Here is a 55528-nt window from a genome sequence, read left to right on the forward strand (position 1 = left end):
GGGGGGGCGCCCCCGGGGGGCCCCCCCCCGGGGCGGGGGCCCCCGGGGGAACAGGCCGGGCCCGTACGGGCCCGGCATGATCCGCATGAGGCCCCGGCCGTGCCGCGACCGTCCGGGCGGTGGGCTACTCGCCCAGCGCGCGGGCCAGGACCGCGCGCTGCAGCGGCAGTACCTCGGCGTGCAGGTCGCGGCCCTTGCGGGTGAGCGTGACGTAGACGCCCCGCCGGTCCTCCGCGCAGAGGCTGCGGATGACCAGGCCGTCCTTCTCCAGCCGGGCGATGAGGCGGGACAGCGCGCTCTGGCTGAGGTGGACCCGCCCGCCCAGGTTCTGCACCCTGCACTGCTCGCCCTCCTCGGGCGGCGCGGTCGCGAGCAGGTCGAGCACCTCGAAGTCGGAGGCGCCCAGGCCGTACGGATGCAGCGCACGGTCGATCTCCCCGAGGGTGCGCGCGTGCACCGACAGAATCTCCCGCCACCGCTCCTCGAGCCGGATGCCGGCCGTCTCCGCTGCCATGAGTGAACGGTAACATTTGTTCGAAGTTCAACTAATGGTTGGGCAATGCACGGACCATGCGCGGGCGCCCGCGCGTCACGCCCCGTGACCGGCGCGCGCCTCTATGCCGACTCGCGCCTCACCAGTTCCGTCGGGAGGATCACCGTGGCCGGGTCCTCGCCGCCCACCTGGGCGAGCAGGACCCGTACCATCTCGGAGCTGATGCGGTCCCACGGCTGGCGGATCGTGGTCAGGCCGGGACTGGTGGAGACGGCGGCCTGGGAGTCGTCGAAGCCGCCGACCGCCACGTCCTGGGGCACCCGGCGCCCCGCGCGGTGCAGTGCCGTCAGCACGCCCTGCGCCATCAGGTCCGAGGCGACGAACACGGCGTCCATGTCCGGCGCGCCGGCCAGCAGCCGCTCCGCGCCCGCCTCGCCGCTGGCCCTGCTGTAGTCGCCGGAGACGATGAGCCGCTCGTCGATCCCGATGCCGGCCCCGGTGAGCACCTCCTTGTACCCGGCGAGACGCTCCACGCCACCCGGAGTGTCCAGCGGGCCGGTCACCACGCCCACCCTGCGCCGGCCCAGCCCCAGCAGATGGCGCACCATGTCACGGGCGCCGTCCCGGTCGTCCGCGGCCACGTAACTCACCTTGGAACCCAGCCCGATCGGCTTGCCGCACGCGACCAGCGGCACGCCCGCCGCCCGCAGCTCCTCGGCCACCGGATCGCCCGAGTGGCTGGAGACCAGCAGCACCCCGTCGACGTGCCCGGCGGCGATGTACCGCACTATGCGCCGCCGTTCGGCCTGCGTACCGGCGATCATCAGCAGCAGCGGAATGTCGTGCGCGGCCAGCGCCTGCGTGCAACCACGCAGCAGGACGTTGAAGTTGGGATCCTCGAAGAACCGCTCCTGCGGCTCCGTCAGCAGGAAGCCCACCGAGTCGGACCGGCCGGTGATCAGCGAGCGGGCGTGCCGGTTCACCACGTAACCCGTCCTGCGGATCGCGGCGTTGACCGCCTCCGCCGCGGACGGGCTGACGTAGTGGCCGCCGTTGAGCACGCGTGAGACGGTGCCGCGCGAGACACCGGCCTCACGCGCCACGTCGTGGATCGTCGGCGGCTTGCGCCTGCCCCCCGTGTTGCTCATGGTCATGACTTTACGGCCCCGGACAGCAGATCCAGGCTCCAGAACCGCTGGATGACCAGGAAGAGCGCGACCAGCGGGAACACCGCGAGGAACGCACCGGTGATCACCAGGGTGTACAGGGCCGGAGTGTTGGCGCCCTGCTCGAGGAGCGTGTGCAGACCGAGCGTGATCGGGAACTTCTCGTCGTCGCTGAGCATGATGTACGGGAGCAGGAAGTTGTTCCAGATCGCGACGAACTGGAACAGGAAGACCGTCACCAGTCCGGGCAGCATCATCGGCAGCGCGACCCGGGTGAAGATCCGCCACTCGCCCGCACCGTCCATCCGCCCGGCCTCCACCACGTCGGACGGCACCGACGCCGCGGCGTAGATCCGCGCCAGGTAGACGCCGTACGGGGAGAGGATCTGCGGCAGCAGCACGGACAGGTAGGAGTCCGTGAGGTCCGCCTGGGCCAGCAGCAGGTACTGCGGGACGGCGAGGATCACCGGCGGCATCAGCACACCCGCGAGCAGCACGTTGAACAGCGTCTCGCGGCCCCGGAAGCGGTAGACCGCCAGCGCGTAGCCGCTGACCGCGGACACGCACGTCGACAGCAGGGCGCCGAGGCCGGCGTACAGGGCGGAGTTGCCCATCCACTTCCAGTAGACGCCGTCGCGGTAGGCGTTCAGGTCCGAGAGGTTCTCGGTGAAGCCGGTGCCGGGCCAGAACGTGAACGTGGAGAACAGCTCGTTGCCGGACTTGGTGGACGCGATGACCACCCAGGCCACCGGCAGCAGGCAGTACAGCGCGCCGAGCAGCAGCGTCAGGGTGGGCACCAGGGCGGTGCGGCGGGGCCGCGCCGGACCCCGGCCGGCGCCCGGGACGGTGCCGGCCACGGGCTCGGCCTTGTGCAGGGCCACGGAACTCATCGGGCCGCTCCTTGACTGTCGTCCTGCTTGTTGCGTCGGTTCGCGGCCCGCAGGAAGCCGAAGGAGAGCACCAGGGTGGCGAGCGCGATGAGGGCGGCCTGGGCGGCGGCCGAGTGGATGTCGCCGTTGCCGAAGGCGTCCTGGTACACCTTCATCAGCGGACTCCAGGTGGTGGAGACGGAGTTGGTGAGCGGCTTCAGCGTGGTCGGTTCGTTGAACACCTGGAGGGTCGCGATGATCGAGAAGAAGAAGGTGAGCACCAGCGACGGCGCGACCATCGGGATCTTGATCTTCAGCGCGATCTGCAGGGGGGTGGCGCCGTCCAGCTTCGCCGCCTCGTACACCTCGGCCGGGACGGCCCGCAGCGCGGTGTAGATGACGATCATGTTGAAGCCGGTGCCGCCCCACACCGCGATGTTCGACAGGGCGAGGAACAGCGGACCGCCGTCCAGCAGGTCCGGCTGCGGCAGGCCGAGCCTGTCGAGCACGAAGTAGAACGGGCTCACGTCGGGCAGGTACAGGAAGCCCCACAGCAGCGCCGCGATCACGCCCGGAATGGCGTACGGCAGGAAGATCGCGAGCCGGGTGAAGGGCGCGAGCCGCACCCTCTCGGAGTCCAGCATCAGCGCGAACACCAGGGCGAGCCCCAGCATCACCGGCACCACGATGCAGCCGTAGCCGAGCACGCGCAGCGCGCCGTCCAGCAGCTCGCTGTCGGAGAGGGCGGCGGTGTAGTTCTCCAGGCCGGCCCAGACCTCCTTGCGGGCGCCCGCGCCCAGGCCGAGCCCGGACACCTGCACCTTGCGGAAGCTGAGCCAGATCGCGTACCCGATGGGCAGCGCGAAGAAGAGCAGGAAGAGGACCGTCGCGGGGATCAGGAAGAGGAAGGGGGCGCTTCGGGTGCGCCTCGCTGCGGAGGTGCGGGACGGGCGGGCGTACGGGGCCCCTTCGACCCCGTACGCCTTCCCGCGTGCCGGGGATGTCACGGAGCGACCTCGAAGCCCTGCTTCTTCAGGTCGGCGACCGTGTCCTGCTGCATGGTCTCCACGGCCGCGGCGAAGTCGGACTTGTTCTTCGCCGCGGCACCGAAGGCGTCCTTGAACGTCGTGTACGCCACGTTGACGTTCGGGCCCCAGGCGGACGGCGCGGTGGTCTGCGCGATCCCGGCGGCCTTCTTGTAGAAGTCCGGCTGGTTGGAGAAGTACTCCGGCGGGGTGGTGAAGGCGCCGCTGAGCTGGGCCGAGGTGGAGGCGGGGTAGATGCCGCTCTCCTTCGCCAGCGCGTTCAGGGCGTCGCCGTCGGTGTTCAGCCAGGCGGCGAACTTCGCGGCGGCCTCCTTGTTCCCGGAGTCCGTGGTGACGCCGGTGGAGGAGCCGCCCCAGCTGCCGGTGCGGTTCTCCCCCTCGGTCCACTGGGGGAGCGGAGCCATGGCCCACTTGCCCTTGGTGTCGGGCGCGGCCGTGCTCAGCGTGCCCGGCGCCCACACGGCGCTGACCCACGCGATCTGCTTGCCGGTGTTGAGCGCCTTGTTCCAGGCGGGGGTGTACATCGGCTGGTTGTCGATCGCACCCTCCTTGACCAGGCCGCCCCAGAACTCGGCGACCTTCTTGGTCGCGTCGTCGGAGATCCCGACCTTCCACTGGTCGCCCGACGTACTCCACCACTGCGCGCCGGCCTGCTGGGCCAGGCCCGCGAACAGACCCGAGTCGTTGGCGGAGAACGTGGTCAGGTCCGTCTCCGGCGACTCCTTCTTGAGCTTGCGCGCGGTGTCCGCGAACTCGTCCCAGGTCGTCGGCACCGTCAGGCCGTACTTCTTGAACAGGTCCTCGCGGTAGTAGAACATCATCGGCCCGATGTCCTGCGGAACCGCGTACACCGCGTCGGTGCCGAGCGTGGTCTGCTGCCAGACGCCGTCCGCGAACTTGCTCTTCGCGTCGCCCACGTCCTTCGAGATGTCGGCGAGCGCGTCATTGCTGACCAGCGTGGGCAGCGCCTGGTACTCCGCCTGCACCAGGTCCGGGGCCTTGCCCGCCTTGTGCGCGGTGAGGATCTTGGTGACCAGCGTGTCGCCGGACGCCTGCTTCTTCACCGTGACCTTGACCTGCTCCTTCTTGCCGGGGCCCTCGTTCCACAGGTCCACGACCTTGTCCATGCCCGGGGCCCAGGTCCAGTACGTCAGTGAGACCGGGCCGGACCGGGCCCCGCTGTCGTCGTCCGACGACGAGCCGCACGCGGCCAGCGTGGTGGCGCCGAGCGTGACCGCTATGGCGGAACTCACGAGGCGACGGTGCTTCGTGTATCGCATGGAACTCTCCCCTGACCTGGGCCCCCGCCTCTCGCGAAGGCCTGCTGCCCCAGCTGCGCGCGGCTCGTACCGTGGCTCGCGCTGCTCTGTGAGCGTTCACAGTAGAGAAACATCCCGGACACTTGTCAATGGTTGTTGCTGTGCGGTTATGTTGGCTTCACGCCGCCGAAAGTGTGTGTGTACGTTCCCAGCAGTTCGACATATCGGGAGACAATCCATGCCGGAGACCACCCCCCTGGGCCTCACCGGGCTCGCCTTCGGTGGGGACTACAACCCCGAGCAGTGGCCGGAAAGCGTCTGGACCGAGGACGTCCGGCTGATGCGTGAGGCCGGCGTCACCATGGTGAGCGTGGGCATCTTCTCCTGGGCCCTGCTGGAACCCTCGCCGGGTGTCCACGACTTCGGCTGGCTCGACCGGGTCCTGGACCTGCTGCACGAGAACGGCATCCGCGCCGACCTCGGCACACCCACCGTGGTGCCGCCCGTCTGGTTCTACCGCGCCCACCCGGACGCGCTGCCGGTGACCGCGGAAGGGGTGCGCCACGAATTCGGCTCGCGCGGCGCCATCTGCCACAGCAACCCCCACTACCGGGCCGCCGCCGCGGACATCACCACCCGACTCGCCGAGCGGTACGGGAGCCATCCCGCGCTCGCGATGTGGCACGTCCACAACGAGTACGGCGTCCCCGTCTCCGCCTGCTACTGCGACGGGTGCGCCGCGCACTTCCGCCGCTGGCTCGCGCGGACCTACGGCACCGTCGAGGCCGTCAACGAGGCCTGGGGCACCGCCTTCTGGGGCCAGCGCTACGCGGACTTCGAGCAGATCAACCCGCCGCGGCTCACCCCCACGGTCGGCAACCCGGGCCAGGCGCTGGACTACCGGCGGTTCGCCGACGCCACCGTGCGGGAGAACTTCGTCGCCGAGCGGGACATCCTGCACCGCCTCTCACCCGGCGTCCCGGTCACCACCAACTTCATGACGGCCCTCAGCCAGTGCGACTCCATGGACTACTGGGCCTGGGGCCGCGAGGTCGACTTCGTCACCAACGACCACTACCTGATCACCGACGGCCGCCGCACCCACGTGAACCTGGCGATGTCCGCCGACCTCACCCGGTCCGTCGCCGGCGGCGCCCCCTGGCTGCTGCTCGAACACTCCACCTCGGGCGTCAACTGGCAGCCCCGCAACCCCGCCAAGGCGCCCGGCCAGATGGCCCGCAACTCCCTCGCGCACGTGGCCCGCGGCTCCGAGGGCGCCATGTTCTTCCAGTGGCGCCAGTCCAGGCGCGGCGCCGAGAAGTTCCACTCGGCAATGCTCCCGCACGGCGGCACGGACACCCGTGTCTGGCGCGAGGTCGTCGAACTCGGCGCGAACATCGACGCGCTGACTCCTCTGCGCGGTACCCGCACCGAGGCCGACGTCGCCGTGCTGTGGGACTGGCACTCCTGGTGGGCGCAGAACCTCGACTGGCGCCCCACCGAGGACCACGACGCCCGCGAACGTGCCGACGCCTTCTACGAGGCGCTCTACGACCGCCACCTCACCGTCGACTTCGCCCACCCGGAAGCCGACCTGTCGCGCTACCCCCTGGTCGTCGTCCCCGCCCTGTACCTGATGACCGAGGCGGCGGGGAACAACCTCAAGGAGTACGTCGAGAACGGCGGCACCCTCGTCGTCTCGTACTTCTCCGGCATCGTCGACGAACACGACGCCGTGCACGAGGGCGCCCACCCGGGGGCCCTGCGGGACGTCCTCGGCCTGACCGTGGAGGAGTTCTCGCCGCTCGACGCCGGCGCCAGGGTGCGTCTGACCGGCCCCGACGGCTCCGAACTCGGCGCCGACGTATGGTCCGAGTTCGTGGTGCCGCGCGGCGCGGAGACCGTCTGGGCCTACGCCGACGGCCTCACCGCCGGCCGCCCCGCCGTCACCCGTCACCGTCTCGGCGAGGGCAGCGCCTGGTACGTCTCCACCCGGCTGGGCGCCGAAGGGCTGGACACCCTGCTCGGCTGGGCCGTCGAGGACACCGGGATCACCCCGCGCGCCGATCTGCCCCGCGACGTCGAAGTGGTGCGCCGCACCGGGGAGTCCGGCACCTTCCTGTTCGTGATCAACCACACCGCCGGCGACACCAAGGTGCCGCTGGACACCCCCGGTACCGAGCTGCTGACGGGTGAACGCGCCGCGGGCCGCCTGGCGGTCCCGGCCGGAGCCGTCCGGGTCGTCCGACTCGACGGCTGAACCACGACTCCCCTCCGCCCGCGTGAGCAGCGCACGCCGCGGGCGGAGGGAGGCCCCCGCCCCCGCAGCGGGCGGGGGCGGCCTCCCTCCCCACGTCGAAGGGACGACGGACACCGATGTTCCATCCCAGACGCACGTGCACACGTACTCGCATCCTCCGGGCCCTGCTCCTGCCGCTCGCCGCAGGGCTGGCCCTCACCACCCTGCCCGCCCAGCCCGCGACGGCGGCGAGCACCCTCACCAACGGCGGCTTCGAGAACGACGGTTCGGGGGCCGCGACCCCGGCCGGCTGGTCGGAGCGCGGCGCCACCGGCGCCTCGTACACCGAGTCCGGTGGCCGCAGCGGAAGTCACCGCCTGTCCCACTGGTCGTCCTCGGCCTACCGGGTGGAGACGTACCAGTACCTGTCCGGTCTGGCCAACGGCGACCACAGGCTGACCGCCTGGGTCCGCTCCGGCGGCGGCCAGAACGCCGCGTACCTCGCCCTCAAGAACTGCGGAGGCGCCGAACAGCGCACCGACCTGCCGGTCTCCGCCGGCGACTGGATACGGATCGTCGTGCCCGTCAGGGTGACGAACAACCAGTGCACGATCAGCGTCCACAGCGACGCCGGCGCGGGCAACTGGATCAACGTCGACGACCTGACCTTCGCCCCGGGCACCTCCGGCCTGGCGGTCAAGGGCGCCGACATCTCGTCCCTGCCCAAGAGCGAGGCCAAGGGCGGCGTCTACCGGACCGCCTCCGGCACCGCCGGCGACGGCGTCGCCATCCTGCGGTCCGCCGGAATGAACTACGCCCGCCTGAAGGTCTGGGTGAACCCGGCCGACGGCTACAACAACAAGGCACGCGTCCTCGCCATGGCCCAGCGCGTCAAGGCCCGGGGCATGAAGCTGCTGGTCGACTTCCACTACTCGGACACCTGGGCCGACCCCGGCAAGCAGACCAGGCCCGCCGCCTGGGCGGGACACTCCTACAGCCAGTTGAGGACGGACGTGTACCAGCACACGTACGACGTCCTCAACGCCCTCAAGGCGCAGGGCACCACCGCGGACATGGTCCAGGTCGGCAACGAGATCAACGGCGGCATGCTCTGGAACGAGGGGTCCACCGGCAACTGGACGCAGCTCGCCGGCCTGCTCAACTCCGGCTACGACGCCGTCAAGGCGGTCGCCCCGTCCACGACCGTCGCGCTGCACCTCGCCGAGGGAGGCGACCTCGACGGCACCCGCTGGTGGTTCGACAACGCGGTGTCCCGGGGCGTGAGGTTCGACGCCATCGGCCTGTCGTACTACGGCTACTGGCACGGTACGCTCCACGACTTCCAGACCACCCTGGACGACGCCGCCGCCCGCTACGGCAAGCCGGTCTTCCTCGCCGAGACGGCCTACCCGTTCCGCCTCGACAGCGAGGACGGGCTCGAGAACATCATCGACCTCACCGGGGAACTGGTCCCCGGCTACCCGGCGACCACGGCGGGCCAGACCCGGTGGATGAACGACGTGGCGAGCATCGTGGAGGCCGTCCCGAACGGGCGGGGCCTCGGCGTCTTCTACTGGGAGGCGACCTGGACCGCCCGCACCGGCAACGGCTGGGACCCGGCCGACCCGGCCTCCGGCAACGGCTGGGAGAACCAGGCGCTGTTCGGCTACGACGACCGGGCGCTGCCCGCGATGTCGTGGTTCGGCCACCGGTGAGCGTGTGAGTTCCTGACGTACGCCGGGCCCGGCCGCACGCGCGACGGTACGTGTGCGGCCGGGCCGCCCGCCGCTGTGCCGCGAAGGGGCGGTGCCGTCGGGTCACTGCCCCGTTCAACCACCCCATTCACCAGTCTGGTCGGCTGCCCCGGCAGGGGCACCGGAGCGCCTGACACGGGGCCGTCGGCTGCGGGACAGTGGAAGTGCCCGGAGCGGACGCCGGGGTGGAGGTGGACGACATGACCAGGACTCCCGACGACGGGACACGACTGCACATCCTCGCCTGGCTGAGAGAACCCGGCCGCGCCGAACACGGCGCCACCGCGGAGGCCGTCGCCGACCGGTTCGGCATGACCCGCCCGGTCGCCCTCACCCACCTCCGGCTGCTCACCGCCGTCGGCCTGCTGCGCACCGGCGGTGCCGCCGGCCGCCCGTACTACCGGCGCGACGAGGTACGGATCGCCGAGGTCGCGCGGATGTTCGAGAAGGGCTGGTAGCGCACACGGTCCAGGGGCTTCCCGGCCGAGGGCGTCAAGCCGGCACCCGGCCGCGAGCACGCCTCGCGGCGCGGCGGTGGGGCCCGCCGTATCCGAACCGCGGAGCCACCGCCGACGGTCCCTACTTGTGAGGACGCGCGCCCGCACGTCCTGGGCCGCTCGACGAGCAGGGGACCTGCGCCCGTGACACCCCCGCCCCCCGAGGCCCTCCGCGCACGCCCCGCCTTGCGCGCGCACGCTCCCGTCGTCGCCGTGGTGGCGCTCGGCGGGGGAGCGGGCGCCGCCGCCCCCGCTCCAACTGCTGCTCGGTATCGGTCTGTGCGGCGTCCTGACCACGTACTCCACCTTCTCCTGCGAGACCCTCCGCCTCGCCGAGACGGGGCCGTCCGCCATGCCGCCGCGCATGTCGTGGCGAGCGTCACGGCCGGCCTCGGCGCGGCCTTCGCCGGGACGGCCCCGGCCGGCGCGCTGTGGGCGTAGCGGGCCGCCCGTCCTTGCCCGACGACCTTCCGCCGGAGGGAGGGCCGCCGCCCGTCAGCGGGCCCCGCGCAGCGGTTCCCCCACGCTCCTGAGATGGCGCAGCGCCGTGGCGTACGAGGCGAACAGCCCCGTCCGGCAGTACGGGATGCCCAGCTCGGCGCAGTACCGCTCGGTGATGACCTGGGCCCGGCCGAGGGCGGGTGTGGGCATGCTGGGGAAGAGGTGGTGCTCGATCTGGTGGTTCAGCCCGCCCATGAAGAGGTCGACCATCGGACCGCCCGTGACATTGCGGGAGGTGAGGACCTGGCGGCGCAGGAAGTCCAGCTGCCGGTCCTCCTCGATCATCGGCATGCCCTTGTGGTTGGGGGCGAACACGGAGCCGAGGTAGATCCCGAACAGACCCTGGTGGACGGCGACGAAGGCGAGTGCCCTGCCGGGGGAGAGCACCGTGAACAGGCCGCCGAAGTACACGGCGAAGTGGGCGACGAGCAGGGTCCCCTCCAGCAGTGGCCGCTTCACGGCCGGGCCGCGCAGGGCCTTGAAGCTGCTGACACTCAGATTGAGGCCTTCCAGGGTCAGCATCGGGAGGAAGAGCGCGGCCTGGTGCTTGCCGATGAACCGGGCGGGACCCTGCGCCCGGCTCGCCTGGCGGCGCGACCAGACCAGCAGGTCGGGGGCGACGTCCGGGTCCTTCTGCTCGTGGTTGGGATTCGCGTGGTGGCGGGTGTGCTTGTTCATCCACCAGCCGTAGCTCATGCCCAGCAGCACGTCGGCCACCAGCAGACCACCCGCCTCGCTGAGGCGCCGGCGTGAGAACACCTGCCGGTGCGCCAGATCGTGGGCAGCCAGCGCGAGCTGTCCGAAGACCACCGCCAGGGCCGCCGCGACGAACAACTGGCTCCAGCGGTCGCCCAGCACGAGGAAGGCGGCGACACCTCCCGCGAGGGCGAGGCCCACGGCCCCCAGGCGCAGGGTGTAGTAGAGAGGGCGGCGCCTGAGCAGCCCTTCGGCGGTGATGCGCCGCGACAGTTCGGCGAAGTCGCTCCCCTTTTCGCCTGTACGCGCGGCCGGGATTTCCGTGAGCATCGTCGGATTGAGCACCGTTGGATCGACCATGCAAGTGAGTATGTGAACGGACGCCCCGCCGCAGAATGATGTTGACCCCCGGAACGAGGGGGTGGGTAGCCCCAGCGCGGGTGCCGTCCCGTCCGGCTTGACACCCCTCGCGTCCGCCCCGCACCATCACCCCCGTGAACCTGTCAGACAGCCAGACAGGTGGAGTCGGTCCGCGGCGCGTGAGCGCGATGGAAGCGGTCCTCTCCCACCTGCGCGACGCCATCGAGCGCGGCGAGTACGCCATCGGCGACAAGCTCCCCTCGGAGGCGGAGCTGTGCCGCACCCTCGAGGTCTCCCGGCCCGTACTGCGCGAGGCGCTGCGGGCGCTGCAGACCATGGGCCTGACCGCGTCCAGGACCGGCAAGGGCACCTTCGTCGTCGCCGACGCCGTCGGGGACCCCACCTTCGGCGACTACACGGCCGGCGACCTGCTGGAAGTGCGCCGCCACGTCGAGATCCCGGTCGCCCGGTACGCGGCCCGGCGGCGTACCCCCGAGCACCTCGAGGTCCTGCGCCGGCTGCTGGACCGGATGGACCGGGAGACCGACACCACCGCCTGGGCCGCCATGGACACCCACTTCCACCTCACAGTGGCCGAGGCCGCCCGGAATCCCGTGTTCCGCAGGGTCATCGAGGAGATCCGGGACGCGCTGGCGCGTCAGTCCGTCTTCCTCAACCAGCTCGGCGACCGGCGCGAACAGTCCAACCGCGAGCACCGGGCTGTCGTCGAGGCGCTGGCCGACGGCTCGGAGGACGCCGCCGCCGAGGCGATGGCGCACCATCTCGAGCGCGTCGGGACGACCCTCACGGCCATCGTGCGCCCGGCGCCCGCCGGCCCTCGGACGGCCGCCCGCGCGGTCCCGCCCACACGTACCCCCATGGCCCCCCACGGGCCCGCCCCCACGGAAGACCGATCCCGATGAACAGCACGTTCCCCGCGGCCGCGCCCCCGGTCCGCGAACCCCTCCACGCCCCTGTCGCCCACCTCGTCCGCGGCGGGGTCGTGGAAGGCGTCCACTACGGTTCCGTCGTCGTCCTCGGCGCCGACGGCGAGATCCGGCTCGGGCTCGGTGACATCGAGGCCGCCTGCTACCCGCGCTCCGCGCTCAAGCCCGTCCAGGCCGTCGCCATGGTGCGGGCCGGTCTCCCGCTCGAGGGCGAGCTGCTCTCCCTCGCCACCGCCAGCCACTCCGGCGAGGAACGGCACCTCGCCGGCACCCGGCGCGTCCTCGCGGGCGCCGGACTCACCGAGGACCACCTGCGCAACACCCCGGACCTGCCGTTCGGCCGGGCCGTACGCGAGACCTGGGCGCGCGAGGGCCGCCCGCCCTCCCGGCTCGCCCAGAACTGCTCCGGCAAGCACGCCGCCATGCTCCTCACCGCACGGCTCAACGGCTGGTCCCTCGGCGACTACCTCGACCCCGGCCACCCCCTCCAGCGGGCGATCGCCGAGACCGTCGAGGACCTCACCGGGCAGCGCGTCGCCCGGGTGACCGTCGACGGCTGCGGCGCGCCCCTGTTCGCCGTCTCCCTGTACGGCCTCGCCCGCGCCGTCGCCCGGATCACCACCGCCCTGCCCGGCACCCCCGAGGCCAGGGTCGCCGACGCGATGCGCGACCACCCCCAGATGGCGTCGGGCTCCGGCCGGGACATCGCCGCCCTGATGGGGGCCGTGCCCGGCCTGCTCGCCAAGGACGGATTCGAGGGCGTACAGGTCGCCGCCCTGCCCGACGGCGGCGCCGTCGCCGTGAAGATCTCCGACGGCGCCGACCGGGCACGCGTCCCGGTGACCGCGGCCGCCCTCGCCCTCGCCGGGGCCGATCCGGCCGCGCTCACCGCGTTCGCCGGCGAACCGCTGCTCGGCGGCGGCCTGCCGGTCGGCGGCATCCGTCCCGTACCCGCGCTGGAACCGCTGCCCGGGGCCGCCGCACGACGCTGACGGCCTCCCGGAGCATGGAGCGGCGGGCGGCGGCGGGGGAGGTGTGCCGGGGCGGCGGGTGGCGTCGGTCGCGGCCGGTCAGTCCGGCACCACCGGACCCCACCTGAGCCGCAGGAACAGGGCCACGCCCACCGCGCCCAGCAGGGCGGCGCCCGCGACCGTCCATGTCACCGACCGCTCGGGCCCCCGGCTCCGCGCCGCCGGAACCGCGGCGAGGGCCGGGGCGGTCGTGGGCTGCACCTGGGGCCCCGGCAGCGGCTTGACCCGCAGGGCGTCCAGCGATCCCACCGCATCGACCCGGCCGGACGCCTCGAACCCCCAGTCCAGCAGCGTGCGCGCCTCCTCGTACACGGCGTCCCCGCCGCTCCGTAGCGGGTTCAGCACCGTCACCACGAGGGTGCGTCCGTCCCTGTGGGCGGCCGCCACGAGCGTGTGGCCGGCGCTGCTGGTGTAGCCGTTCTTGATCCCGACGATCCCCGGGTACCGTTCCACCCCGTCCGAGCCGGTGAGCAGCCGGTTGGTGTTGCGGATTCCGTACGATCCGCCGTCGCGGCCCGGGAACATCGCCTCCTCGCGGGAGCAGTACCGGACGAAGTCGGGGCGGTGCAGCCCGGCCCGGCCGAACACCGCCAGGTCGAACGCCGACGACACCTGGCCCGGGGCGTCGTAGCCGTCGGGCGACTTCACCCACGTGTCGTGGGCACCGAGGGCGTGGGCCTTGTCCTGCATCCGCTCGGCGGTGACCTCCCAGCCGCCGTTGAGCGAGGCCAGCACATGCACGGCGTCGTTTCCCGAACTGAGGAAGACTCCGTTCCACAGGTCGGAGACCCGGTACGTGAGGTCCTCCGCGACCCCGACGCGGCTGCTGCCGGGGCCGATGCCCGTCAGTTCCTCCTCGCTGACGGTGTGCCGGATGCCGGCGGGCAGGACGGGCAGCACGGTGAGCGCGAACAGGGTCTTGAGGGTGCTGGCGGGCGGCAGCCTGCGGTGCGCGTCGTGCGCGGCGAGCACCTCACCGGAGTCGGCGTCGGCCACCAGCCACGACCGGGCGGTCAGCTCCGGGACCTCGGGTGCCCCGGCGCGCGGGCGGACCTGGGTGCCGGAGCGGTACAGCAGCGCGTCAGGCGCGACCCCGGCCGCGGACCGTGGTTCCGCGGCGGCTCGTGCTCCGGAGCCGGGCGACGGCGCGGGGTCCACGCGCGTACCGGCGGTCGCCGCGGCAGGGGCGAGCGCCAGCAGGCCCGCTGTGCAGAGGGCGCAAGTGGACACGGCAGCCCACGAAGCAAATCCGATAGTCATACCGCAAACGTAGGAAGGGGACCCCGGACGGCCGCGGTGACCGGGCCGGAAGCCCTCCACAAGCACCCGGATGCCGCACGGCGCTGCGACGGCTCTCCGTGGTCGAGGGGGCGACTGCCGGGCGCCGTCAGCTGCCGGGCAGGGTGGGCTGGACGCGCCGGAGGAAGGTCGCGTTGTCGGGGGCCTCGCGCATCCGCTCCAGCAGCGTCTCCAGGCCGGACTGCCCCTCCCGGGGCCCCAGCGCCCGCCTCAGGCCGCGCGCGGCCGACAATTCCGCGGGGGTGAGCAGCAGTTCCTCACGGCGGGTGCCGGACTGGACGATGTCGACGGCCGGGAACAGCCGGCGGGACGCCGCTTCGCGGCTCAGCCGGAACTCCATGTTGCCGGTGCTCTTGAGCTCCTCGAAGTAGAACTCGTCGGCACGGGAGCCCGTCTCCACCAGGGCCGAGGCGAGAATCGTGAGCGAACCGCCCTCCTCGGCCCGGCGCGCGGCACCGAAGAACCGCTTCGGCCCGATCAGCGCCGAGGTGTCGACCCCGCCGCTCATGGTGCGGCCACCGGAGGCGGCGGCGTTGTTGTACGCCCGGCAGAGTCGGGTCAGCGAGTCGAGCAGGATGACGACGTCCTCGCCTGCCTCGACCAGCCGCTTGGCCCGCTCGATCACCAGCTCGGCCAGGGCGATGTGCTGCTTGGCGGGCCTGTCGAAGGTCGAGGCGTACACCTCGCCGTGCACCGAGCGCCGCATGTCGGTGACCTCCTCGGGGCGTTCGTCGAGCAGCACCACCATCAGGCGGCACTCGGGGTGGTTGCCCGCGACGGCCGCCGCGAGCTGCTGGATCAGCACGGTCTTGCCGGTCTTCGGCGGGGCCACGAGCAGACCGCGTTGCCCCTTGCCGACCGGGGCGAGCAGATCGACGACGCGCCCGGCCAGACCGGACGCGGGGTGCTCCAGGCGCAGCCGCTCCTGCGGGTGAAGCGGCGTCAGGTCCCCGAAGCGGGGCCGGCCGCGCAGCGCTTCTGGGGCGCGGCCGTTGATCCGGGTGACCTCGGTCAGGTCGCCCCGGTCGCCGCGCAGGCCCTCGGTCAGGTCGCCCTTGCGCAGGCCGTACCTGCGGAGCGTGGCGGGGGAGACGGCGGGGTCGGAGGAGGAGGGCAGGCAGGTGCCTGCCCGCAGGTGCCCCTTCCCGGCCGCATCGACGTCGAGGACGCCGCTGACGGGCCGGGACTGCTGCCGGACGGAGGGGCGGTCGAGTGTGGGGGTGGTCATGAGGTCGGTCCTTTCGTGGACGACGGGGGCGGAGAGAACACACGCGGGGAAGGGGAGAACCGCGCAGCAGGACGCGTCCAGCGCCCGGGGCGGTGGGAACAGCACCTCGGCCACGGCGGTGGAGCCCCGCTCACGAGGTGGTGTGGAAAAGCCGGACGGCCGGCCCGAAACGACGGGCGGAACGGCGTACCGGGGAGAATCCGAGGAAGAACTGGCACCGACGCCCTACCAGGGCATGAAACGGGTGCTCTTTGCACTGTACCACGGGGCCGCGGGTTCACAGGTCCACGGGGTGTGCGAGGGAGTGGAGCCGGAAAGGGCCCGCCGGAGGAGACCGGCGGGCCCCGGGGCAGGGCTGGGGGAGCGGTTCAGGCCGAACGGTCCTGCGCGGCACGTGCGATCTGGTCGAACTTCGCGCCCATGGCCGCCTGGAGTGCCTGAGCGCCCGACAAGGGCCGGACCATCACGGTGAGTTGGTCGATGCGGCCCTCGTCGTCGACATGGATGATGTCGCAGCCCTCGACCTCGCGGTCGCCCACGCGAGCGGTGAACACGAGGACATGGTCACGGCCGTTCGCGTCATTGACCTCCCGCACATAGCGGAAGTCCTCGAAGACCTCCGCCACCGCGTGCAGGATCGCCGCGGTGACCGGCCTGCCGGTGTAGGGCTTGAAGACGACCGGACTGGAGAAGACGACATCCTCCGCCAGCAGCGCTTCGGCGGCGTCCATGTCGTGCGCCTCCACGGCCTCACGGAATGCCCGCATCACAGCTCCTCACAGTCAACGGATCGCACAGTGCGCACGAGGTTAGTCCCACGGCCGGCTCCTGGGTCTAGGCTGATCCGATGTTCAGCCCCGAAGGCCCCCGCCTGCGCGAACTCGCCGTCCAGGTGATGTCGTCCGTGGAACGCGGATACGACCTCCTCGCGCCGAAATTCGACCACACCCCCTTCCGTACGCCCGACTCGGCGCTCGACGCCACCGCCGTGGCACTGCGGAGGCTGGGGCCGTTCGACTCCGGCCTCGATCTGTGCTGCGGCACCGGCGCGGGTATGGACGTCCTGGCGAGGGTGTGCCGCCGGAGCATCACCGGCGTCGACTTCAGCGCGGGCATGCTCGACGTCGCGCGCGAGCGGACCCGGACCGAGGGGCCGGCGGCCGGCTGGGTGCGGGCGGACGCGCGGGCGCTGCCGTTCGGGCCGGCCTTCGACCTGGTGGTGAGCTTCGGGGCGTTCGGCCACTTCCTGCCGCGTGAGCTGCCAGGGCTGTTCACCCAGGTCCACCGTGTACTGCGGCCCGGGGGGCGGTTCGCCTTCCCGGTGGTCGCCCCGCCCCGGCCGGGCTCGCTCGTGCACGGAATGCTCCTGGGCTTCGACATGGTGATGCGGGTGCGCAACGCGGTGTGGCGCCCGCCGTTCGTCATGTACTACCGCGCCCTCCGCTTCGGTGCTCTCCGGCGCGAGCTGGACCGGGCCGGATTCCGGGTCGAACTCCACCCGCTGCCAGAGTTCGGGCGGCGGCCGGACGGCAGCCCCCGGGTCCGTCTGGTCGTCGCCGAGCGGCCCGTGGAGCAGCGGCTCGGCCGCGAGCCGTCCGCCGCGCCGGTCAGACCGCGGCGGGCAGAGTGAACTCGTAGACCAGCGCGTCCTGTTGGGCGTCCACGATCAGCTCGGTGATCTCCAGGGGCCGGGCGTACTGGTCGTGCACCCGTCGGGTGACCCGAACGGACGGTGTGCCCGCGATCCGGGTGATCGTGTCGCGGTGGTGCAGTGTCAGCCCGGCCCTGCGCAGCCAGTCGTAGGCGCGCCGCAGCTCCGCGGCGGTGGTGCCGTCGGCCCGGTCGCGGTAGCGCGCCAGCTCCTCGACCTCGGCGAGCGCGACGGTGGAGAACGAGGTCACGGCCGTCCGCAGTTCGCGCCCGTCGGCCGACGCGGACCAGTAGCGGTGCACCAGGGTCGGCCGGGAGGGTGCCAGGGCCAGCGCCTCGGCGTGCCCGGGAGGCGGAGACTCCCAGGACACGGTGGCCCGTGCCATCGCGTCCCGGCCGACGTGCCGCGCGCCGACCGGGAAGGTGAGCGCGGCGGGCGTCTCCACCGGCGGGCTCTTCAGGGTGGCATGGCTGCCCCGCCGGTCGGTGGCGACCAGGCCGTCGCGGCGCAGCACCTCCAGCGCCTGTCGTACGGTCTCCCGGCTCACTCCGAAGTGCTCGGCCAACTGCCGCTCACCCGGGAGCCGTTCGCCGGGCGGAATGGCTCCGTCGCGCAGCTCGCCGAGCAACTCCGTCGCGATCCGCCGGTAGAGCGGCTCATCCTCGGGGTGCGCGGGGTCGCGCGGTGCGGTGGACCGGGCGGTGGGTGGAGAGGCCTGCGGAGGATCGTGCGGGGTGGTGCGGGCCATGCCGCGCCTCCTGTTGGTGACGTTCCGTAGTGGTGCGGGCTCGTTGCGCCACCACATCTACCACTGGTCTAAACCAGCAGGGAAGAGCGGTCCGTGAGTTCGGCCGAAACGGGACCGGGGCGGCGCCCGCCGCGCGGCACCGTGCGGGAGGGTGCGCGCGGTGCCGCGGCAGCCGAGTCCCCTTGTCCCGGAGCCGGACGGGATACGGGAGCCGCCGAAGCCGTCCTGTCCGAAAGTCCGCGGTGCGGTCCCTCAGATGTACGAGCGCATCCAGCGGAGCTGGGCCGCCTCCTGGAAGGGGCCGCCGCCCTCGTGGTCGTTGAAGTCGTACACCTCGATCGCCTTGTCGTCGTGCGTCCAGGCGTTGAACGCCGCGAAGACCGTCGAGGGCGGGCAGGTCTGGTCCTCGAGGCCCGTCGAGAACAGCGCGGGCGCCGAACCGCGGGCGGCGAAGTGCACGCCGTCGAAGTAGGACAGGGTGCGCAGGGCGTCCTCGGTGCGGCCCCGGTGCGTCCTGAGATAGAGGCCTATCTCCCGGTACGGATGCCGGTCGGTGAGCGTCGCCGCCCGCGGGAAGTCGCACAGGAACGGCACGTCCGGGGCCACCGCCGCGAGGTCCGGGACCAGGCCGCCCACCGCGAGGGTGATGCCGCCGCCCTGACTCGAGCCGAGGACCGCGGTGCGCGCCGCGTCGGTCAGGGGGTGGGAACGGGCGGCCTCCACCGCGCGCACCGCGTCCGTGAACACCCGGCGGTAGTAGTAGTTCTCCGGCGCGTCGATACCGCGCGTCATGAACCCGGGGTACGCGGGCGCGCCGCCCACCGGGTCCGCCGTGTCACCGCCGCCACCCCAGGCGCTGCCCTGGCCGCGGGTGTCCATCACGAAGTGCGCCCGGCCCGTCGAGGCCCACAGCAGGTGCTCGTGGGGCAGCCCGCGGCCACCGCCGTAGCCGATGAACTGCACGACCAGCGGCAGCGGCGCCTCGGCCCCGGCCGGCAGCGTCAGCCAGCCCTTGACCGGATGCCCCCCGGACCCGGCGAACGTCACGTCGAAGACCCGCACCGTGGACAGGCCCGTGTCGACCGGCTCGAAGCGGGCGTCCAGGTCGTGCTCGCGCGCCTGGGCGAGGGTCCCGGTCCAGAACGCGTCGAAGTCCCCCGGTGTCGTGGACGCGCTCCGGTACTCGCGCAGCTCGTCGAGGGGAAGGTCGAACAGGGGCATGAAGAACCGCCTTTGTGCCGGGACAGTACGAAGCGATCACACCGTACGTGGACCGTCGGAGCGCCCGCCAGATCCTGCGCCGGACTCGATCCATGCATACGCAAGAAAGGAGAGACGCAGGTAAAGGGTATGGAAAGCGTTTGCCATCGCCGAGTCCGGAACGGCAGCTCGCCGGCCCCGGAGCGGTCCGGCCCCGGAGCGGTCCGGCCCCGGGGCGGCCGGCGTGGTGGCGGTGGCGCGGACCCGGTGAGCGGTGCGGGTCAGCCGAAGCGCTCGATACGGATGCGGTCCACGGGCTGTCCGGCCGCGACGAGCAGTCCGGAGGCGTGCTCGGCAAAGGAGTTGGAGCCGCACACATAGGCTTCCCACCCACCCGGAGGGGCTTCGGCCAGGAGTGGCGCCACATGTGCGGCCGCCATACGCCCCACGGCCGTGCCCTCCGGCGCGCTCCGGGTGAACACCCGCAGGGTCTCCGCGCCGAACTCGCCCGCGTAGATCAGCTCCTCGGGACTGCGCGCCGACACCAGCAGCCGCAGGGGCAGCGACAGAGCCCGGGCCCTGTGGTGCCGCACCATCGACATCAGCGGGACGACGCCCGAGCCAGCGCCCACCAGCAGCGCGGGCCGGTCGCCCGGCCAGGCGAAGAAGCCGCTCAGCGGGCCGCGCACCTCGACCCGGTCACCGGGCCGGGCCACCGAGTGGAACCAGCTCGACACCTCGCCGCCCGCCACATGGTCCAAAGTCAGCTCGATGTGCCCGGAGTCGTCCGGCGCGGACGCGATCGAGTAGTGGCGCTGGGCCACGTAGCCGTCCTCGGCGGTCAGCCGCAGCAGCAGGTGCTGGCCGGGCACATGCCCCGGCCAGCCGGGCACGGCGAAGCGGAAGGTCGCGGCGCGCGGGGTCTCGCGACGGATGTCGGTCAGTGTCGCCGTCCGCCACACCGAGGCCGTCTGCTCGCTCACCCCGATGCGTCCGGGCACGGCGAACCGTGTCGGAGGGATGAACGGCGCCGGCGAGGACTCCGCCTTCCGGCTCCCGGCCTCCTGCGGCTGTGCCGCCCGCTCGGTCACCTCAGCCATTTCCGTCGTCCCCGTCACCGGAGTACCGCTGTTCCTCCCAGGGGTTGCCCCGCGCGTGGTAGCCGTTGCCCTCCCAGAACCCCGGCTCGTCATGGTCGAGGAGCCGCAGGCCCGCGATCCACTTGACGCTCTTCCAGAAGTACAGATGGGGCACGATCAGCCGGGCCGGGCCACCGTGCTCGGGCGGGAGCGGCCGGCCGTCGTACTCCCAGGCGATCCAGGCCCGTCCGCCGGTCAGGTCCGCGAGCGGCAGGTTCGCCGTGTAGCCGGTGTGCGAGTAGGCGACGACATGGGTGGCGGACCCATGGGGCCGGACGACATCCCAGAAGGCGTCCAGGGAGACACCTCCGAACCGCACTCCGAACTTCGACCAGCTCGTCACACAGTGGATCGCACCCTCGTACGCCGAGGCCGGCAGGGTGTGGGCCTGCTCCCAGGTCCAGGTGCGGGACTCCGCCACCAGCCCGTCGATCCGCAGCGCCCAGTCGGCGGGCGCGAGGTCGGGCGTGACCTCGGCGGAGAGGACGGGCCATTCGTCGCCCGCGTCGTACTGGCCGGGCGGCAGGCCGGGGTTGTGCACGCGGGGGCGGCCGGTGAAGCCGCGGGTGATGTTCACGTGATCGGCGATTCCGTTGCGAGTGGTGCTCAGGTGGTTCCGGGCTCAACCGTACGGGGTGTCCGGAACTGCCCGCACACTTGTCCCACCCCACCCGCCCACCTGCCCGCCCGCCCGTCGGCCCACCTGCCGGCCGCCCGCTCCGCGATCCCGCCGGCCCCAGGAAAAGCGCCGGACGGCCGGTGGTCTCGTCGGGTACTGTTGCGGTCCGGCTGGGGAGGGCCCCAGTCGTCGACGGCCGAGGGGGTGAGACCCATTACCGCTGTGTCAGGCCGGGTGCTCTCACCACGAAGCGAAGCGGTCCGCCCCCAGTAGGCGACCGCGGGAGTGCCCTTCGGCTCTCGAAAGGCTCCTGCTGCCATGCCGTCCCACTCTCCCCAGGCTGCCCTCTCCTCTCCCTCTTCCTTCCCTTCCTCGCCCGTCGCTCCGTCCGCACCCGCCGCGCCGGATTCCGTTGTGGCCGCGCTGCGTGCCGCGGGCTGCGTCTTCGCCGAGGCCGAGGCCGAACTGATCCTCGCCGCTGCTCCCACCCCGGACCACGTGACCGGGATGGTCGAGCGCAGGGTCCGCGGGCTCCCTCTCGAACTCGTCGTCGGCTGGGCCGAGTTCAGCGGCCGACGAATCACCGTGGCTCCCGGTGTCTTCGTGCCCCGGCGCCGTACCGAGTTCCTCGTGACGCAGGCCCTCGCGCAGGCGCCCGACGCGGCCGTCGTCGTGGACCTGTGCTGTGGTTCGGGCGCCGTCGGCGTCGCCCTGGCCGCCGGCCTCGGCACGGTCGAACTGCACGCCGCCGACATCGACCCGGCCGCCGTGCGCTGCGCCCGCCGCAATGTCGCGGACGTCGGCGGCCTGGTGCACACAGGGGACCTGTTCGAGGCACTTCCCGGCACAGTGCGCGGCCGGGTCGACATCCTCGCGGCCAACGTGCCGTACGTGCCCAGTGACGAGATCGGCCTGCTGCCCGCGGAGGCCCGCGACCACGAGCCGCGGGTCGCGCTCGACGGCGGCGCGGACGGGCTCGACGTGCTGCGCCGGGTGGCCGCCGGGGCCCCCGACTGGCTGGCGCCCGGCGGCTGCCTCCTGGTGGAGACGACCCGCCGCCAGGCGCCCGCGGCTGTTGCGGCCTTCACCGGTGCCGGGCTGCGGACCCGCCTGGCCGTCCCGGAGGAGGAGTACGCCCATGTCGTGATCGGCGTCAGACCGTAGTTCCGTCCGACGCGGCGGGGCGGCCCGGGGACGCGGGGCCGCCGGGCAGGGTCGCGCGGGCGATGAGCAGGGCCACGTCGTCGAAGTTGTCGGGCTCGTGCAGGGTGCGCAGCAGCAGGTCGCACGTCTCCTCGAGGGAGCGGTCGGGCCGGCCGCGCAGCAGCGTGAGCAGGTGGTCGAGGCGCTCGTCCAGCGAGTGGTGCCGGGTCTCGACCAGACCGTCGGTGTACAGCACCAGCCGGTCGCCCGGTTCGAGCCCCACGACGGTGGTCGAGAACTTGACGCCGCCCACCCCCAGCGGCACCCCGGTCGGCAGGTCGAGCAGTTCCGGGGTGCCGCCGGCCCGGACCCGCACCGGTGGCAGGTGCCCCGCGTTGGCGATCAGGCACTGCCGTTCACGGGGATCGTGGACGACGTAGACGCAGGTGGCGATGGCGTCCTCGAGATCGCCGATGACCCGGTCGAGGTGCTCCAGGAGCACCGCGGGATCGAGACCGAGCGAGGCCAGTGTGTTCGTCGCCGTGCGCAGCCGCCCCATGGTGGCCGCCGCGGGGATGCCGTTGCCCATCACGTCTCCCACGACGAGGGCCGTCCTGCCGCCGTCCAGCGGGATCACGTCGAACCAGTCGCCGCCCACCTCGCTGGTGGCCCCCGCCGGCTGGTAGCGGGAGGCGACCTCGAGCCCGCCCGTCACCGGCGGATGGCTGGGCAGCAGGCTGCGCTGCAGGGTGAGCGCGGCGTCGCGGGCGCTCTGGTACCAGCGGGCGTTGTCGATCTGTATCGCCGCGCGGGCGGCCAGCTCCCGGGCCAGCAACAGGTCGTCCTCGTCGAACGGCAGCGGGTTGCCGGTGCGCTTGAGGTCGAGGGCGCCGAGCACCTCGCCGTGCGCGATCAGGGGCACTGCCAGATACGAGTGCACACCCGCCCGGCCCAGCAGTTCGGCCGCCTCGGCGGACCGGGCGATCCGGGGCAGGTCCTCGTCCTTGACCTGCGGCAGCATCACGGGCAGGCCGGTGCGTACGCACTCGGTGACGAACCGGTCCGGGCCGTACCGGGCCACCCGGCCCGGCGGATCGGCAGCCAGCAGGGCGTCCCCCGAGCCGGCGCCCGTGCCCCGGACCGCCAGCGCCCGGATCACCGCCGACTCGGCCGGACCGAGGGTGCTCCGGCGGCCCAGCACCACCGTGTCCAGCAGGTCCACGGCGGCCACGTCGGCCAGCTCCGGCACGGCCACCTCGGCCAGCTCCCGGGCCGTACGGTCCAGGTCGAGCGTGGTGCCGATCCGAGCCGAGGCGTCGGCCACGACGGCCAGCCGGCGCCGGGCCCGTTCGGCCTCGAGGCCCGTCCGGTGCTGCTCGGTGACGTCCACCACGGAAAGGGCTACGCCGAGCACCGAGCCGAGCGCGTTCTCCAGCCGGAACAGGGAGGCGGTCCAGGCGTGGTCCTCGTCGGGATCGGCCGGAGTCCGGCCGATCATGAACTGGTCGACGACCGGTTTCCCGTTGGCCAGGACCCGCCTCGCCGCGGCCTCGACGGTGCCGATCTCCAGGTGCGGAAGTACCTCGGGCATCGTGTGGCCCAGGTGATCCTCGACCGGGACGCCGTTCATCCGTTCCAGTGCCGGGTTGACCGAGACGTACCGCAGATCCGTGTCCAGGACGGCCAGCCCGATCGGGGACTGGGCGACGATCCGGGTGGACAGCGCCACGTCCTGCTCCACCCGGCGCACGGTCGACTGGTCGACCGCGAGGCCGAGGGCGTAGACGCCGCCCTGGTCGTCGGTCAGCCGCACGTTGCGGAACTCCACGAGCCGGGTGCCGCCGTCCTTGCGCCGGATGGGGAACGCCCCGGCCCAGCTCTGCCCGGTCCGCATGACCTCGGAGAACAGTTTGACCACCAGGTCCAGATACTGTTCGTGCACCATGATCCGGGCGGCGTACTGGCCCAGCGCCTCCTCGGCGCCGTACCCGAAGAGTTCCTCGGCCTGGGGGCTCCACAGCACGATCCGGCCCTGGGGGTCCAGCACCACCGAGGCCACGCGCAGCACGTCGAGCAGTCCGCTGGGACGGATCGGCCCAGCGGCCGTTCCGTCTCCGTCGCCCTCGACCAGGGGTGACCCGGCTGAACTCATCGCACGCCCCGCCTTCGCCGATTTCCGCGGCACACCGTGATGTGCCGACATCACTTGTTCTACCGCGCATGGGGGCGATTTTCCGCCTCTCCGGCTGTCTCCTCCATCTTCTTTCTTCCCTCCGCCGGGTGCCCCGCGATTCCGTGGACACGCCGGTCGTGCGCGGGGGGCGCACCTGTGCGTGCGTGTGTGCGGTGCTTGGGCGGCAGAGGGCGGGGTACGCCGTGTGGGGCAGGCCCGGCAAGGCGCGGCAAGGACGTGGCCGAGGCACGGCAGGACGCGGCAAGGCGCCGCGACGAAAGGAGCGATCACGATGGGCAGCGAGCGACCGCACCCGGAATCCGTCTCGGTCGAGCTCAGTGGGTGCGACAGGCACGACGCGCAGGTCGTGTTCGACACGCTGGGTGCGTACTTCACGTCCGACCGGCACTCCGGCGACGTGCCGGAGAAGTCCTCCGGGCCCCGTCCGACGGTGTGGCTCGGCACGTTCGACGTGGCCGATCCGCACGAGGGCGGAGCCCGCCCGGGCGGCCCGGTCCGGTTGGCGTCCTCGGTCGACGCCGACCTGCAGGGCGGCTACTGGGCGATCGACCGGGTCCGCACCACCCTGGAATCCCTGTTCACGGTGCACGACCTGAGCACGGTCTCCGGGGACCAGGAGAAGGAGCTGCACGTCCGCCTCGAAAGCCGCTGACCGCCGCCGGGACCGGGACGGCGGGACGTCAGCACGGCCGGACGCCCCGGCCGTGCTGACGTCCGCCGTCCCGGTGTGCCCTCCACCACGTTTATGCAACTAGTTGCATAAACGGGTGCGCGTCCTCTACAACAGAGGGACGACACCGCGCACGGAGGGCCCGATGAGCCGTTACCCGCACCTGCTGACCCCCCTCGACCTGGGCTTCACCACCCTGCCCAACCGGGTCCTCATGGGCTCCATGCACGTAGGCCTGGAGGAGGCCGAGAACGGCTTCGAGCGCCTGGCCGAGTTCTACGCCGCCCGTGCCCGCGGCGGCGTCGGCCTCATCGTCACCGGCGGCATCGCACCCAACGACGAGGGGCGGACCTTCGAGGGCGGCGCGAAGCTCACCACCGACGAGGAGGCGGAGCGGCACCGCGTCGTCACCGAGGCCGTGCACCGCGAGGGCGGACGCATCGCCCTGCAGATCCTGCACGTCGGCCGGTACGCCTACCACCGGGACCTGGTCGCCCCCAGCCCCCTCCAGGCGCCGATCAGCCCCTTCACGCCCCGCGAACTCACCGACGCGGACATCGAGCGCACCATCGACGACTACGTCCGTACCGCCCGCCTCGCCCGGCAGGCCGGCTACGACGGCGTCGAGATCATGGGCTCCGAGGGCTACCTGATCAACGAGTTCATCGTCGCGCAGACCAACCGGCGCACCGACCGCTGGGGCGGCTCGTACGAGAACCGGACGCGCTTCCCCCTCGAGATCGTCCGCCGGGTGCGCGAGGCGGTCGGTGAGGACTTCATCGTCGTCTACCGGCTCTCCATGCTGGACCTCGTCCCCGGAGGCTCGACCCTGGACGAGGTGATCACGCTGGCCCGCGCCGTCGAGGCGGCCGGCGCCACGATCATCAACACCGGCATCGGCTGGCACGAGGCCCGCATCCCCACCATCGCCACATCGGTACCGCGCGGTGCGTACACCTGGGTGACGAAGCGGCTGATGGGCGAGGTCTCGGTCCCGCTCGTCACCACCAACCGGATCAACACCCCCGAACTCGCCGAGCAACTGCTCGCCGAGGGGCACGCCGACATGGTGTCGATGGCCCGCCCGATGCTCGCCGATCCCGACTTCGTGGCCAAGGCCGCGGACGGCCGGCCCGAGGCGATCAACACCTGCATCGGCTGCAACCAGGCCTGTCTGGACCACACCTTCAATCTGCAGATCACCTCCTGCCTGGTCAATCCGCGCGCCTGCCACGAGACCGAGCTGGTGCTGTCCCCGACCCGGCGCCGCAAGCGCGTCGCGGTCGTCGGCGCCGGCCCGGCCGGCCTGGCCTGCGCCGTCAGTGCCGCCGAACGCGGCCACGACGTCACCCTGTTCGACGCCGCGAGCGAGATCGGCGGCCAGCTCAACGTCGCCCGCAAGGTCCCCGGCAAGCAGGAGTTCGACGAGACCCTGCGCTACTTCCGCACCCGGCTCGCCGAACTGGCCGTCGACGTACGCCTGGGCATCCGGGTCACGGCCGACGACGTGGCCGGCCACGACGAGGTCGTCGTCGCCACCGGAGTCACCCCGCGCGTCCCCGACCTCCCCGGCGTCGACCACCCGAGCGTGCTCGGCTACCTCGACGTCCTGCGCGACGGCGCCCCCGTCGGCGACCGGGTCGCCGTCCTCGGCGCGGGCGGCATCGGCTTCGACGTCGCCGAGTTCCTCACCGACGGCGGCGACAAGGCGCACGAGGACCCCGAGACGTACTTCCGCCAGTGGGGCGTCGACATGGACCACCGCACGCCCGGCGGTCTCACCGCACCCGAGCGGCCCGCCCCGCCGCGCACCGTCCACCTGCTCCAGCGCAAGACGACCAAGGTCGGCGCCGGCCTGGGCAAGACCACCGGGTGGATCCACCGCACCGAGCTGAAGCACCGCGGTGTCACCATGGTCCCCGGCGTGCGCTACGACCGTATCGACGACGCGGGCCTGCACCTCACCGTCGACGGCGAGAGCACCGTCCTGGAGGTGGACACGATCGTCCTGTGCACCGGCCAGGAACCGCGCCGCGACCTGTACGAGGAACTGGTCTCGACCGGACGCTCCGTCCACCTGATCGGCGGCGCCGACGTGGCCGCCGAACTGGACGCCAAGCGGGCCGTCAAGCAGGGCACGGAGGTGGCGGCGGCTCTCTAGGAGAGTCCCGTGCCGTCCCTAGGATGGGGCCCATGTCACTCCCGCACGCGATCCTCACCGCCCTGCTCGAGAAGCCGTCGTCGGGGCTGGAGCTGACCCGTCGCTTCGACAAGTCGATCGGATACTTCTGGTCCGCGACGCATCAGCAGATCTACCGCGAGCTGGGGAAACTGGAGGCCGAGGGCCTGATCCGGGCGCTGACCGCCGAACAGCCCGCCCGCGGGCAGAAGAAGGCCTACGAGGTCCTGCCCGCGGGCCGCGCCGAACTGGCGCGCTGGACCTCCACGGCGCAGGGCCCCAAGCCGATGCGCGACGCGCTGCTGTTGCGGCTGAGGGCGGCGGCGGTGGTCGGCGCCGGAGACCTCGAAGCCGATCTGCGGCGCCATCTGGACCTGCACGAAAGGCAGTTGGCGGAGTACCAGGAGATCGAGCGGCGGGACTTCCCGCCCGGCAGGAACGCCCCGGACGACCGGCTGCGGCATCTGGTGCTCCGGGCCGGTATCGACCTGGAGACCTTCTGGACCGGGTGGCTCGGGCACGCGCTCGCGGAGTTCGCGCAGATCGCGGAGTTCACGGAGAACGCGGACAGCGCGCAGAGCACGGAGAACGCGCAGAGCACGGAGAACGCAGGGCTGCCGGACGTGGAGCGAGCCGATCCCCCGGGGGGCCCCGCCTCCACGGAACCGTCCGACTCCGGGCGCGCGGAATCGGACGGTTCGGGCTCCGGAGGGGCATGACGCCGGCCGCCCGACCGGAGCGCGTCGGACGTGGTGGCGACCGGCGCCGTCTCAGAACCGGTTCGGTTTGTTGCGTCGGCGCAGGTACCAGGCCGTGGCGACGAGACCGGTACCCAGGAGCGCGCCGCCCGCCACCAGCGTCACCGTCCCGTAGTCCGTGGAGCTGCCGCCGATGCCGCCCATCACCCCGAGGGACGGCGAGGGCGAGGCGGTGACCGGCGGACTGGAGGCGGGAGGGTCGGCGGGGGAGACGATGATGGACTGGGTGCCCGCGGTGGTCCCGTTCGAGCACATCACGATCACCGTGTGGGTGCCCGAGTCGACGTCCGACCAGGCGGCGGACTGCCCCGTATCGTTTCCCGAGAGGGTCACCTGACGGCCCTGGGAGAAATTCGACTGGTCGCCGGCGAGCAGGGACGCGGTGCCCCAGCTGCCGTTGAGCTGGGCGCACGCGGTGGTCGTGACGGAGACGGTCGAACCGGTCGTGCTCACGGAGATGCCGGGACCGGAGACGGCCGGGCCGGCCAGCACCAGGGGCAGCGCGGCGGCGGCTGCGACGGTCAGACCGGAGCGGGTCAGAGGCTTCGAGTAGCGCATGTGAACTGCCTTCCGGCGGCACGGCCGGCGGTACATCCCTTGCGCCGCCGAGGGTCGGGGAGCGCCCGTGCTGCCACGCGCCCAGCCAATGCGCACCCGGCCCGCGGCGCATTCCGGCCGCCGCCGGGCAGGTGACGAAGGCCGTCGCCCGGCGAACCCGCCGTCGAGTGGCACCGAGCCGGCTCGGCCCGCCCGGACCCGGCTCGCCCCGCCCGGACCCGGCTCGGCCCGCCTGCCCGGCGGGGCCGGTCCCGCTCAGCGCCCCGGGCCCGTCGTCACCGTGCGTTCCGTGGAGAAGCCGCCCCAGGTTCCGTCCGGCAGCCTGGCCCGGATCCGTACCCGGTGACTGACCCCCGCCTCCCGTCCCGCGTAGAAGCTGTACGTCGTCCGGTCGCGCGGTGCCTCCCCGCCGTAGACGACGGAGGTGGCCGGGCGGCCGTCCAGGTGCACCTGGTACTCCGTGATCACCCCGTCCACGTGCGGCGGCACCCAGCTGAGGTCGATGTGGTACGCCCCCTCGGACCGGTGGCTCGAGGCGCGGAAGCCGGTGGGCGCCGCGGCGGGGGCGGCGTCGCGGCCCGGCGTGGTCAGGCGGAGGGGAGCGCCGGGGGGAGACAGGTTGTCGGCCGCGTCCCGCGCCCGGACCGTGAAGGAGTAGCGGGTACCCGGTCGCAGCCCCGTCACCACGGTGGCGGTCTGACTCCCGCCGACACTGTGGATCTTCGTTTCTCCCTGGTGGACGTCGTACGACAGGACGCCCCGGTCGTCCGTCGAGGCGGACCAGCTCAGCTGGACGGCCCTGCCGCCGACCGCCTTGCCGCGGAGGTCCGAGGGGCGGCTGGGTGCGGACCGGTCGGCCGCCGTGGCCGCCGGTGTCGTCGCCCGCACCTCCCGGCTGCGGGGCCCGAGCCGTCCCTCCGCGTCCCGCGCCCGCACGGTGAAGGCATACGTGGTGGAGGGCCGAAGCCCGGTGACATCCACCATGTGCTCGGAACCGGGTACTTCCTCGACCTTTGTGGTGCCCCGGTACACCTCGTACCGGCTCACCCGGGCGCTCGCGGCCGTGACGGTGTTCCACATGACATGCACACTCGTGGCGCTGCCGGCCTCGGCCGTGACACCCGCCGGAGCCCCGGGCGGCTGCCCGCCGTCCCCGCTCCCGCCCCCGGATCCACCGCCACCGCCACCGCAGGAGACCACCAGGAGAAGTACCAGCGTGAGTACGCCGCGGAGCAGGAGCGGTGAGCGGAGCGCGCCACCACGCAACGCGAGAGGACGGCGTGAGGGCACGGCAGCGGTGACAGGAACGCCTCGCACGACGCTGCCTCCTGACGGGGCGCGGGAATGGTCCGGACCAATACTCGCTCCATGGTGACGCGAGTGACGCGGCCACATCAAGAGGGTGGTGCGGCGGTCCGGGTGACTCGGACCGCGTACGGGCACCGCACCGGCGCCGACTCAGGCACCCGGCCCATTGCCAGGCAGCCGAACGTGCACCGTAACGGCCCTGTCGCGGTGGCCACGCCATGGGTCCGGGATGAGATGGGGCCGAGTGCCCGTCAGTGTCCCCCACGAGAGGCCCACGAACCGTGATCCCTGTCCAGTCGCTCGCACTGGCCGTGGCCGGCGTCGCCGTGCTCGCCCCCACGATGCTCCACAGCACCGCCTCCCCGCAGGCCCGCACGGAACCACCGGCCGTACGGAAGGGTGGCTCCGTCAGCGCCGCCGACCTGCTGGCCGAGGTACGTGACTGCACCCCCGTCTCCCACGGTAATTACCGGAGCGACCAGGGCGCCGCCGCCACCATCCCCGTGTGCGGCACCGACGAGGTCGTGTTCTGGAAGGCCGACATGGACATCGACTGCGACGGACAGCCCGGCATCCGCTGCAACGTCGCCGCCGACCCGTACTTCTCCGCCTCCACGGCGTTCGCGCAGTCCGACGGCCGTCCACTGAACTCCGAGACCCTGCCCTACGTGGTGGTGCCGGTGCCGAGCGCGCTCTGGGACTACCGGGCGCACGGCGTCCGGGGCGGCTCGGTGGCGGCCGTCGTGTACGGCGACCAGGTGCAGTACGCGGTCGTGGGCGACACCGGCCCCGCGGGCATCATCGGTGAGGCGTCCTACGCGGCGGCCGAAGCGCTCGGCATCGCCCCCGACCCATGGAGCGGCGGCACGCCCTCCGGTGTCACCTACATCGTGTTCAAGAACAGCCGGGTGAGCCCCATCGAGGACCGGAATGCCGCGGTGGCGGCGGGAGAGGGACTGGCCCAGCAGTTCGTGAACGGCGGCTGAGCCGAACCACCACCCCCGACGGGCCCGAAACCTGAGCCCGCCGGGCGGGGAGGGACCGGTGGGGAAGTGACGGGCAGGAGGGAATGACGGGGGAACGACGGGCAGGAGGGAGCGACGGGCGGCGGAAGGGCCCGCCCGTCACTTCCCGCCGCGACCGTGCTCGTCAGACCTTCCGGTACGTGTACGCCTCCGCCGCCGCGGCCTCCACCGCCGCGAGGTCCGCTCCCGTGGACGCCGTGACCACCGCGGCGACCGCGCCCTCCACGAACGGCGCATCCACCAGCCGGGTGTGCTCCGGGAGTTCGTCGCCCTCGGCGAGCAGCGCCTTCACGGTGAGCACCGCGCTGCCGAGGTCGGTCAGGACGGCGACCCCGGCGCCGCGGTCGACGGACGCGGACGCGGCGACGATGAGTTCGGCGCTCGTACCGAGACCTCCGTCCTCCGTGCCGCCCGCCGGGGCCACGGGCACCGCACTGCCGGCGCCCGCCAGCCCTTTCGCCAGCTCGGCCACCGACGCCGCCACCTGAGCACTGTGGGACACCAGGACGATGCCCACCGGCTTCCCGCCGTCACTCACCGGACGCCTCCCCGGCCTCGTGGGTGCCGGAGGCGCCGGATGCGTCGGAGGCATCGACCAGGCCTGCGATCAGCAGGGCCGCCGAGGTGGCTCCGGGATCCTGGTGTCCGACGCTCCGCTCGCCCAGGTAACTGGCCCGGCCCTTGCGGGCCCGCAGCGGTGTCGTGGCCACCGCACCCTCCTCGGCGGCGGCCCGCGCCGCGGCGAAGGATTCACCGAGCGCGTCCACCGCGGGCACCAGCGCGTCGATCATCGTCTTGTCGCCCGGCGCCGCGCCCCCGAGCTGCCGCACCGCGTCCACCCCGGTGCGCAGTGCCTCGGCCAGCTGCTCCCTGCTCACCTCGGGGGCGTCACCGAGCGCCTTGCCGGTGCGGCGGAGCAGCGTCCCGTACAGGGGCCCGGAGGCGCCGCCCACCGTCGAGATCAGCAGCCGCCCGGACCGGGTCAGTACCGCGCCGGGCGTGGCGGGCGGCTCCTTGTCCAGCGCGGCCCGCACCGCGCTGAAACCGCGCTGGAGGTTGCTGCCGTGGTCGGCGTCCCCGATGGGCGAGTCGAGAGCGGTGAGCCGCTCCGCCTCACGGTCGACGGTGGCGGAGGTGACTGCCATCCAACGGCGGAAGAAGTCGGCGTCGAGCACTGGAACTCCTTGTGTACTAGGCACTGTGACCAACCGCCCCGGTGTCCCTCACATGCCCCAGCGCAGTCCCGGGGTTTTCACCGGCGCGTCCCACAGCCGCAGGGTCTCCTCGTCGATCTGGCACAGGGTGACCGAGGCGCCCGCCATGTCGAGCGACGTCACGTAGTTGCCGACGAGTACCCGGGCGACGGGGACACCACGTTCGCCGAGCACCCGCTGCACCTCGGCGTTGAAGCCGTACAGCTCCAGCAGCGGGGTCGCGCCCATACCGTTGACCAGGACCAGGACCGGATTGCGCGGGGTGATGTCGGCGAGGATCGCGTCGACGGCGGCCTCGGCGATCTCACCCGAGGTCATCATCGGCCGCCGCTCCCGGCCCGGCTCGCCGTGGATGCCGATGCCCAGCTCCAGTTCGCCCGTCGGCAGATCGAAGGTCGGGCTGCCCTTGGCAGGGGTGGTGACGGCGGTCAGGGCCACACCGAAACTGCGGGAGTTCTCGTTGACCTGCCGGGCGAGAGCCTCCACCCGCTCCAGCGGCTGTCCCTCCTCGGCCGCCGCGCCCGCGATCTTCTCCACGAACAGCGTCGCACCGGTGCCGCGCCGGCCCGCGGTGTAGAGACTGTCGGTCACCGCGACATCGTCGTCGACCAGCACCTTCGCGACCTGGATGCCCTCGTCCTCGGCCAGCTCGGCGGCCATGTCGAAGTTGAGCACGTCACCGGTGTAGTTCTTCACGACGAACAGCACTCCGGCGCCACTGTCCACGGCAGCCGCCGCCCGCACCATCTGGTCGGGCACGGGAGAGGTGAACACCTCTCCGGGACAGGCCGCCGAGAGCATCCCGGGCCCCACGAATCCGCCGTGCAGCGGCTCGTGCCCGGAACCCCCGCCGGAGACCAGACCCACTTTTCCGGCCATGGGAGCGTCCCGCCGGACGATCACCCGGTTCTCCACGTCCACCGCAAGCTCGGGATGTGCCGCCGCCATCCCCCGCAACGCATCAGCGACCACGGTCTCCGGCACATTGATCAACATCTTCACGGGTACCTCCTGGGGAGCTTGGCAGGTGGGTCTTCGATCTGCGTTTTTGCTGGTCAGAGCAGGTAGGGGAAGTTCTCGGTCCTGGCGGTCCACAGCGGCCGGAAGCGGGCTGTGGCGGTACTGATGCTTACTTGATGCCGACTTTGGTGACGGGCCGTCAGGTCTGCTGGATGGTTGGTTGCGGGCCGGCTGAAGTCCTCTTGTCTGAAGTATTGACCTTGCGGGAGCGAAGGTCACGTACGCGGGCGCTCAGGTGCGCCCGGAAGGTGGGACGGTCCGCAGCCTTCGCCGTGCGGCGGGCCGCAATGAGGGCGGGGCATGCGCGGCCGAGACGCGGCGGTGACAGGGAGGGGATCTGTCGTGAAGTCCAGGAAGAGAACGCTCGAATCTCTTGGTGACCTGGTGTGCGGAAACCTCGGCTCCGGCGGTCCCGGCAGCTCATCGGAACCGAAGCGCTTCCTTTACCGGTCCGGCATGTGCATCACCGAGTTCTTCGCTGAGCTCGGCACGGACTGGGTGCACGACGGCTCGCCCCGGCTCCGTTGGGTGGCCGACGTCCTTGCAGCGATGCCGGCCGAGCCGCACGGCGGTCCTGCTCAGCCCCCGGAGTCCTTTTGCAGGCTCATCGACTACCTGATGAGTCCTGCTGACGCCCTCAATGAGGGGCCGGACCAGCCGAACGTGCTTCGCCGGCTCAATCAAGTACTCGTTCGGGAAGGTTTCGAAGCGTTCTACGCTGCCGATGGCCACTGCTATCTCCGCCACCTTGGGAAGAAGATTGTCTCGGCCTTGGCGGCAAACCCGCATCGCCCCTTCGCTTTCGCAGCCGCAGAGGCGCATCGCCGTGCCGGCCTTGCTGCGTACCTCGACAGGTGCAGTGAGGGTGGTCTCATCGAAAAAGTGCTGCTTCCGCTGTTCCGGCAGCTTGGATTCCACCGGATCACCGCAGCCGGGCACAAGGACAAGGCGCTGGAGTACGGCAAGGACATCTGGATGCGCTACACCGCGCCCGCGCGGCACTTCCTGTACTTCGGGATTCAGGTGAAGCGGGGGAAACTGGATGCTGCGGGGATGACGAGGGCTGGCAACGCCAACATCGAAGAGATCCACCACCAAGTGCTCATGATGCTCGCCCACGAGATCTTCGATCCCGAGACCAAGAGAAGAGCGCTTGTCGATCTCTGGTGCGCAGCGGGTATCACCGGGCTCACGGCGGGGGTTCTTGTCCTGATCACCTCACCCGGCTCGAACGCCCGGCGGGACCGGTTCGGTGCGGATACGACATCCTTGCTCGCGCCGGAGTCGCTCGCCGCCTCGCTGCGCGGGTTCGCGGAGATCGCCCACACCGTTGTCACCACCTGGCAGTACGTCGGGGCGGTCGCGGTGGGGGCGCTCCTGGGCCTGTTGTGCCGACGCCTGGACGGGGGCCCGCCAGGCCCGCCCGCCCACTGGCCTCTGACGGCCTGTGCCGCAGTGGCCGCGCTCCTCGTGTCCGGCTACCTCTGCACGGTCATCACCTATCCGGTCTTCCAGGAGCGGGTGAGTGCTCCCAGCGCCAACCGGCTCTGGAACGACTACCTCTTGGTGTACGTGGCTCTGCTCGTCGGCGCCGGGGCACTGCTGGGCATGGCGGCCCGGCAGCGCGCGCGGCGGACCGGCCCCCTGCAGGCCGCGTGCGCGGTGCTCTGCGTCCTGGTCTGCTTCGGCCCGGCGATCGCCCTGCTCAACCTCGACGCGAACATGCGCGCGCGAGCGGTGAAGTGGGATGCCCAGGACCGGCGACTGCGTGAAGGCGCAAGCTCCGGTGTCCGGGTCCTCTCCTACGAACGACTCGCGATCAGCCGGATGCTGGAGCCGTTCAGCCGGCAGGGACACTTCTACTGGCCCGGAGGGTGCGTCGCCGACTACTACCGGATCGACCGCGTCACCGACGCCACTCGGCCCTCGGGCCGAACGTAGAGGAGCAGGACGGTGCGCCGACTGTGCGGGTTCTCCATCCGGCGACAATCACCCGGCCGGGTCTGCTTGTAGCGTCAGTCGTTGACGGCGATGGATGAGTTTCGGGATACCTGTACGGACGCACCGCGCCGAAGTGCTTGGAGGGCGCTTTTGTCAGCTCGGGCCGAGGCCACGTTCCGCCAGGGCCTCGCGAAGCACACGCAAAGCCTTCGGGCCCACGCCGTGCAGGGCCTTGAGTTCCTCCTCGGACACGTCGGCGAGCCGGCTGAGATCGGTGTATCCCGCGGCTGCGAGAGCGCGAGTCGCCGGCGCTCCCATGCCACGAGGAAGCCCGGCGTCTGCCTCGGTAGGTTCCATGAGGCGATCGTGGCACGTGGGCGTCGTCTGAAACAACGGGAAAAACGACCTTTAAGGTGCTGAACAACCGGGCAGAGAACTCTCACCCGCTGACCAGGGAACGCGAACGGGCGATGAGGGGCTTCCGATCCGCCGCCTCGGCCCAGCGGTTCCTGGGAGTCTTCAGCGCCGTCCCCCCGCACTTCCGACCACGCCGACACCTGCCCACCGCCCGTGACCACCGACAGGAGACGACCGAGCGCTGCACCGTGTGGAACCAGGTCACCGGCGTGGACACGCCCACCTGAACCAGCACGGACATCCCGCCCGGCCACGCCCCGCTACAGGTCACACCGCCCGACGCTCCCTCGACTTGACAACATCACGCGTCGGCCTGGCCCCGGTGCGGCCAGCGCCCCTCCGGAAGGGCACCCGGCAGCACGTACCGCAGCAGCGCACAGGCGGCGTGCCGGTCAGGCCCGGCTGCTCTGCCGCCGCCCGCGGGCGGACCAGAGCAAGGCAGTACCCAGCCCGATGGCAGCTGCGGCGCCGCTCATGGCTGCGGCGGTGCGGGCGGAACTCCCGGTGTGGGCCAGGCTCCGGGTACCGGCCGCGTCGAGAATCAGGTCCGTCACAGCGTTCGGGGCGGTCAGACAGGCGGCGTGCGGGGCGTCGGCCTCGACGGTGCGGGCCCGGGCGCGTTCGGCCATGAAGCGGAGGTTCGCGGTGCCGATGGCGCGGTCGTCGGTGCTCACCAGGAACCAGCTGGGGATGGTCTTCCACGCGGGGGCACCGGACCTTTCATTGGACGTGGCGGGCGTCGCGGGACGCTGGGAGGCGGCGGCCACGGCCGCCTCGGCGGTGCTGAGCCGGTTACTGAGGAAGACGTCCCGGAACCTGTCGGGCTTGACGTAGAGGTCCACCGCCCCCTGGTCCTTGGGGATGGGCACGGCGTTGAACGCGTCGGCCAGTCGGCTGCCGGGGAACTTGGCGAGCAGCTCGGCCGCCGACTCGCCCTTCTCCGGGGCAAAGCCGGCTATGTAGACCAGTGACCTGACGTTGGAGTTTCCAGTCGCGGCGTTGGTGATCATCGAGCCGCCGTAGGAGTGCCCGACCAGGACCAGCCTACGGGCATCCAGCCTGGCGGACACTGCATCGGCGACGGCGACGAGGCCGCCCATCTGGTTCGCGGCCGTACAGGCACAGCCCCGCGGCTTGCCCGATTTCCCCCAGCCCAGGAAGTCGAATCGCACCGCTGGCATCCGGCCTTCCAGGCGCGGAAGCAATCGATCGTGGAGGCGGCTGCTGTCGGGAAAGCCGTGCAGCAGAAGTACGGGAAGACCGACTCCCGGCGTGATGTCGGTGTGCAACCGGTACGGGTCGCGCGAGACGGCCAGCGCCTCGGTGGCTGGACCCATCGCTACCGTCTCCGTTGATCGCTGTGCCGAATTCCGTTCGCGATCGTGGCGAGCGGGGCGCACCATAACAGCCCCGAGGAATCGCTGCGGGCGCCATTCCCAGGCTCGATGGGGCAGCTGACCCCCGTTCGGGCTGTCTCGGCCTCGAAGCGGGAATCAGTCGACGGCCTTCAAATCGCCCAATACTTCGCCGAGATCAAGCTCGGTACGGCCTCGAGTCTGGAAGCCTTGCTCGAACAGCTCTGCCGCGCGATGCTGCGCTCCCTCACCCCGAACGAGCTGCTGGAACAGCGCAGCATCCGCGCGCACGTTGGCCGGAGTCGGCAGGCTGATGGCGTTGATGGCCGTTTTGGCCGCGATCAGCGCATCGCGGGGGAAGCCTCCCATGCGCGCGGCGATGCCGACGACGAACTCATCCAGCTCGGCATCGGGCACGGCGCGGTTGATCCATCCGTAGCGTTCGGCGAGTTCGGCGTCGAAGTCGGCCGACGTCAGTACGGCCTCGAGCGCACGGCCCCGGCCCAGCAGACGAGTGAGGTGCTGGATGGCGCCCGCGCCGGGCGAGGTGCCGAATCCGACTTCGGGCTGGCTCAGGAGGGCGTTCTCCCGGGAGGCGAAGCGCATGTCACAGGCGAGGAGGAACTCACTGCCCGCCCCTCGTGCTCGGCCGCGCAGCTTGGCGATGGTGACGGCCGGGATCTGGCTCAGCTTGTGGAACAGCATCCCGAGGGAGGCATCGCCCGGGCCGCCGCCCTTGGCGGCTTCATCGGTGTATTCGGGCACTTTGGTCAAGTCGACGTGAGGGAAGAAGAAGTCGGGATCCGCGCTGTCGAAGACCACCACGCGGACAGAGTCCGGGTGCGAGAGCTCCTCGAGCAGTCCCACCAGGTCGCGCACGACCTCGGGACCGATGAGGTTGATCGGCGGGGCGTCGAAGGTGGCGGACAGGACGTTGCCGTCCAGCCTGGTGCTGATGGTGTCGTACGAGGCGGTCATGGGCCCTTCCTCTCGGCGCACCTCACGGACCGGGGCGACACCCCGGCTGTGAGAGCTGGGAGCTGCCAGGTCCGTCTCCTGCCGCTCGGTGCCTGGTCACCGGGTGCGCAGGCAGGTGAGGAATCACAAAGTCTTGATCTGGCCGCCGTCGATGGTGAACTCGGCTCCCGTGATGTTTCCGGCGAGCGGGGAGGCGAGGAAGAGGGTCAGAGCGGCGACTTCGTGAGCTTCGGTGATCCGTCTGGTGGAGATGCCCATGCTCTTCGGCACGACTACGTCCATGGCTTCCTGCGCGGTGGTGCCGGCCTGGGCTGCCGTTGCGTCGGCGAAGGCGCCCGGGGCGGTCCAGAAGGGAGTGCGGACCGGTCCCGGGGCGATCGCGTTGACCCGGACGCCTCGCGGTGCGAACTCTTCGGACAGTGACTTGCTCAGGCTGGACAGTCCGGCCTTGGCCGCGGAGTAGTCCACGACCGCGGGAAAGGGCATACGCGCGTTGATGGAGCTGATGTTGATGATGGCGCCCCCGTCCGCGTCGAGCAGGTGGGGGAGCGCCGCGCGGCTGGCCCGGACTGCGCTGAACAGGGTCATGTTGAAGATGCGTTGCCACTCGGCTTCGTCGATGTCCAGGAAGCTCGGACGGGACGTCGCGGCACCCAGATTGTTGACCAGGATCTCGACCCTGCCGTACTGGTCCACGGCAAGCCGGACGAGTGTGCCTGGTCCGTCTGCGGTGGACAGGTCGACCGGGACTGCGGTGACGCCGTACTTCTCGTGCAGTGCTTCGAGCTCGGGAGTGATACTCCGGCTGCCCGCGACGACGTGTGCGCCTTCACGGCCGAACGCGTCGGCGATGGCTAGGCCGATGCCCTTGCTCGCCCCGGTGACGACGGCGACCTTGTCCTTGATCTGGAGATCCATGACGGTCCTTCTCTGGGTTGGTCACCCCGTATCTCGAGGGTAGGCGGAACCGGAGCCACTGGCTCGGGCGAGCCAGCCCTGGCTGGATCGGGTCCGACGGGCCGTCGGCGGCTCGGTCTCGATCTTGCTCTCACAAAGGGCCGTTGGTGCGAGGGCTCTGTCGTTCGCGAGCGGTCAGCACGGTTGGCGTAGCCCTGCGACAAGGAGCGCGACCAGTCGGCGTGCGTCGCAGCGAGGGTGCCGCCAGGATGAGGGCCGCGTGGGAGGGCGACACGGCAACCATGAGGTCCCGTACCCGGGCGTCGTCCGAGCTCCCGTTCGCGGTGAAGTCGAAGGAGGCCCGGCAGGATATGACCAGCCCCGAGGAGGTGGCGTCGCTGATGATGTTCTGTGGTTACTGCGCGGAGCACGGCCGGCCGTTGTACCCCTGTGGCGCGATGGACCTCGCTCTGAGCGGGCCGGCCGGAGGCCCGTCCGTACCTGGCCGGGTGAACGTCACTGAGCCGATGGACACCAATTGTAGTCGGGCTGATACGTTCCGCGCATGGCAGGCTTCGCTGGCATCGCCAACGCGTTCGTGGGCCACTACTTCCGGTCGTTCGGCAATTACGACGGGCGGGACAGCCTCGCGAGTCTCTACCGGCCGGAGTCGATGCTCACCTGGGAGGGCAACCGGATCCAGGGGGCGGGCAACATCGTCGAGCAGCTCAAGAAGCCCGAGCCGAAGGTCGTCAAGACGCAGATCACCTCGATCGACGCGCAGCCCGGAGCGAACAGCAGCGTCGTGGTCCTCGTCACCGGCAACCTCGCCATCGACAACGCCTTCGACAAGCCGATGAACTTCACCCGTTCGTTCACCCTGGCACCGATCCCCGGCCGGCCCGGCGGCTTCTTCGTCCACAACGACATCTTCCGCCTCGTCCTCGCCTGGCAGTCCACCCCCGGCCGTCCTGCACGGCGAGGGCAGCCGGCCTACCCTGGCCCGCTCTCCGCGCGGCGCAGGACAGCCGCCTCATGGCGAAAGACCAGCGTGCTGGCACTGCGCAACCTAACGGTCGGAGAGGCCACCGGTCGCATTGCGGCGGGTGGAATCAACGGTGGCCGACCGGCAACCAACGGTCCAGGTAGGTCCGTAGTCCGTCCAGGTCGGCGCCCCGTGCGACATAGCCCAGGTAGCCGTCGGGACGAACGAGTCCCTGCGCGAGGCCCGGCCACGGGCTCTGCCCGCCGAGCCGGTGGACGGAGACCGGGCCGATCCGTCCTTCCAGGGCCGAAGAGAGCCGTTCGTCCGACCAGAGGGGTGGCGGCCCGGACAGCAGCAGGTGCCAGCCCGCTGCCGCCGTGCGTGCCTGCAACCCCCGGGGCAGGTCGGGCAGCCGGTCCCCGGCTCTCGGCCCGCCCCTGGGCGGTCGTGAGCCGGCCGTGGACGCGGGACTGCGCCGGTAGTGGATGCCCAGTTCGGAGACCGTTCGGAAGAGCCGCCCGCGGATCTTGGCCGCGCGGAGCGCCAGCGGCGCCAGACGCGGGGCGACCTGGGTACGGCCGACGCGGATAACGGGGTTGCTGCTGGTGGCGATGCTGAAGGCGCGGTCGGTGAAGCGCAGCACGCTGTGGCCGACGGGTGCCCGCTCGGCCTCATACGTTGCCAGCAGTTCCTCTGGCGCTGTGCCCCGGCAGACGAGGGCGAGCTTCCAGCCGAGGTTGAGCGCGTCCTGGATGCCGGTGTTCATGCCCTGCGCACCGGCCGGGCTGTGGATATGGGCCGCATCGCCCGCGAGGAAGCAGGGGCCCAAGCGGTAGCGGGCGGCGCCACGGTTGTGGAGGCGGAAGTCGGTCATCCAGACGGGATCCCGCAGCGTCAGCCGCTCGCCGGTGCAACGGTCGGTGATCTCCTGCAACAACGGCAGGTCCACCTCGGCCTCCGGGGCGTCGGGCGGGCGCATCGCGAGCATGCGCCAGCCGGCAGGCGAGCCGAGGGGGAAGAAGAACACCATCCCCGCCCCGCTCATGTATGAGTGCACGGAGTCCGGCTCCAGCCCGTCGACCTCCAGGTCGGCGAGCAGGAAGGTCTGCGGGTAGGCGTATCCCTCGAATCCGATGCCGCTCTGGCTGCGCACGGTGCTGTGGGCGCCGTCGCAGCCCACGATGTAGCGCGCCTCCACGGCCTCCTGCGAGCCGTCGTCGTGGCGCAGCCGGCAGTCGACGGACGAGTCCGTCGACTCCAGCCGGACCAGTTCGCTGCCACGCTCGATCGTCACGTCCCGCGCGGCCAGGTACTCGGAGAGGACGCGCTCCGTCTCGGCCTGCGAGAGGAACAACAGGAACGGATACGCCGTGTCGGTCAGCCCGATGTCGAACAAGCGCAACGCCACCACGCGGCGAGGCAGGTGGAGCCGCAGCCGCATCGCCGGGTTGCCCCGGGCCACCAACTCGTCCGTCACCCCGAAGCCCGCCAATGCCTCCAGGGTGCGGGGCTGGATGGCGAGCGCCCGCGACTCCCGCACCCGGTCGAGGGAGCGATCGACGATCCTGAACCGCGCTCCGTACGAGCGCAGCTGCGCGGCGAGGGCAAGACCGGTCGGCCCCGCTCCCACTACCAGCACATCCAGCGGCGCCGTCATGAATCCACGGTAGTGGAGACGAGACACGCGCGAGATCGTTCGGCGCGTACTGCGTCGAGCCTGTGCCCCGCTATGGCGAGGAGGGGCCGATCGACCGTTGGCGCTGCGGTCAGCGTGAGCGGCTGAGCTCAGACCTGCACGGGCTGTCGTCGTCCGGGGCCGATCGGACGCCTCCGCGGTGGCGGCCGGCGTCGGCGAGCCAGCGGCACCCGGGTGTCGGCCCTACGGTGGTGGCATGGCAGTGATCAACGGTTGGCGGCGGGGAGTGGGCGCCCGGGTCGGCATGCTGGACGTGCTGGGGCCGGTTGTGCTGTTCGTGCTGTCGGTCGGGGCCGCCTCCGTCATCCCGTACGAGCACCGGATTTCGGTCCGCCCGCCTGCCATGGTGCTGGCGGCGGTCTGCTGTTTCGCGTTGCTGTGGCGTCGTCGCCACCCGTTCGGCGTCCTGGTCATCGCCCTCGTCTGCGGGGCGGGTTTTCAGGTGCTCGGGGTTCGGGAGAGTCCGCTGGTGACGAGTCCGGTCATCGTGTCCGTCTACACCGTGGCCGTCCGGACCGACCGGCGGACTGCATGGATGGTGGCGTCGGCCTCGGCCGCCCTGCTGGTCGGGGCAGCCCTGGTGTTCGGCTCCGGCTCCGGCTCATGGCTCGTCCGGGACAACGTGGCGATGGTGGCCTGGACGGCCCTGCCCGCCGCCGTGGGGGACGGGGTGCGCTCACGCCGCGCGTATGTGGCGGCCGTGGAGGAACGGGCGGAGTACGCGGAGCGGACCCGTGAGCAGGAGGCGCGGCAGCGGGTGGCGGCCGAGCGGGTCCGGATCGCGCGCGAGTTGCACGATGTGGTCGCGCACCACATCGCCTTGATCAACGCGCAGGCCGGTGTTGCTGTTCACCTGGTGGAGCGGCGGCCGGAGCAGTTGGTCACCGCTCTGGAGGGCATCCGGGACACCAGTCGGTCCGCGCTGGAGGAACTCCGGGTGACCGTGGGCCTCCTGCGGCAGTCCGATGATCCAAAAGCGCCGCGGGATCCGATGCCGGGCCTGGCGCAGGTACCGGAGCTTCTGGCGTCCTTCGAGCGTGTCGGCCTGTCCGTCAGGCACATGCGGCACGGCATGGTTGAGCCGCTGGCGCCGGCGGTGGACCTGGCCGCATACCGCATCGTGCAGGAGGCCCTGACGAATGTGCGCAAGCACGCCGGGGCCGATCACGCCCGCCTCTACCTGCACTACCGGCCCCAATGGCTGACGATCACGGTCGAGGACGACGGGCGCGCCCGACCGCACGAGCCCCACTCCGAGACCGGCCACGGGCTGATCGGGATGCGTGAGCGTGCGGCCAGCGTCGGGGGAAAGCTGGAGGCCGCGGCGCGCCCCGACGGGGGCTTCACCGTGACCGCCGAACTGCCGCTGCGGCCGGGCGCGGCAATGGTGGCACCGATCGGGCGGAACGCCGAGGAGAGATGGGCATGACGATCCGCGTACTGCTCGCCGATGACCAGGCCCTGCTGCGGGGCACCTTCCGGATGCTGTTCGATTCCGCCGACGACATGGAGACCGTGGGCGAGGCGTCCAACGGCCGCGAGGCGGTGGAGCTGGCGAGGACGCAGCAACCGGATGTGATCCTGATGGACATCCGCATGCCCGAGATGGACGGCCTCGTCGCCACGCGGCTGATCGGCGAGGCCGAGGACCTCTCGGCGGTGAAGGTCCTGATCCTGACCACCTTCGAGGACGACGAGTACGTCGCGGAGGCCCTGCGGGCAGGTGCGAGCGGCTTTCTCGGCAAGGGCGCCCGGCCCGAGGAACTGCTCGACGCCGTCCGCACGGTCGCCGAGGGGGACGCGCTGCTGTCCCCCTCGGCGACCCGAGGGCTGATCAGGCGGTTCCTGGCGCAGCCGGAACCGTGCACGGCAGCCGTGCACGAGCGGCTGGAATGCCTGACGCGACGGGAACGCGATGTCCTGGGGCTTGTCGCGCTGGGACTGTCGAACGACGAGATCGCCGAGCGTCTGTTCGTCAGCCCGCTGACGGCCAAGACCCACGTCAACCGGGCCATGACCAAGCTGGACGCCCGCGACCGGGCCCAGCTGGTGGTCATCGCCTACCAGTGCGGCGTGGTCAGCCCGGCGACGACGGCGACTCGTCCCTCAGCGACCGGGTGAATGCCGGCGTGGCCGCGGAGCGCGTTGTGGCCCTGTCGTAGGCCGGCCTGCCGGATACCGCGGCCGTGGTACCCGGGAATTGCTGCACGGGGACGACGCGCAAGGGGCCTTTCCTGGGCGATGGTGAGGTCATGAAACGGAGCCGTGTACCGGTGCACCAGCCGTATACCGGCCCCGTTGACGGCGCGATTCTCACCCCCGCACGAAGGGACCCGCCATGCTTACTCTCTCCCAGGATTGCCGCACCATCGGCGACCTGCTGGAAGGACACGCCCTCAACGTCCTGGACCCCGGCGAGGCGAGCGCGGTCCGCGCCCACCTGGCGACCTGCCCTGACTGCCGGGACGAGCATCACTGCCTCGCGGCCGTGGCCGCACACCTGTCCTCTCTTCGCAAGGCCCTGGCGCACGACCCCGGCCGGCAGCAGCCGTCGTGCCTGCCCGGGTCGGCCGGGTGCCACGATGGTTCGCGGCACCGACGCCGCCGGCACAGTGCGGCCCGAGGGGCCCTGACCACCTCGCTCACGCTGTCCCAATGGGTGAGTCGGCTTGCCTGCGTCAGGTGAGCGACCGGGCAGCGTGCTGATCCGCCCGGGCGGCACACCGGAAGTGCGCGCCGAGCGCGCCGGTGATGGGGCTCACCGCGAACCGCGGAGGGCACGCGCATGGTTCCTCCTGGACGTGTACACGTCCAGGAGGAACCATGCGCGTGCCCGCCGCCAGGCATTCCTCACCGAGCACCGCCGCTTCTTTTGGACTTTGCCCAGGGGGCGTTCGGCCCGCTGTCCGGGCCTTGCGGCCCCTGTGGCGGGTGTCGGTGACGCGAGACATTGAAGAGGCAATGAAGAGGCAAGGAGAGTCGTCCACGTCCTGCGTCACCCTCTGGAAGGGATGAGCATCATGGCAGTTCACGACCACCCCCACCGGCGCCGGGGATTCCGCCTCCCGCCCCTGCACGGTGCCGGGGAGGCTCCCGCGCCTGCCGAGCCGGTGACCGCCGAGGCGACCGGGACCCGCGCGTACGTGTTCGCCGGCCTCCGTCTGCTGACGGGCTTCGTCTTCCTGTGGGCGTTCCTGGACAAGACGTTCGGCTTCGGCTACGCGACCCCCTCCGGCAAGGGGTGGATCGAGGGCGGATCGCCGACCCGGGGCTTCCTCAGCGGTGTCGCCGTCGGACCGATGGAGTCCACCTTCCACGACTGGGCCGGGGCGGCGTGGGCCGACTGGCTGTTCATGCTCGGCCTGCTCGGCATCGGAATCGCGCTGATCGCGGGCGTCGGCCTGTGGCTCGCCGCGGCCGGCGGCAGCGCCATGATGGCCCTGATGTGGGTCGCGGAATGGCCGCCGGCCCGGCATCTGCCGGACGGTTCGCCGAGCATGTCGACGAACCCGTTCGTCGACTACCACCTGATCTACGCCGTCGTCCTGGTCGCCCTCGCCGCCGCGGGCGCCGGCGCCACCTGGGGCCTGGGCAGGGTCTGGGCGCGGCTGCCCTTCGTCAGCCGCAACCGCTGGCTGCTCTGACGGCCGCGGAGCCGTCGGGCCGGGGCACCTCCGCTTGCCGGGGGCGCCCCGCCCGCGTCCCCGCCGGCCCCGTGCGGTGAGGTCCCGCTCGACCAGGCCCGACGGCCCGGCGAGCGAGGGCCGGACGGCGCCCTCGACGGATACGCCGGCAGGTCCTCCGCGGCCGGGCACCGCGAGCCACGGGCATCGAAACGCAGACAGTTCACGTGGACAGCGAAGGAGGGGCCGGCGAGGAGCAGGAGAACCGACGCCTCGGGCACGGCGGCCGGAAGGCTCGGTGGAGCCGCAGGTCCGTCTCGCGGCCGGTCACCGGCCGGGGCGCTCTATTCGCGGTGCAGTACGACCTTGAGGGCGCCGGTGTCGGTGCCGTGGGAGAAGACCTCATAGGCGTCCTTCATCTGGCTGAGGCCGAAGGTGTGGGTGACGAGCGGGGAGATGTGCAGGCGTCCGGACGTCACCAGATCGAGCAGCCAAGGCGTGGAGGAGGTGTCGACCTGGCCGGTGCTGATCGTCACGTTCTTGCGCCACAGCGCCTCGAGATGGAGTGTGGCCGGTTTGCCGTGCATGCCGATGTTGGCGATGTGCCCGCCCGAGCGGACGGCCCGGGTGCACAGGACGAAGCTGTCCGGGGCTCCGGCGGCCTCGATGACCACGTCGGCGCCGGGCCCGTCCGCGAGATCGGCCATCAGCTGTCCGGGCAGCTCGGCGGCGTCGGCCCCCAGCCGGCCGGCGGCTTCCAGCCGGGAGGAGGACAGGTCCACCGCGACGATTCTGCGCGGCGAGTAGATCCGCGCCGTCATGACCGCGGCGAGTCCGATCGGACCGGCGCCCACGACGACGACGGTGTCTCCGGGGCCCACGTGTCCGTTGCGCACACCGACCTCGTAGGCGGTGGGGAGGACTTCGGAGAACAGGACGGCGTCATCGAGCGCCAAGGTGCCGGGCGTCCGCCGGGTGGAGTAATCGGCGAAGGGCACCCGTACGAACTCGGCCTGGGTGCCGTTGATCAGATCCCCGAGGATCCATCCGCCCCCGCCGCGGCATTGTCCGAACGTGTTGTCCCGGCAGGGCTGACAGTGGCCGCAGGCCGTGACGGACGACACGATCACCTGATCGCCCGGGCCAATGGAGTGGACCTCGCGGCCGATGTCCATCACCTCGCCGACAGCCTCGTGGCCGAGGACCGTTCCGGGCTTCACTTCGGGGAGTTCTCCGTGCAGGATGTGCAGATCGGTGCCGCAGACGGTGGTGGCGTCGACGCGCACGATCGCGTCGGTCGGGTCCTCGATCGCCGGATCCATGACCTTGTCCCAGGCGGTCTGTCCGGGGCCGTGGTAGACGAGTGCTCGCATGATCACCCACTCTCTGGCTGCTTCGGTGACCTCCTTCACCACGTTCGCTCTCAAAAGAGGCCGGGGCAACTGCGACCGTCCGACCTCGCAGGGGAGCCGAAGAGATCATGACGGAGAACATCGCCGCCCCGTGCTGGGGTCGGTGAGTTCGCGGTCACCGCCCGCGCGATCCGACCGGTCGCCGTGGTCCCTGGCGGGAAGCGGAACCGCCGGGGCTTCCCTCGGCCGGGACCGGGGCCGGCTCGCCGGCGTGGGGCGGCGGGCGAGCCCGTCCGGGGAAAGAATGGAGCGGGACAGGCCGCACGCGGGACCTTCGGCCCCCGGGCGGAGACTTGCCGGTCCCGGCTCTCGTGCGGCGGCGATGACGGCGTGAACGGAGCGTCCCGTCCGAGCGTCACTGAACGGGGCACGGCCGAGGGCACTTACGGCGATGCCGGGCCCACTCGTGGCAGTCCGTTCCCCATGACGGCACGAGGCGGCAGGAGGAGCCATGCAGAACACCGCTGTACGCAATGAGGTGATCGTCGGGATCGACCCGCGCGAGCAGTCCGTTCCGGCGCTCGCCTGGGCGGCCGACGAGGCTGTCCGCAGGCGGTCGCCCCTGCGGCTCGTGGTGGCGGTGCCGCCCCTGTCCGGCGGGCAGCACGTCGACGCGCCCTGGAATCGCACCATGCTCCGGGTCCAGGGCGAGGGTGCGCTCGCCGACGCGATCGCCACGGTGCGGGCGCTGTACGCGGAAGTGCCCCTGGCGACGGAACTGCTCGACGGGACGCCGGCGGCGGCGCTCTGCCGGAAGGCGGTGCAGGCCCGGATGGTCGTTGTCGGTTCCCGTCGGCTCAGCCGACCGGAAGAGCTCCTCAGCGCGGGCTCGGTGGCCGTTCCGGTGAGTGCCCGGGCGGACTGCCCGGTCGTCGTGGTCAGGGAGCCGGAGCGCGCGGGGCAACGGCATCCCCGTCTCGTCGTGGGGGTCGACGGCAGCGGACCCTCGAGAGCCGCCATGGAGTTCGCCGTGGAAGAGGCAGCGCTGCACGGCGCCGCCCTGCACGCCGTGTGGGTGTGGCGGCGGCCCGTCGTGTCCTTCGGCGACGAAGAGGCGGGGCTCGACGAGCGGCGCCGGATCCTGTCCGAGACCGTAGCGGGACGGGGAGGGAGGTACCCGGATGTGAAGATCACCCATGAGGTCCTGCGCGGCCACCCGGTGGAGGAACTGGCCCGCGCTTCGACCGGCGCCCTGGTGGTCGTCGTCGGCAGACGCGGGCGCGGGGGGTACTCCGGCATGAGACTGGGATCGGTGGTGCACGGCCTCCTGCACCGGGCGGAGTGCCCGGTGATCACCGTGCCCGAGTCCCGGCACGGCTGAGCCGGTGGGCGGACCCGAGAGTGAACCGGAACCGGACGGGAGGACTCGTGTCATGTCGCCGGCCCGGCACCCTCGCCGGCCACTGGTACCTCACCGCCCCATGACGCCGAAATGGTCGCCTTGCTCGGCAAGCACCGCCTGGACAGCTGAACGGCAGGAACACCGGTGGCCGCTCGGGTCGGGGCGTGGCCTCCGCCACGATGTACGCGGACCGGGGGCGGCGTCCCGGGCGGGCTGGGGCAGCGCCCGCGTTCGCTCCCGGGCGGACGGATAGTGTGGGCCCGTCAGCGAAGATCGCAGAAAGACGGAGCACATGGCGGACATCGTGGAGACAGCGGCGCGGAAGGTCTTCGAGCGCTACGACCTGGACGGGGACGGCCTGGTCACCGCAGACGAGTACCGGAAGGTCGTGGCGGAGCTGGAGGGTTCCGAGATCACCGAGTCGGAGGCCCAGGAACTGATCGATTCGCTCGACGCCAACGGCGACGGCCAGATGTCCTTCGAGGAGTTCTGGGCGGCCATGAACCGTTGACACCAGCGGCCCGGCACGCGAGGGTGCCGGGCCCGTTCGTGCCGCCTTCAGCCGACCTTGCGTCCTCGCATGGGCGCGGTGTCGGCGCCCGCGCCGTGCCGCAACCCGTCCAGGAACTCCCGCAGCACCTCCGTCGCGGTGTACTCCGGCCGCCAGCCCAGTTCCGTGCGGGCGCGGGAGCAGTCCATCAGGGGCAGCCGCAGTACCGCGTCGAAGAGGTGAGGAGAGGCGGGAAGGAGACGGAGTCCCCAGGCGGCGGCGACGGCGGACCGGGCCGCCGTACGCGGCAGCCGCACCGGGCGCAGGCCGAGCATCTCGGCGAGGAGGTCGCTGTCGACCACGGGGTCGGCAGCGAGATTGAAGGCGCCCCGGGCCCCGGCCGAGTGCACGGCCAGCCGGTAGGCCTGAGCGGCGTCGTCCGTGTGCAGGGCCTGCACCGTCAGGCCGGGGACGTCCGGGAGGAAGGGCAGCAGCTCGGGGCGGACCACCGGGCCGGGGAGGAAGCGACCGCCGAAGATGCGGCGCTGCTCGCTCGCCGACTCCCGCTTGAAGAGGAACGCAGGGCGCATACGTACCACCCGCACCCCGGGGTGGTCACGGACGAAGACGTCCAAGGCCCGTTCCAGGTACGCCTTCTCACGGCAGTAGGCCGCGTCCGGCCAGCCGTGTGTCGGCCAGGACTCGTCGACGGCCCGGTCCTTGGGACCGGGGGAGTAGGCCCCCACGGAGGAGGCGTGCACGAGCGTCGGTACCCCCGCGGCCGCGGCCGCCTCGAACATCCTCATGCTGCCGAGCACGTTGGTGCGCCAGGTGCTCGCCGGATCGTGCGTCGGCTGGAACGCCCACGCCAGATGCACCACGGCGGTCGCTCCCCGGCACACCTCCGTCGGGTCGGCCCGCTCGGACGCCAGATCGACGGCGTGCCACTCGGTCTTCGGCGGGGTCCAATCGGGCGTCCGCCGGGCGACGCCTCGCACCCACTCGACCTCCGGGTCCTCGGAGAGCAGGCGTACGAGGCTCGTCCCCACATTGCCGGTCGCGCCCGTGACCACTACCCTCTCGCCCGCTGTGCCGGCCATCGGAAGCTCCTTTCGGCGACGCCCGTGAGGCCCGCCGAGTACCCGGCCCCCGGTCCGGCACGCGCCGCCGGACCGGGGCGCGGGAAACGATCCTCCCCAGCCCGGGCGGGCCACCGCCGACGGCTGCCGGCCCGGGACGGTGGAGGGTCCCGGACTCCGGGTGATCAGGGTGTACCGCGCGCTCCCGGACCCGGGCGGTCGTCACCGGGAACGACCCCTGCTTCCCACGGTCGTCGCGACGGTCACTCCAGAAGCCCCGCGACCAGCGTGGCGAACTCGTCCGGGGTGGTGAGGCGGATGCCGAGCTGTTCGGCCTTGGCGCGCTTGGAGCCGGCACCTTCTCCGGCGACGACGAGGGTGGTCCTCCTGGAAACGCTGGAGGAGGAGCGGCCGCCGGCCCGTTCGATGAGTTCGTTCATCTCGTTGCGGGAGAGCTTCTCCAGATCTCCGGTCATCGCACCGGTGACCACCACCGTCATGTCGGCCAGCGGGCGGTCCGCTCCAGGCGTCCCGGCCGTGTTCCGGCCGTCGGCGTCGGCGTCGGCGTCGGTGTCGGTGGCCGGAGGCGGAGTGGCGCCGGGTTCCGTCGTGTTGACGCCCGCCGCGACGAGCTTGTCGATGAGCGGGGCGAGTTCGGCGAGTTCCGTGACGATCGAGGGTGCCTTCTCCGGTCCGATGCCGTCCACCCGCTGCATCGTTTCGGCGTCGGCGGAGCGGATGTTGTCCATGGTGGCGAAGTACCGGGCGATGCGCCGGGACATGGACCGGCCGGTGCCGCGGACGCCGAGCGCGCAGAGCACCCGCGACAGCGGCTGCTCCTTGGCCGCGGCGATCGCGGCGAGCAGATTGTCGGTGCTGGTCTCACCCATCCGCTCCAGGCCGAGCAGTTGGTCGCGCCGGAGGGCGAACACGTCGGCGAGATCGGCGACGAGACCCGCGTCGACGAGCTGGACGACACGGGTGGCTCCCAGGCCCTCGATGTCGAGCTGGTCGCGTCCCGCGGCGTAGGAGAGCGAGGCGACCAGGTGGCAGTTGCGGCCCTGCGCACACCGCCAGCGCTCCCCGCTGGTGTCGATGTCCGATCCGCAGCGCGGACACTGTTCGGGGAAGACGATGGGCTGTTCCTCGCCGGTGCGCAGGTGGACGACGGGGGCCTCGATGCGGGGGATGACGTCACCGGCGCGATGGACCATGACGTGGTCGCCGAGCCGCAGGTCGCGCCGGGTGATGTCGGCCGGGTTGTGCAGGGTGGCGTAGGTGATGGTGGAGCCGTCGACGACCACTGGTTCGAGGACGCCGCGCGGGGCGATGATGCCGGTCCGCCCGACGTTCCACTCCACTTCCAGCAGCCGGGTGATCTTCTCCACGGCCGGCAGCTTGTACGCGATCGCCCACCGGGGCGCGCGGGAGCCGGATCCGGCGTCCCGCTGGTCCGCGGCGAGGTCGGCCTTGATGACGATCCCGTCGATGCCGAACGGCAACTCCACCCGTACCGCGGCGATTTCCTTCACCCGGGACAGGGCCTGCTCCGGCGACTCGGCGACGGATTCCGGGACCGCGGTCGCGGCGCTGGTGTGCACGCCGAGCCCGGCGGCCAGGGACATCAGGTCGCTGTGGGGGAGCTCCGCCAGCCGCTCGGCAAGGGGACCGTCGGTGCCGGGCAGCGGCAGCAGTCCGTAGCCGAAGAACGTCATCGGCACGGTGTAGAGCCGCTCCTTCGCCCGCAGGGTGCCCGCGGCGGCGTTGCGCGGATTGGCGAACGGCTGACCGCCGTGGCCCGTGCGGGCCTCGTTCGCGTACTCAAACTGGGCCGCCGTCATCAGGACTTCACCGCGCACCTCCACGGTGACCGGCTCGGCCAGCCGCTCGGGCAGCCCCACGACGGTGCCGATCGCGTGCGAGACGTCCTCCCCGGCGATCCCGTCCCCACGAGTGATCAGCCGGGTGAGACGACCGTCGCTGTAGCGGGCGACGATCGCGAGCCCGTCCAGCTTCGGGCCCACACTGAAGCGGGTGACCTCACGGCCGATGCGTCGGGCCAGGGACGCCGTCCACGCCATGAACTCCTCGGCCGAGAAGACGTTGTCGAGGCTGAGCATCGGCACCGTGTGCGGTATGTCGCCCTCCACCGCGCCGCCGGCGACCTTGCCGGTGGGGGAGCCGGACAGGACCTCGTCCGGGTGCGCCGTCTCCCAAGCGGCGATCCCGCGGACCAGCCGGTCGTAGGTGTCGTCGTCCAACGGCGAGGTGCCGCCCTCGTAGTAGGCGGCCGCCGCGCTCACGGCGTTCTCGACCGCCTGCGCGTAGGCGGCGGCATCCACGATCACTGCTGCGGGAGTAGTCATGACCGGCATCATGCCGCCCGCCACTGACAACGGGCCCGGACGCCGACCTGCACCGATCCGCACAGCCGATTCCCCAAAGACCGACCCATCGGGCGATGCCGGGCCGTTGCCTGCGTCACCGCCCACCGGATGCCTCCATATGGGTGGATACCCATGGTTCATGTCCCAGTGGTCGCTTGTACGCCCTCGATTCGTATAGGTGGGATTCGATCCAAGTGTCCCAACGGAGCGCATCGCGTTCCTCATCGGCATGCCGGGCACCTTCGGCGGTCACCAGGATCGAGAGACACGTGAACATTCCCACCTCGTTGCGCAGGGCCAAGACCCCTGTGGTTCTGACGGCGGCTGTACTGCTGGCCGTGAGCGCGTGCGGCAGTGCCGAGGCGGGGTCGGACGGCAGCGGCGGTGAGAGGGAGAAGCCGTCGGGCACCGTCCAGGTGGACGGTTCCAGCACGGTGGCTCCGCTGTCCACGGTGGCGGCCGAGCTCTTCCGGGCGGAGAACGCCGACGTCGAGGTCACCGTCGGCACGTCCGGAACCGGTGGCGGTTTCGACACGTTCTGCCACGGCGAGACCGACATCTCCAACGCTTCGCGCGCGATCGAGGACATCGAGGCGTCGGCCTGCAAGCTGAAGGGGGTCGAGTACCAGGAACTCCAGGTCGCCGGTGACGGCCTGTCCGTCGTGGTGAGCAAGGACAACGACTTCGCCGAGTGCCTCACGGTGGACCAGCTGAGGATGATCTGGCAGCCCGGTTCGAAGATCGACAACTGGAACCAGGTCGATGCGACGTTCCCCGACCAGGAACTGGAACTGTTCGGTCCCGGAACGGAATCGGGCACCTTCGACTACTTCACCGACGCCGTCAACGGTGAGGAGGGCGCCTCGCGCACCGACTACAAGGTGAACGAGGACGACGACCTCATCGTGCAGGGTGTCTCGGGATCCGTGGGCGGCATGGGCTACTTCGGCCACTCCTACTACGAGGAGAGCAAGGACAAGCTGAAGGCCCTGGCGATCGACAGCGGTGACGGCTGCGTCGCCCCGACCGTGCAGGCCGTTCAGGACGGCAGCTACAAGCCGCTGGCGCGACCGCTGTTCATCTACCCGAAGGCGTCCTCGCTGGAGAAGCCGGAGGTCGCGGCGTTCATCGAGTACTACGTCGAGAACAACAAGCGCATCGCCGAGAAGGCCAACTTCGTGCCGCTCAACGCGGAGCAGGACGCCGAGCTGCGCAAGGACCTCGACGCTCTCAAGGCGAAGCAGGAGTCCTGAGCGGGAGCGTTGCCCGTTGCCCGTTGCCCGTTGCCCGTTGCCCGTTGCCCGTTGCCCAACGGCCCGGTGTGTGCCGGGTTGCTGGAGGGTCTGTGGCGCAGGCGAACCCCTGGTGAACAGGCGGGAAGGACTGGCTTTCCGTACCGGAGGAACCCCTGGCCCGCACCTATGCTGCAAGGATGGCTATCTCTTCGTACGGCGTGCGGGCGGAGACGGTGTCGGACGGCCCGGAAGCGTGTGCGACGGACCTGGCCTGCCTGTTGATCGACCGTGGCGAGGCCGAGCGGCTCGCCGCCGTGCTGAAGGCCGTCGCCGACCCGACGCGACTGCAGTTGCTGCACCTCATCGAGCGGGCTCCCCGGGGGGAAGCGTGCGTCTGTGACCTCACGGACTGCCTGGGCCTGCGACAGCCCACCGTCAGTCATCACCTCAAGGTCATGACCGAGTCCGGACTGCTGAACCGCGAGCGGCGAGGCACCTGGGTCTGGTACTCCGTCGACCCCGCCGGGCTGCGCCGGGTGCGCGAGGTCCTGGGGCCCATGAGCCCGCAGGAGCCGGCGGCGGTCTGACCCTCCTGTCCCGCCGGGACCCGCTCGGGCCGATCTCTCGGGCGGACCGCTCGGACCGGCTTCTCAGGCCGTCGGTTCCGGCGCGATCTCCGCGATCAGGTCCTCGACCCGCTTCCTGATCTCGTCGCGGATCGGGCGGACGGCCTCGACGCCCTGGCCGGCCGGGTCGTCCAGCGCCCAGTCCAGGTAGCGCTTGCCGGGGAAGGCCGGGCAGGTGTCGCCGCAGCCCATGGTGACGCAGACGTCGGACTCCTTGACCGCGTCGATGGTCAGCACCTTCGGGGTCTCGGCGGAGATGTCGATGCCGGCCTCGCGCATGGCCTCGACGGCGGCCGGATTGACCTGGTCGGCGGGAGCGGAACCGGCGGAGCGGACCTCGACGCGGTCCCCGGCCAAGTGGGTCAGCCAGGCGGCGGCCATCTGGGAACGGCCCGCGTTGTGGACGCAGACGAAGAGCACGGAGGGCTTGTCGGACATCGGAGGTCTCTCTTGTCTCACGAGATCAGGTGCACGTGAGGTCAGCACCCGGTGATGTCAGCCACCACTGATGTGAGAATATCAGTCCATGATGACGTCAGTCGACACTGACCTGCTCCGGGTTCTCGCCGACCCGCTCAGGCTTCACATCGTGACCCTGCTCGCCCAAGAAACGCTGTGCACCACCCACTTGGTGGAGGAGACCGGCGCGCGGCAGACCAACCTCTCCAACCATCTGAGGGTGCTGCGGGAAGCCGGGGTGGTGGAGACGGAGCCGTGCGGCCGGTTCACGTACTACAAGCTGCGCCCCGACGTCATCGCCCAGCTTGCCGGCCGGTTCGCCGACCTGGCCGAGTCCGCCCGCACCGCCGCCGGGAACAAGAGGGCCTGTCCGTGACCCGCACCGAAGCACCCGCGACCACCGGCGGGGAAACGTCGATCGCCGCGAAGATGTCGACGCTCGACCGCTTCCTGGCGGTGTGGATCCTGCTCGCCATGGCCCTCGGCCTCGGCCTGGGCCGCGCCATTCCGGGACTGAACGACGCCCTGGCGAAGGTGGAGATCGGCGGCATCTCGCTGCCCATCGCCGTCGGCCTGCTGATCATGATGTATCCGGTCCTGGCCAAGGTCCGCTACGACCGGCTCGACGCGGTCACCGGTGACCGCAAGCTGATGGTCTCCTCACTGGTCGTCAACTGGGTCGCCGGTCCGGCGGTGATGTTCGCGCTGGCCTGGATCTTCCTGCCGGACCTGCCCGAGTACCGCACGGGCCTGATCATCGTCGGCCTGGCCCGCTGCATCGCCATGGTCATCATCTGGAACGACCTCGCCTGCGGCGACCGGGAGGCGGCAGCCGTCCTGGTCGCCCTCAACTCGGTCTTCCAGGTCCTGGCCTTCGGCCTGCTGGGCTGGTTCTACCTGGACCTGCTGCCCGGCTGGCTCGGCCTCGGCGACGGCGAGCACCTGGACATCTCGATGTGGAAGATCGCCCTGAACGTCGTCGTCTTCCTCGGCGTCCCGCTGCTGGCCGGGTTCCTCACCCGCCGCATCGGCGAGAAGAAGATGGGCCGCGAGGGCTACGAGCAGAAGTTCCTGCCGAAGATCGGCCCCTGGGGGCTGTACGGGCTGCTCTTCACGATCGTCATCCTCTTCGCCCTGCAAGGGAAGACCATCACCTCGCAGCCGCTGGACGTGGCCCGCATCGCGCTGCCCCTGCTGGTCTACTTCACCGTCATGTGGTGCGGCACCTTCGCCCTGGGCAAGGCGATCGGCCTGGCCTACGACCGAACCACCACCCTCGCCTTCACCGCGGCGGGCAACAACTTCGAACTGGCCATCGCGGTCGCCATCGCCACCTTCGGCGTCACCTCCGGCCAGGCCCTGTCCGGCGTCGTCGGCCCGCTCATCGAAGTGCCGATCCTGGTCGGCCTGATCTACGTGTCCCTGGCCTGGCGCAAGAAGTTCGCCCCGTCCGCACTGACCACCGACGGAGGGGGCCGCTGACGGCACACCGCTTCCACCGCTTCACCGCTTCCACCGACGGGCGAACCCTTGGTGGAAGCGGTGGAGGTGGCCGGTCAGCCGCGCAGGTCGAGCAGGGCGGACAGGGCCGCCACCACGGAGGGCGCGACCTTGTAGTAGACCCAGGTGCCGCGTCGCTCGGAGGTCAGCAGGCCGGCCTCGCGCAGCTTCTTCAGGTGATGGGAGACGGTCGGCTGGGAGACGCCGACGTCGGCGATGTCGCAGACGCAGGCCTCTCCTCCCGGATGCGAGGCGATCCTGGAGAACAGCCGCAGGCGCACCGGGTCCGACAGCG

At 71.4% G+C, this 55528-nt stretch carries 50 protein-coding genes and 4 pseudogenes (1 of these 54 cut by a window edge); 25 read left to right on the forward strand and 29 right to left on the reverse strand.

Features of this window, described 5'->3' with window-relative positions; translation table 11 throughout:
* Positions 1–124: 124 nt before the first annotated feature.
* The 5 genes from ACIF80_RS13780 to ACIF80_RS13800 form a co-directional block, all read right to left on the reverse strand.
* Positions 125–514 carry a MarR family winged helix-turn-helix transcriptional regulator gene (locus tag ACIF80_RS13780; protein ID WP_399803517.1) on the reverse strand — a complete coding sequence of 130 codons (390 nt, stop codon included), beginning with the start codon at positions 512–514 and terminating at the stop codon, positions 125–127.
* Positions 515–615: 101 nt separating this feature from the next.
* Positions 616–1647: a LacI family DNA-binding transcriptional regulator gene (locus tag ACIF80_RS13785; protein WP_399803519.1), complete on the reverse strand. Its 1032-nt coding sequence runs from the start codon at positions 1645–1647 to the stop codon at positions 616–618.
* Positions 1644–2549, reverse strand: coding sequence for a carbohydrate ABC transporter permease (locus tag ACIF80_RS13790; RefSeq protein ID WP_399803522.1), 906 nt, complete (start codon positions 2547–2549; stop codon positions 1644–1646). Before ACIF80_RS13790 ends, ACIF80_RS13785 begins: the two co-directional genes overlap by 4 nt.
* On the reverse strand, positions 2546–3535 hold the full coding sequence (locus tag ACIF80_RS13795) for a carbohydrate ABC transporter permease (RefSeq protein ID WP_399803525.1): 990 nt from the start codon (positions 3533–3535) through the stop codon (positions 2546–2548). Before ACIF80_RS13795 ends, ACIF80_RS13790 begins: the two co-directional genes overlap by 4 nt.
* On the reverse strand, positions 3532–4854 hold the full coding sequence (locus ACIF80_RS13800; RefSeq protein ID WP_399803528.1) for an ABC transporter substrate-binding protein: 1323 nt from the start codon (positions 4852–4854) through the stop codon (positions 3532–3534). Before ACIF80_RS13800 ends, ACIF80_RS13795 begins: the two co-directional genes overlap by 4 nt.
* Positions 4855–5071: 217 nt before the next feature.
* On the opposite strand from ACIF80_RS13800, the gene ACIF80_RS13805 reads away from it, so the two are divergent.
* The 4 genes and pseudogenes from ACIF80_RS13805 to ACIF80_RS13820 all read left to right on the forward strand — a co-directional run.
* Positions 5072–7093, forward strand: a complete 2022-nt coding sequence (locus tag ACIF80_RS13805) for a beta-galactosidase (RefSeq protein ID WP_399803531.1) — start codon at positions 5072–5074, stop codon at positions 7091–7093.
* 116 nt (positions 7094–7209) lie between these two features.
* Positions 7210–8787 (forward strand): arabinogalactan endo-beta-1,4-galactanase, encoded by a 1578-nt coding sequence (locus tag ACIF80_RS13810; protein WP_399803534.1) that lies wholly within the window; start codon positions 7210–7212, stop codon positions 8785–8787.
* 239 nt (positions 8788–9026) lie between these two features.
* Positions 9027–9284 carry an ArsR/SmtB family transcription factor gene (locus ACIF80_RS13815; RefSeq protein WP_399803537.1) on the forward strand — a complete coding sequence of 86 codons (258 nt, stop codon included), beginning with the start codon at positions 9027–9029 and terminating at the stop codon, positions 9282–9284.
* Positions 9285–9570: 286 nt separating this feature from the next.
* Positions 9571–9764 (forward strand): annotated as a pseudogene (locus ACIF80_RS13820) (fluoride efflux transporter FluC); the annotation flags it as partial.
* Between the two features lie 54 nt (positions 9765–9818).
* Here the strand turns inward: ACIF80_RS13820 and ACIF80_RS13825 are convergent.
* A complete protein-coding gene (locus tag ACIF80_RS13825) occupies positions 9819–10850 on the reverse strand; it encodes a fatty acid desaturase family protein (protein WP_399803973.1) in 1032 nt (343 codons plus the stop codon).
* A gap of 164 nt (positions 10851–11014) precedes the next feature.
* Between ACIF80_RS13825 and ACIF80_RS13830 the strand changes: the two genes are divergently transcribed.
* Both ACIF80_RS13830 and ACIF80_RS13835 read left to right on the forward strand, forming a co-directional pair.
* Entirely contained in the window at positions 11015–11803 is a 789-nt protein-coding gene (locus ACIF80_RS13830) for a FadR/GntR family transcriptional regulator (protein ID WP_399803539.1), read from the forward strand.
* Entirely contained in the window at positions 11800–12819 is a 1020-nt protein-coding gene (locus ACIF80_RS13835; RefSeq protein ID WP_399803542.1) for an asparaginase, read from the forward strand. The genes ACIF80_RS13830 and ACIF80_RS13835 overlap by 4 nt, the downstream gene beginning before the upstream one ends.
* Before the next feature lie 78 nt (positions 12820–12897).
* Here ACIF80_RS13835 and ACIF80_RS13840 read toward each other — a convergent pair whose 3' ends face one another.
* The 3 genes from ACIF80_RS13840 to ACIF80_RS13850 form a co-directional block, all read right to left on the reverse strand.
* A complete protein-coding gene (locus tag ACIF80_RS13840; protein WP_399803544.1) occupies positions 12898–14118 on the reverse strand; it encodes a D-alanyl-D-alanine carboxypeptidase family protein in 1221 nt (406 codons plus the stop codon).
* Between the two features lie 127 nt (positions 14119–14245).
* A complete protein-coding gene (gene rho / locus ACIF80_RS13845; RefSeq protein ID WP_399803547.1) occupies positions 14246–15499 on the reverse strand; it encodes a transcription termination factor Rho in 1254 nt (417 codons plus the stop codon).
* Positions 15500–15753: 254 nt separating this feature from the next.
* Positions 15754–16152 (reverse strand): nuclear transport factor 2 family protein, encoded by a 399-nt coding sequence (locus tag ACIF80_RS13850; RefSeq protein WP_399803551.1) that lies wholly within the window; start codon positions 16150–16152, stop codon positions 15754–15756.
* Positions 16153–16232: 80 nt separating this feature from the next.
* Between ACIF80_RS13850 and ACIF80_RS13855 the strand changes: the two genes are divergently transcribed.
* The gene (locus tag ACIF80_RS13855) at positions 16233–17015 is read left to right on the forward strand and encodes a class I SAM-dependent methyltransferase (protein WP_399803553.1); all 783 of its coding nucleotides are present in this window, start codon (positions 16233–16235) and stop codon (positions 17013–17015) included.
* Here ACIF80_RS13855 and ACIF80_RS13860 read toward each other — a convergent pair.
* From ACIF80_RS13860 to ACIF80_RS13875, 4 genes are all read right to left on the reverse strand, one after another.
* Positions 16993–17784, reverse strand: a complete 792-nt coding sequence (locus ACIF80_RS13860) for a GntR family transcriptional regulator (protein ID WP_399803555.1) — start codon at positions 17782–17784, stop codon at positions 16993–16995. The genes ACIF80_RS13855 and ACIF80_RS13860 overlap by 23 nt on opposite strands.
* A gap of 252 nt (positions 17785–18036) precedes the next feature.
* Positions 18037–19005 carry an acetylxylan esterase gene (locus tag ACIF80_RS13865; RefSeq protein WP_399803558.1) on the reverse strand — a complete coding sequence of 323 codons (969 nt, stop codon included), beginning with the start codon at positions 19003–19005 and terminating at the stop codon, positions 18037–18039.
* A 260-nt stretch (positions 19006–19265) separates the two neighbouring features.
* Positions 19266–19985, reverse strand: coding sequence for a ferredoxin reductase (locus ACIF80_RS13870; RefSeq protein ID WP_399803976.1), 720 nt, complete (start codon positions 19983–19985; stop codon positions 19266–19268).
* A gap of 91 nt (positions 19986–20076) precedes the next feature.
* On the reverse strand, positions 20077–20700 hold the full coding sequence (locus tag ACIF80_RS13875) for a sulfite oxidase-like oxidoreductase (protein ID WP_399803561.1): 624 nt from the start codon (positions 20698–20700) through the stop codon (positions 20077–20079).
* A 360-nt stretch (positions 20701–21060) separates the two neighbouring features.
* Between ACIF80_RS13875 and ACIF80_RS13880 the strand changes: the two genes are divergently transcribed.
* Positions 21061–21906, forward strand: coding sequence for a putative protein N(5)-glutamine methyltransferase (locus tag ACIF80_RS13880; protein WP_399803563.1), 846 nt, complete (start codon positions 21061–21063; stop codon positions 21904–21906).
* On the opposite strand, the gene ACIF80_RS13885 is transcribed toward ACIF80_RS13880, so the two are convergent.
* Positions 21896–24037, reverse strand: a complete 2142-nt coding sequence (locus tag ACIF80_RS13885; RefSeq protein WP_399803566.1) for a SpoIIE family protein phosphatase — start codon at positions 24035–24037, stop codon at positions 21896–21898. The genes ACIF80_RS13880 and ACIF80_RS13885 overlap by 11 nt on opposite strands.
* A gap of 313 nt (positions 24038–24350) precedes the next feature.
* Here ACIF80_RS13885 and ACIF80_RS13890 point away from each other — a divergent pair, with 313 nt between their 5' ends.
* The 3 genes and pseudogenes from ACIF80_RS13890 to ACIF80_RS13900 form a co-directional block, all read left to right on the forward strand.
* The gene (locus ACIF80_RS13890) at positions 24351–24731 is read left to right on the forward strand and encodes a hypothetical protein (protein WP_399803569.1); all 381 of its coding nucleotides are present in this window, start codon (positions 24351–24353) and stop codon (positions 24729–24731) included.
* Positions 24732–24894: 163 nt separating this feature from the next.
* Positions 24895–26910, forward strand: coding sequence for an FAD-dependent oxidoreductase (locus ACIF80_RS13895; RefSeq protein WP_399803573.1), 2016 nt, complete (start codon positions 24895–24897; stop codon positions 26908–26910).
* Positions 26911–26942: 32 nt separating this feature from the next.
* Positions 26943–27473, forward strand: a pseudogene (locus ACIF80_RS13900) (PadR family transcriptional regulator); the annotation flags it as partial.
* A 225-nt stretch (positions 27474–27698) separates the two neighbouring features.
* Here ACIF80_RS13900 and ACIF80_RS13905 read toward each other — a convergent pair.
* Both ACIF80_RS13905 and ACIF80_RS13910 read right to left on the reverse strand, forming a co-directional pair.
* Positions 27699–28244, reverse strand: a complete 546-nt coding sequence (locus ACIF80_RS13905) for a hypothetical protein (protein WP_399803576.1) — start codon at positions 28242–28244, stop codon at positions 27699–27701.
* A 255-nt stretch (positions 28245–28499) separates the two neighbouring features.
* Positions 28500–29561: a fibronectin type III domain-containing protein gene (locus ACIF80_RS13910; RefSeq protein WP_399803579.1), complete on the reverse strand. Its 1062-nt coding sequence runs from the start codon at positions 29559–29561 to the stop codon at positions 28500–28502.
* Positions 29562–29836: 275 nt separating this feature from the next.
* Between ACIF80_RS13910 and ACIF80_RS13915 the strand changes: the two genes are divergently transcribed.
* Positions 29837–30538, forward strand: a complete 702-nt coding sequence (locus tag ACIF80_RS13915) for a glycoside hydrolase family 75 protein (protein WP_399803979.1) — start codon at positions 29837–29839, stop codon at positions 30536–30538.
* Positions 30539–30701: 163 nt separating this feature from the next.
* Here the strand turns inward: ACIF80_RS13915 and ACIF80_RS13920 are convergent, their stop codons facing one another.
* From ACIF80_RS13920 to dhaK, 3 genes are read right to left on the reverse strand one after another with little or no spacing between them, the layout of a single operon-like run.
* On the reverse strand, positions 30702–31115 hold the full coding sequence (locus ACIF80_RS13920) for a PTS-dependent dihydroxyacetone kinase phosphotransferase subunit DhaM (RefSeq protein WP_399803582.1): 414 nt from the start codon (positions 31113–31115) through the stop codon (positions 30702–30704).
* A complete protein-coding gene (dhaL, locus tag ACIF80_RS13925) occupies positions 31108–31752 on the reverse strand; it encodes a dihydroxyacetone kinase subunit DhaL (protein ID WP_399803585.1) in 645 nt (214 codons plus the stop codon). The genes ACIF80_RS13920 and dhaL overlap by 8 nt, the downstream gene beginning before the upstream one ends.
* Positions 31753–31800: 48 nt before the next feature.
* Positions 31801–32793: a dihydroxyacetone kinase subunit DhaK gene (dhaK, locus tag ACIF80_RS13930; protein ID WP_399803587.1), complete on the reverse strand. Its 993-nt coding sequence runs from the start codon at positions 32791–32793 to the stop codon at positions 31801–31803.
* A gap of 360 nt (positions 32794–33153) precedes the next feature.
* On the opposite strand from dhaK, the gene ACIF80_RS13935 reads away from it, so the two are divergent.
* Positions 33154–34752: a DUF6056 family protein gene (locus tag ACIF80_RS13935; RefSeq protein ID WP_399803590.1), complete on the forward strand. Its 1599-nt coding sequence runs from the start codon at positions 33154–33156 to the stop codon at positions 34750–34752.
* Positions 34753–34905: 153 nt separating this feature from the next.
* On the opposite strand, the gene ACIF80_RS13940 is transcribed toward ACIF80_RS13935, so the two are convergent.
* A complete protein-coding gene (locus ACIF80_RS13940) occupies positions 34906–35109 on the reverse strand; it encodes a DNA-binding protein (protein ID WP_399803593.1) in 204 nt (67 codons plus the stop codon).
* A gap of 53 nt (positions 35110–35162) precedes the next feature.
* On the opposite strand from ACIF80_RS13940, the pseudogene ACIF80_RS13945 reads away from it, so the two are divergent.
* Positions 35163–35396, forward strand: a pseudogene (locus ACIF80_RS13945) (IS6 family transposase); the annotation flags it as partial.
* A 165-nt stretch (positions 35397–35561) separates the two neighbouring features.
* Here ACIF80_RS13945 and ACIF80_RS13950 read toward each other — a convergent pair.
* The 3 genes from ACIF80_RS13950 to ACIF80_RS13960 form a co-directional block, all read right to left on the reverse strand.
* On the reverse strand, positions 35562–36506 hold the full coding sequence (locus tag ACIF80_RS13950; protein WP_399803595.1) for an alpha/beta fold hydrolase: 945 nt from the start codon (positions 36504–36506) through the stop codon (positions 35562–35564).
* 156 nt (positions 36507–36662) lie between these two features.
* Complete coding sequence (locus tag ACIF80_RS13955) at positions 36663–37502, reverse strand: enoyl-CoA hydratase/isomerase family protein (RefSeq protein WP_399803598.1); 840 nt, start codon at positions 37500–37502, stop codon at positions 36663–36665.
* Positions 37503–37625: 123 nt separating this feature from the next.
* Positions 37626–38420 carry an SDR family NAD(P)-dependent oxidoreductase gene (locus ACIF80_RS13960; protein ID WP_399803601.1) on the reverse strand — a complete coding sequence of 265 codons (795 nt, stop codon included), beginning with the start codon at positions 38418–38420 and terminating at the stop codon, positions 37626–37628.
* Positions 38421–38964: 544 nt separating this feature from the next.
* On the opposite strand from ACIF80_RS13960, the pseudogene ACIF80_RS13965 reads away from it, so the two are divergent.
* Positions 38965–39279 (forward strand): annotated as a pseudogene (locus tag ACIF80_RS13965) (nuclear transport factor 2 family protein); the annotation flags it as partial.
* Positions 39280–39511: 232 nt separating this feature from the next.
* Here the strand turns inward: ACIF80_RS13965 and ACIF80_RS13970 are convergent.
* The gene (locus ACIF80_RS13970; protein WP_399803604.1) at positions 39512–41041 is read right to left on the reverse strand and encodes an FAD-dependent monooxygenase; all 1530 of its coding nucleotides are present in this window, start codon (positions 41039–41041) and stop codon (positions 39512–39514) included.
* A 235-nt stretch (positions 41042–41276) separates the two neighbouring features.
* On the opposite strand from ACIF80_RS13970, the gene ACIF80_RS13975 reads away from it, so the two are divergent.
* From ACIF80_RS13975 to ACIF80_RS13990, 4 genes are all read left to right on the forward strand, one after another.
* The gene (locus ACIF80_RS13975; protein WP_399803607.1) at positions 41277–42509 is read left to right on the forward strand and encodes a sensor histidine kinase; all 1233 of its coding nucleotides are present in this window, start codon (positions 41277–41279) and stop codon (positions 42507–42509) included.
* Positions 42506–43201, forward strand: coding sequence for a response regulator (locus ACIF80_RS13980; RefSeq protein ID WP_399803609.1), 696 nt, complete (start codon positions 42506–42508; stop codon positions 43199–43201). Before ACIF80_RS13975 ends, ACIF80_RS13980 begins: the two co-directional genes overlap by 4 nt.
* 217 nt (positions 43202–43418) lie before the next feature.
* Complete coding sequence (locus ACIF80_RS13985) at positions 43419–43766, forward strand: anti-sigma factor family protein (protein ID WP_399803612.1); 348 nt, start codon at positions 43419–43421, stop codon at positions 43764–43766.
* Between the two features lie 334 nt (positions 43767–44100).
* Positions 44101–44724 (forward strand): hypothetical protein, encoded by a 624-nt coding sequence (locus ACIF80_RS13990; RefSeq protein WP_399803615.1) that lies wholly within the window; start codon positions 44101–44103, stop codon positions 44722–44724.
* A gap of 323 nt (positions 44725–45047) precedes the next feature.
* Here the strand turns inward: ACIF80_RS13990 and ACIF80_RS13995 are convergent, their stop codons facing one another.
* A complete protein-coding gene (locus ACIF80_RS13995; RefSeq protein ID WP_399803618.1) occupies positions 45048–46076 on the reverse strand; it encodes an alcohol dehydrogenase catalytic domain-containing protein in 1029 nt (342 codons plus the stop codon).
* Between the two features lie 490 nt (positions 46077–46566).
* Between ACIF80_RS13995 and ACIF80_RS14000 the strand changes: the two genes are divergently transcribed.
* Together ACIF80_RS14000 and ACIF80_RS14005 are read left to right on the forward strand one after the other, a co-directional pair.
* Positions 46567–47436, forward strand: coding sequence for a universal stress protein (locus ACIF80_RS14000; RefSeq protein ID WP_399803620.1), 870 nt, complete (start codon positions 46567–46569; stop codon positions 47434–47436).
* A 313-nt stretch (positions 47437–47749) separates the two neighbouring features.
* A complete protein-coding gene (locus tag ACIF80_RS14005) occupies positions 47750–47968 on the forward strand; it encodes an EF-hand domain-containing protein (RefSeq protein WP_381365089.1) in 219 nt (72 codons plus the stop codon).
* Between the two features lie 47 nt (positions 47969–48015).
* Here ACIF80_RS14005 and ACIF80_RS14010 read toward each other — a convergent pair whose 3' ends face one another.
* Both ACIF80_RS14010 and ligA read right to left on the reverse strand, forming a co-directional pair.
* Positions 48016–49047: an SDR family oxidoreductase gene (locus ACIF80_RS14010; RefSeq protein WP_399803623.1), complete on the reverse strand. Its 1032-nt coding sequence runs from the start codon at positions 49045–49047 to the stop codon at positions 48016–48018.
* Between the two features lie 242 nt (positions 49048–49289).
* Positions 49290–51392, reverse strand: coding sequence for an NAD-dependent DNA ligase LigA (gene ligA / locus ACIF80_RS14015; protein WP_399803626.1), 2103 nt, complete (start codon positions 51390–51392; stop codon positions 49290–49292).
* Between the two features lie 290 nt (positions 51393–51682).
* Here ligA and ACIF80_RS14020 point away from each other — a divergent pair, with 290 nt between their 5' ends.
* Both ACIF80_RS14020 and ACIF80_RS14025 read left to right on the forward strand, forming a co-directional pair.
* Positions 51683–52666: a PstS family phosphate ABC transporter substrate-binding protein gene (locus ACIF80_RS14020; RefSeq protein WP_399803628.1), complete on the forward strand. Its 984-nt coding sequence runs from the start codon at positions 51683–51685 to the stop codon at positions 52664–52666.
* Positions 52667–52845: 179 nt separating this feature from the next.
* Positions 52846–53235 carry an ArsR/SmtB family transcription factor gene (locus ACIF80_RS14025; RefSeq protein WP_399803631.1) on the forward strand — a complete coding sequence of 130 codons (390 nt, stop codon included), beginning with the start codon at positions 52846–52848 and terminating at the stop codon, positions 53233–53235.
* Between the two features lie 63 nt (positions 53236–53298).
* On the opposite strand, the gene ACIF80_RS14030 is transcribed toward ACIF80_RS14025, so the two are convergent.
* Entirely contained in the window at positions 53299–53712 is a 414-nt protein-coding gene (locus ACIF80_RS14030; protein ID WP_399803634.1) for an arsenate reductase ArsC, read from the reverse strand.
* 88 nt (positions 53713–53800) lie between these two features.
* Between ACIF80_RS14030 and ACIF80_RS14035 the strand changes: the two genes are divergently transcribed.
* On the forward strand, positions 53801–54109 hold the full coding sequence (locus ACIF80_RS14035) for an ArsR/SmtB family transcription factor (protein ID WP_399803637.1): 309 nt from the start codon (positions 53801–53803) through the stop codon (positions 54107–54109).
* Positions 54106–55215, forward strand: coding sequence for an ACR3 family arsenite efflux transporter (arsB, locus tag ACIF80_RS14040; protein ID WP_399803640.1), 1110 nt, complete (start codon positions 54106–54108; stop codon positions 55213–55215). The genes ACIF80_RS14035 and arsB overlap by 4 nt, the downstream gene beginning before the upstream one ends.
* Positions 55216–55289: 74 nt before the next feature.
* On the opposite strand, the gene ACIF80_RS14045 is transcribed toward arsB, so the two are convergent.
* A protein-coding gene (locus ACIF80_RS14045) for an ArsR/SmtB family transcription factor (RefSeq protein WP_399803643.1) crosses the window boundary here: on the reverse strand, positions 55290–55528 show its 3' portion. The gene runs 127 nt beyond the window's last position; only the last 239 of its 366 coding nucleotides appear in the window; the start codon falls outside the window, past its right edge; its stop codon occupies positions 55290–55292.

Origin of the sequence: Streptomyces sp. NPDC085927 (genome assembly GCF_044540975.1) — a bacterium.
GTDB classification, from domain to species: domain Bacteria; phylum Actinomycetota; class Actinomycetes; order Streptomycetales; family Streptomycetaceae; genus Streptomyces; species Streptomyces hirsutus.

What these genes read in the sequence shown, in the direction of transcription:
- ACIF80_RS13955 (WP_399803598.1), bottom strand. Translation starts at nt 37,502, where the DNA reads ATGACCGCCTCGTACGACACCATCAGCACCAGGCTGGACGGCAACGTC.
- ACIF80_RS14025 (WP_399803631.1), top strand. Translation starts at nt 52,846, where the DNA reads ATGGCTATCTCTTCGTACGGCGTGCGGGCGGAGACGGTGTCGGACGGC.
- ACIF80_RS13985 (WP_399803612.1), top strand. Translation starts at nt 43,419, where the DNA reads ATGCTTACTCTCTCCCAGGATTGCCGCACCATCGGCGACCTGCTGGAA.
- ACIF80_RS13895 (WP_399803573.1), top strand. Translation starts at nt 24,895, where the DNA reads ATGAGCCGTTACCCGCACCTGCTGACCCCCCTCGACCTGGGCTTCACC.
- ACIF80_RS13990 (WP_399803615.1), top strand. Translation starts at nt 44,101, where the DNA reads ATGGCAGTTCACGACCACCCCCACCGGCGCCGGGGATTCCGCCTCCCG.
- ACIF80_RS13970 (WP_399803604.1), bottom strand. Translation starts at nt 41,041, where the DNA reads ATGACGGCGCCGCTGGATGTGCTGGTAGTGGGAGCGGGGCCGACCGGT.
- ACIF80_RS14035 (WP_399803637.1), top strand. Translation starts at nt 53,801, where the DNA reads ATGATGACGTCAGTCGACACTGACCTGCTCCGGGTTCTCGCCGACCCG.
- ACIF80_RS13790 (WP_399803522.1), bottom strand. Translation starts at nt 2,549, where the DNA reads ATGAGTTCCGTGGCCCTGCACAAGGCCGAGCCCGTGGCCGGCACCGTC.
- ACIF80_RS13860 (WP_399803555.1), bottom strand. Translation starts at nt 17,784, where the DNA reads ATGGCCCGCACCACCCCGCACGATCCTCCGCAGGCCTCTCCACCCACC.
- ACIF80_RS13810 (WP_399803534.1), top strand. Translation starts at nt 7,210, where the DNA reads ATGTTCCATCCCAGACGCACGTGCACACGTACTCGCATCCTCCGGGCC.
- ACIF80_RS13805 (WP_399803531.1), top strand. Translation starts at nt 5,072, where the DNA reads ATGCCGGAGACCACCCCCCTGGGCCTCACCGGGCTCGCCTTCGGTGGG.
- ACIF80_RS13835 (WP_399803542.1), top strand. Translation starts at nt 11,800, where the DNA reads ATGAACAGCACGTTCCCCGCGGCCGCGCCCCCGGTCCGCGAACCCCTC.
- ACIF80_RS14005 (WP_381365089.1), top strand. Translation starts at nt 47,750, where the DNA reads ATGGCGGACATCGTGGAGACAGCGGCGCGGAAGGTCTTCGAGCGCTAC.
- ACIF80_RS13995 (WP_399803618.1), bottom strand. Translation starts at nt 46,076, where the DNA reads ATGCGAGCACTCGTCTACCACGGCCCCGGACAGACCGCCTGGGACAAG.
- ACIF80_RS13850 (WP_399803551.1), bottom strand. Translation starts at nt 16,152, where the DNA reads ATGCGGGCATTCCGTGAGGCCGTGGAGGCGCACGACATGGACGCCGCC.
- ACIF80_RS14000 (WP_399803620.1), top strand. Translation starts at nt 46,567, where the DNA reads ATGCAGAACACCGCTGTACGCAATGAGGTGATCGTCGGGATCGACCCG.
- ACIF80_RS13800 (WP_399803528.1), bottom strand. Translation starts at nt 4,854, where the DNA reads ATGCGATACACGAAGCACCGTCGCCTCGTGAGTTCCGCCATAGCGGTC.
- ACIF80_RS13905 (WP_399803576.1), bottom strand. Translation starts at nt 28,244, where the DNA reads ATGCGCTACTCGAAGCCTCTGACCCGCTCCGGTCTGACCGTCGCAGCC.
- ACIF80_RS13940 (WP_399803593.1), bottom strand. Translation starts at nt 35,109, where the DNA reads ATGGAACCTACCGAGGCAGACGCCGGGCTTCCTCGTGGCATGGGAGCG.
- ACIF80_RS13780 (WP_399803517.1), bottom strand. Translation starts at nt 514, where the DNA reads ATGGCAGCGGAGACGGCCGGCATCCGGCTCGAGGAGCGGTGGCGGGAG.
- ligA (WP_399803626.1), bottom strand. Translation starts at nt 51,392, where the DNA reads ATGACTACTCCCGCAGCAGTGATCGTGGATGCCGCCGCCTACGCGCAG.
- ACIF80_RS13950 (WP_399803595.1), bottom strand. Translation starts at nt 36,506, where the DNA reads ATGGGTCCAGCCACCGAGGCGCTGGCCGTCTCGCGCGACCCGTACCGG.
- ACIF80_RS13825 (WP_399803973.1), bottom strand. Translation starts at nt 10,850, where the DNA reads ATGCTCACGGAAATCCCGGCCGCGCGTACAGGCGAAAAGGGGAGCGAC.
- ACIF80_RS13975 (WP_399803607.1), top strand. Translation starts at nt 41,277, where the DNA reads ATGGCAGTGATCAACGGTTGGCGGCGGGGAGTGGGCGCCCGGGTCGGC.
- ACIF80_RS13890 (WP_399803569.1), top strand. Translation starts at nt 24,351, where the DNA reads ATGGGCAGCGAGCGACCGCACCCGGAATCCGTCTCGGTCGAGCTCAGT.
- ACIF80_RS13980 (WP_399803609.1), top strand. Translation starts at nt 42,506, where the DNA reads ATGACGATCCGCGTACTGCTCGCCGATGACCAGGCCCTGCTGCGGGGC.
- ACIF80_RS13785 (WP_399803519.1), bottom strand. Translation starts at nt 1,647, where the DNA reads ATGACCATGAGCAACACGGGGGGCAGGCGCAAGCCGCCGACGATCCAC.
- ACIF80_RS13960 (WP_399803601.1), bottom strand. Translation starts at nt 38,420, where the DNA reads ATGGATCTCCAGATCAAGGACAAGGTCGCCGTCGTCACCGGGGCGAGC.
- ACIF80_RS14030 (WP_399803634.1), bottom strand. Translation starts at nt 53,712, where the DNA reads ATGTCCGACAAGCCCTCCGTGCTCTTCGTCTGCGTCCACAACGCGGGC.
- ACIF80_RS13885 (WP_399803566.1), bottom strand. Translation starts at nt 24,037, where the DNA reads ATGAGTTCAGCCGGGTCACCCCTGGTCGAGGGCGACGGAGACGGAACG.
- ACIF80_RS13865 (WP_399803558.1), bottom strand. Translation starts at nt 19,005, where the DNA reads ATGCCCCTGTTCGACCTTCCCCTCGACGAGCTGCGCGAGTACCGGAGC.
- ACIF80_RS13855 (WP_399803553.1), top strand. Translation starts at nt 16,233, where the DNA reads ATGTTCAGCCCCGAAGGCCCCCGCCTGCGCGAACTCGCCGTCCAGGTG.
- ACIF80_RS13815 (WP_399803537.1), top strand. Translation starts at nt 9,027, where the DNA reads ATGACCAGGACTCCCGACGACGGGACACGACTGCACATCCTCGCCTGG.
- ACIF80_RS13880 (WP_399803563.1), top strand. Translation starts at nt 21,061, where the DNA reads ATGCCGTCCCACTCTCCCCAGGCTGCCCTCTCCTCTCCCTCTTCCTTC.
- ACIF80_RS13840 (WP_399803544.1), bottom strand. Translation starts at nt 14,118, where the DNA reads ATGACTATCGGATTTGCTTCGTGGGCTGCCGTGTCCACTTGCGCCCTC.
- ACIF80_RS14010 (WP_399803623.1), bottom strand. Translation starts at nt 49,047, where the DNA reads ATGGCCGGCACAGCGGGCGAGAGGGTAGTGGTCACGGGCGCGACCGGC.